Annotated in this window: 61 protein-coding genes and 4 pseudogenes (1 of these 65 running past the window's edge); 50 read left to right on the top strand and 15 right to left on the bottom strand. The window is 44.0% G+C overall.

Annotated features, from left to right (window positions below):
- The 4 genes and pseudogenes from Xedl_RS14350 to Xedl_RS14335 form a co-directional block, all read left to right on the top strand.
- Positions 1-352, top strand: partial view of a hypothetical protein gene (locus Xedl_RS14350; protein WP_074024513.1) — the 3' portion only. The gene continues 32 nt to the left of window position 1, outside the view; the window shows 352 of its 384 coding nt (coding positions 33-384); the start codon falls outside the window, past its left edge; it ends in the stop codon at positions 350-352.
- Positions 353-448: 96 nt separating this feature from the next.
- Positions 449-958: pseudogene (locus Xedl_RS37520) on the top strand (hypothetical protein); the annotation flags it as partial.
- A gap of 1,558 nt (positions 959-2,516) precedes the next feature.
- Positions 2,517-2,840: a hypothetical protein gene (locus Xedl_RS14340; protein ID WP_074024511.1), complete on the top strand. Its 324-nt coding sequence runs from the start codon at positions 2,517-2,519 to the stop codon at positions 2,838-2,840.
- A gap of 134 nt (positions 2,841-2,974) precedes the next feature.
- Positions 2,975-3,478 carry a TIGR02594 family protein gene (locus Xedl_RS14335; RefSeq protein ID WP_074024510.1) on the top strand — a complete coding sequence of 168 codons (504 nt, stop codon included), beginning with the start codon at positions 2,975-2,977 and terminating at the stop codon, positions 3,476-3,478.
- 121 nt (positions 3,479-3,599) lie between these two features.
- On the opposite strand, the gene Xedl_RS14330 is transcribed toward Xedl_RS14335, so the two are convergent.
- Together Xedl_RS14330 and Xedl_RS14325 are read right to left on the bottom strand one after the other, a co-directional pair.
- Positions 3,600-3,974, bottom strand: a complete 375-nt coding sequence (locus Xedl_RS14330; RefSeq protein WP_074024509.1) for a helix-turn-helix domain-containing protein — start codon at positions 3,972-3,974, stop codon at positions 3,600-3,602.
- Positions 3,975-4,046: 72 nt separating this feature from the next.
- Positions 4,047-4,307, bottom strand: coding sequence for a type II toxin-antitoxin system RelE family toxin (locus Xedl_RS14325; protein WP_074024508.1), 261 nt, complete (start codon positions 4,305-4,307; stop codon positions 4,047-4,049).
- Positions 4,308-5,189: 882 nt separating this feature from the next.
- Here Xedl_RS14325 and Xedl_RS14320 point away from each other — a divergent pair.
- On the top strand, positions 5,190-6,227 hold the full coding sequence (locus Xedl_RS14320) for a replication initiation protein (protein ID WP_074024507.1): 1,038 nt from the start codon (positions 5,190-5,192) through the stop codon (positions 6,225-6,227).
- A gap of 30 nt (positions 6,228-6,257) precedes the next feature.
- On the opposite strand, the gene Xedl_RS14315 is transcribed toward Xedl_RS14320, so the two are convergent.
- Together Xedl_RS14315 and Xedl_RS14310 are read right to left on the bottom strand one after the other, a co-directional pair.
- On the bottom strand, positions 6,258-7,142 hold the full coding sequence (locus Xedl_RS14315) for a DNA adenine methylase (RefSeq protein ID WP_074024506.1): 885 nt from the start codon (positions 7,140-7,142) through the stop codon (positions 6,258-6,260).
- Between the two features lie 93 nt (positions 7,143-7,235).
- A complete protein-coding gene (locus Xedl_RS14310) occupies positions 7,236-8,168 on the bottom strand; it encodes a hypothetical protein (protein ID WP_074024505.1) in 933 nt (310 codons plus the stop codon).
- A gap of 609 nt (positions 8,169-8,777) precedes the next feature.
- Between Xedl_RS14310 and Xedl_RS14305 the strand changes: the two genes are divergently transcribed.
- Positions 8,778-8,975 carry a hypothetical protein gene (locus tag Xedl_RS14305; protein WP_074024504.1) on the top strand — a complete coding sequence of 66 codons (198 nt, stop codon included), beginning with the start codon at positions 8,778-8,780 and terminating at the stop codon, positions 8,973-8,975.
- A 238-nt stretch (positions 8,976-9,213) separates the two neighbouring features.
- Here the strand turns inward: Xedl_RS14305 and Xedl_RS14300 are convergent, their stop codons facing one another.
- Both Xedl_RS14300 and Xedl_RS25790 read right to left on the bottom strand, forming a co-directional pair.
- Positions 9,214-10,245 carry a hypothetical protein gene (locus Xedl_RS14300; protein WP_074024503.1) on the bottom strand — a complete coding sequence of 344 codons (1,032 nt, stop codon included), beginning with the start codon at positions 10,243-10,245 and terminating at the stop codon, positions 9,214-9,216.
- Between the two features lie 31 nt (positions 10,246-10,276).
- A complete protein-coding gene (locus Xedl_RS25790; protein WP_074024502.1) occupies positions 10,277-11,953 on the bottom strand; it encodes a phage portal protein in 1,677 nt (558 codons plus the stop codon).
- 157 nt (positions 11,954-12,110) lie between these two features.
- Between Xedl_RS25790 and Xedl_RS14290 the strand changes: the two genes are divergently transcribed.
- From Xedl_RS14290 to Xedl_RS14260, 8 genes are all read left to right on the top strand, one after another.
- Positions 12,111-18,734 carry an N-6 DNA methylase gene (locus Xedl_RS14290; protein ID WP_074024517.1) on the top strand — a complete coding sequence of 2,208 codons (6,624 nt, stop codon included), beginning with the start codon at positions 12,111-12,113 and terminating at the stop codon, positions 18,732-18,734.
- Positions 18,735-18,778: 44 nt separating this feature from the next.
- Positions 18,779-19,219, top strand: a complete 441-nt coding sequence (locus Xedl_RS14285) for a hypothetical protein (RefSeq protein ID WP_074024501.1) — start codon at positions 18,779-18,781, stop codon at positions 19,217-19,219.
- On the top strand, positions 19,216-19,515 hold the full coding sequence (locus Xedl_RS14280) for a hypothetical protein (protein WP_143187447.1): 300 nt from the start codon (positions 19,216-19,218) through the stop codon (positions 19,513-19,515). The genes Xedl_RS14285 and Xedl_RS14280 overlap by 4 nt, the downstream gene beginning before the upstream one ends.
- A 232-nt stretch (positions 19,516-19,747) precedes the next feature.
- Positions 19,748-20,338, top strand: coding sequence for a PDDEXK family nuclease (locus Xedl_RS14275; protein ID WP_074024499.1), 591 nt, complete (start codon positions 19,748-19,750; stop codon positions 20,336-20,338).
- A 3-nt stretch (positions 20,339-20,341) separates the two neighbouring features.
- A complete protein-coding gene (locus Xedl_RS14270; protein ID WP_074024498.1) occupies positions 20,342-20,920 on the top strand; it encodes a Thoeris anti-defense Tad2 family protein in 579 nt (192 codons plus the stop codon).
- 32 nt (positions 20,921-20,952) lie between these two features.
- The gene (locus tag Xedl_RS14265; RefSeq protein WP_074024497.1) at positions 20,953-21,162 is read left to right on the top strand and encodes a hypothetical protein; all 210 of its coding nucleotides are present in this window, start codon (positions 20,953-20,955) and stop codon (positions 21,160-21,162) included.
- Between the two features lie 2 nt (positions 21,163-21,164).
- Complete coding sequence (locus tag Xedl_RS27885) at positions 21,165-21,317, top strand: hypothetical protein (protein WP_158024383.1); 153 nt, start codon at positions 21,165-21,167, stop codon at positions 21,315-21,317.
- Positions 21,318-21,335: 18 nt separating this feature from the next.
- Positions 21,336-21,599: a hypothetical protein gene (locus Xedl_RS14260; protein ID WP_074024496.1), complete on the top strand. Its 264-nt coding sequence runs from the start codon at positions 21,336-21,338 to the stop codon at positions 21,597-21,599.
- Between the two features lie 49 nt (positions 21,600-21,648).
- Here Xedl_RS14260 and Xedl_RS14255 read toward each other — a convergent pair whose 3' ends face one another.
- Entirely contained in the window at positions 21,649-22,218 is a 570-nt protein-coding gene (locus Xedl_RS14255; RefSeq protein WP_074024495.1) for a hypothetical protein, read from the bottom strand.
- A gap of 533 nt (positions 22,219-22,751) precedes the next feature.
- Here Xedl_RS14255 and Xedl_RS25785 point away from each other — a divergent pair.
- Complete coding sequence (locus Xedl_RS25785) at positions 22,752-23,147, top strand: hypothetical protein (protein WP_143187446.1); 396 nt, start codon at positions 22,752-22,754, stop codon at positions 23,145-23,147.
- Positions 23,148-23,293: 146 nt separating this feature from the next.
- On the opposite strand, the gene Xedl_RS14240 is transcribed toward Xedl_RS25785, so the two are convergent.
- The gene (locus tag Xedl_RS14240; RefSeq protein ID WP_074024492.1) at positions 23,294-24,307 is read right to left on the bottom strand and encodes a ParB family protein; all 1,014 of its coding nucleotides are present in this window, start codon (positions 24,305-24,307) and stop codon (positions 23,294-23,296) included.
- A 3-nt stretch (positions 24,308-24,310) separates the two neighbouring features.
- Positions 24,311-25,555 carry a ParA family protein gene (locus tag Xedl_RS14235; protein ID WP_074024491.1) on the bottom strand — a complete coding sequence of 415 codons (1,245 nt, stop codon included), beginning with the start codon at positions 25,553-25,555 and terminating at the stop codon, positions 24,311-24,313.
- Between the two features lie 275 nt (positions 25,556-25,830).
- Between Xedl_RS14235 and Xedl_RS14230 the strand changes: the two genes are divergently transcribed.
- The gene (locus tag Xedl_RS14230; RefSeq protein ID WP_143187445.1) at positions 25,831-27,051 is read left to right on the top strand and encodes a hypothetical protein; all 1,221 of its coding nucleotides are present in this window, start codon (positions 25,831-25,833) and stop codon (positions 27,049-27,051) included.
- Complete coding sequence (locus Xedl_RS14225; protein ID WP_074024489.1) at positions 27,051-28,574, top strand: terminase; 1,524 nt, start codon at positions 27,051-27,053, stop codon at positions 28,572-28,574. Before Xedl_RS14230 ends, Xedl_RS14225 begins: the two co-directional genes overlap by 1 nt.
- Positions 28,575-28,655: 81 nt before the next feature.
- Here Xedl_RS14225 and Xedl_RS14220 read toward each other — a convergent pair whose 3' ends face one another.
- Together Xedl_RS14220 and Xedl_RS14215 are read right to left on the bottom strand one after the other, a co-directional pair.
- Positions 28,656-29,588 (bottom strand): hypothetical protein, encoded by a 933-nt coding sequence (locus tag Xedl_RS14220; protein ID WP_074024488.1) that lies wholly within the window; start codon positions 29,586-29,588, stop codon positions 28,656-28,658.
- A gap of 116 nt (positions 29,589-29,704) precedes the next feature.
- Positions 29,705-29,896, bottom strand: a complete 192-nt coding sequence (locus Xedl_RS14215; protein WP_074024487.1) for a hypothetical protein — start codon at positions 29,894-29,896, stop codon at positions 29,705-29,707.
- A gap of 440 nt (positions 29,897-30,336) precedes the next feature.
- On the opposite strand from Xedl_RS14215, the gene Xedl_RS14210 reads away from it, so the two are divergent.
- The 3 genes and pseudogenes from Xedl_RS14210 (at position 30,337) to Xedl_RS14200 (ending at position 31,951) form a co-directional block, all read left to right on the top strand.
- On the top strand, positions 30,337-31,386 hold the full coding sequence (locus Xedl_RS14210) for a tyrosine-type recombinase/integrase (RefSeq protein WP_074024486.1): 1,050 nt from the start codon (positions 30,337-30,339) through the stop codon (positions 31,384-31,386).
- Positions 31,387-31,496: 110 nt separating this feature from the next.
- Positions 31,497-31,646 (top strand): annotated as a pseudogene (locus Xedl_RS39350) (type II toxin-antitoxin system RelE/ParE family toxin); the annotation flags it as partial.
- Positions 31,646-31,951 (top strand): HigA family addiction module antitoxin, encoded by a 306-nt coding sequence (locus Xedl_RS14200; protein WP_074024484.1) that lies wholly within the window; start codon positions 31,646-31,648, stop codon positions 31,949-31,951. The pseudogene Xedl_RS39350 and the gene Xedl_RS14200, both read left to right, overlap by 1 nt.
- A gap of 182 nt (positions 31,952-32,133) precedes the next feature.
- Here the strand turns inward: Xedl_RS14200 and Xedl_RS14195 are convergent, their stop codons facing one another.
- Positions 32,134-32,583: a helix-turn-helix domain-containing protein gene (locus Xedl_RS14195; protein ID WP_074024483.1), complete on the bottom strand. Its 450-nt coding sequence runs from the start codon at positions 32,581-32,583 to the stop codon at positions 32,134-32,136.
- A gap of 655 nt (positions 32,584-33,238) precedes the next feature.
- Here Xedl_RS14195 and Xedl_RS39345 point away from each other — a divergent pair.
- The 4 genes from Xedl_RS39345 (at position 33,239) to Xedl_RS14175 (ending at position 35,652) form a co-directional block, all read left to right on the top strand.
- Complete coding sequence (locus Xedl_RS39345) at positions 33,239-33,514, top strand: helix-turn-helix domain-containing protein (RefSeq protein WP_083600345.1); 276 nt, start codon at positions 33,239-33,241, stop codon at positions 33,512-33,514.
- 18 nt (positions 33,515-33,532) lie between these two features.
- Positions 33,533-33,901, top strand: a complete 369-nt coding sequence (locus tag Xedl_RS14185) for a hypothetical protein (protein ID WP_074024481.1) — start codon at positions 33,533-33,535, stop codon at positions 33,899-33,901.
- 434 nt (positions 33,902-34,335) lie between these two features.
- Positions 34,336-34,875, top strand: coding sequence for a hypothetical protein (locus Xedl_RS14180; protein WP_074024480.1), 540 nt, complete (start codon positions 34,336-34,338; stop codon positions 34,873-34,875).
- Between the two features lie 12 nt (positions 34,876-34,887).
- Entirely contained in the window at positions 34,888-35,652 is a 765-nt protein-coding gene (locus Xedl_RS14175; RefSeq protein ID WP_074024479.1) for a hypothetical protein, read from the top strand.
- 216 nt (positions 35,653-35,868) lie between these two features.
- On the opposite strand, the gene Xedl_RS39340 is transcribed toward Xedl_RS14175, so the two are convergent.
- Entirely contained in the window at positions 35,869-35,985 is a 117-nt protein-coding gene (locus Xedl_RS39340; protein ID WP_083600344.1) for a type II toxin-antitoxin system RelE/ParE family toxin, read from the bottom strand.
- Positions 35,986-36,427: 442 nt separating this feature from the next.
- Between Xedl_RS39340 and Xedl_RS14165 the strand changes: the two genes are divergently transcribed.
- From Xedl_RS14165 to Xedl_RS14075, 21 genes and pseudogenes are all read left to right on the top strand, one after another.
- Positions 36,428-38,200, top strand: coding sequence for a type VI secretion system baseplate subunit TssF (locus Xedl_RS14165; protein ID WP_074024478.1), 1,773 nt, complete (start codon positions 36,428-36,430; stop codon positions 38,198-38,200).
- A gap of 31 nt (positions 38,201-38,231) precedes the next feature.
- Positions 38,232-40,253 (top strand): type VI secretion system tip protein TssI/VgrG, encoded by a 2,022-nt coding sequence (gene tssI, locus Xedl_RS14160; RefSeq protein WP_074024477.1) that lies wholly within the window; start codon positions 38,232-38,234, stop codon positions 40,251-40,253.
- A complete protein-coding gene (locus Xedl_RS14155) occupies positions 40,250-40,747 on the top strand; it encodes a DUF4123 domain-containing protein (protein WP_074024476.1) in 498 nt (165 codons plus the stop codon). Before tssI ends, Xedl_RS14155 begins: the two co-directional genes overlap by 4 nt.
- Entirely contained in the window at positions 40,744-41,088 is a 345-nt protein-coding gene (locus tag Xedl_RS14150; protein ID WP_074024475.1) for a hypothetical protein, read from the top strand. The genes Xedl_RS14155 and Xedl_RS14150 overlap by 4 nt, the downstream gene beginning before the upstream one ends.
- Position 41,089: 1 nt before the next feature.
- A complete protein-coding gene (locus Xedl_RS14145; RefSeq protein ID WP_074024474.1) occupies positions 41,090-41,752 on the top strand; it encodes a Tox-REase-5 domain-containing protein in 663 nt (220 codons plus the stop codon).
- 11 nt (positions 41,753-41,763) lie between these two features.
- A complete protein-coding gene (locus Xedl_RS14140) occupies positions 41,764-42,450 on the top strand; it encodes an Imm52 family immunity protein (protein ID WP_074024473.1) in 687 nt (228 codons plus the stop codon).
- A gap of 109 nt (positions 42,451-42,559) precedes the next feature.
- Entirely contained in the window at positions 42,560-42,877 is a 318-nt protein-coding gene (locus Xedl_RS14135) for a hypothetical protein (RefSeq protein WP_074024472.1), read from the top strand.
- Positions 42,867-43,130, top strand: coding sequence for a PAAR domain-containing protein (locus tag Xedl_RS14130; protein ID WP_074024471.1), 264 nt, complete (start codon positions 42,867-42,869; stop codon positions 43,128-43,130). The genes Xedl_RS14135 and Xedl_RS14130 overlap by 11 nt, the downstream gene beginning before the upstream one ends.
- An 86-nt stretch (positions 43,131-43,216) precedes the next feature.
- On the top strand, positions 43,217-43,366 hold the full coding sequence (locus Xedl_RS27880) for a hypothetical protein (RefSeq protein ID WP_158024381.1): 150 nt from the start codon (positions 43,217-43,219) through the stop codon (positions 43,364-43,366).
- Position 43,367: 1 nt separating this feature from the next.
- On the top strand, positions 43,368-44,063 hold the full coding sequence (locus Xedl_RS14125) for a restriction endonuclease fold toxin 5 domain-containing protein (protein ID WP_074024470.1): 696 nt from the start codon (positions 43,368-43,370) through the stop codon (positions 44,061-44,063).
- Positions 44,064-44,078: 15 nt separating this feature from the next.
- Positions 44,079-44,783, top strand: coding sequence for an Imm52 family immunity protein (locus Xedl_RS14120; protein WP_074024469.1), 705 nt, complete (start codon positions 44,079-44,081; stop codon positions 44,781-44,783).
- A gap of 35 nt (positions 44,784-44,818) precedes the next feature.
- Positions 44,819-45,082: a PAAR domain-containing protein gene (locus Xedl_RS14115; RefSeq protein WP_074024468.1), complete on the top strand. Its 264-nt coding sequence runs from the start codon at positions 44,819-44,821 to the stop codon at positions 45,080-45,082.
- Between the two features lie 87 nt (positions 45,083-45,169).
- Positions 45,170-45,703: a hypothetical protein gene (locus tag Xedl_RS14110; protein ID WP_074024467.1), complete on the top strand. Its 534-nt coding sequence runs from the start codon at positions 45,170-45,172 to the stop codon at positions 45,701-45,703.
- 175 nt (positions 45,704-45,878) lie between these two features.
- A pseudogene (locus Xedl_RS25780) lies at positions 45,879-46,028 on the top strand (DUF2645 family protein); the annotation flags it as partial.
- A 358-nt stretch (positions 46,029-46,386) separates the two neighbouring features.
- On the top strand, positions 46,387-47,040 hold the full coding sequence (locus tag Xedl_RS14105) for a hypothetical protein (RefSeq protein ID WP_083600343.1): 654 nt from the start codon (positions 46,387-46,389) through the stop codon (positions 47,038-47,040).
- Complete coding sequence (locus tag Xedl_RS14100) at positions 47,037-47,366, top strand: baseplate protein (protein WP_074024466.1); 330 nt, start codon at positions 47,037-47,039, stop codon at positions 47,364-47,366. The genes Xedl_RS14105 and Xedl_RS14100 overlap by 4 nt, the downstream gene beginning before the upstream one ends.
- Positions 47,363-48,577 (top strand): phage tail protein, encoded by a 1,215-nt coding sequence (locus Xedl_RS14095; RefSeq protein ID WP_074024465.1) that lies wholly within the window; start codon positions 47,363-47,365, stop codon positions 48,575-48,577. The genes Xedl_RS14100 and Xedl_RS14095 overlap by 4 nt, the downstream gene beginning before the upstream one ends.
- A complete protein-coding gene (locus Xedl_RS33655; protein ID WP_244149723.1) occupies positions 48,574-49,311 on the top strand; it encodes a hypothetical protein in 738 nt (245 codons plus the stop codon). The genes Xedl_RS14095 and Xedl_RS33655 overlap by 4 nt, the downstream gene beginning before the upstream one ends.
- Entirely contained in the window at positions 49,304-50,101 is a 798-nt protein-coding gene (locus Xedl_RS14085; RefSeq protein ID WP_143187443.1) for a hypothetical protein, read from the top strand. The genes Xedl_RS33655 and Xedl_RS14085 overlap by 8 nt, the downstream gene beginning before the upstream one ends.
- Entirely contained in the window at positions 50,085-51,065 is a 981-nt protein-coding gene (locus tag Xedl_RS14080) for a hypothetical protein (protein WP_074024463.1), read from the top strand. The genes Xedl_RS14085 and Xedl_RS14080 overlap by 17 nt, the downstream gene beginning before the upstream one ends.
- A gap of 58 nt (positions 51,066-51,123) precedes the next feature.
- A complete protein-coding gene (locus tag Xedl_RS14075) occupies positions 51,124-51,717 on the top strand; it encodes a baseplate protein (protein WP_208605063.1) in 594 nt (197 codons plus the stop codon).
- A 194-nt stretch (positions 51,718-51,911) separates the two neighbouring features.
- On the opposite strand, the gene Xedl_RS14070 is transcribed toward Xedl_RS14075, so the two are convergent.
- Together Xedl_RS14070 and Xedl_RS14065 are read right to left on the bottom strand one after the other, a co-directional pair.
- Positions 51,912-52,331 carry a helix-turn-helix domain-containing protein gene (locus Xedl_RS14070; protein WP_074024461.1) on the bottom strand — a complete coding sequence of 140 codons (420 nt, stop codon included), beginning with the start codon at positions 52,329-52,331 and terminating at the stop codon, positions 51,912-51,914.
- On the bottom strand, positions 52,328-52,639 hold the full coding sequence (locus Xedl_RS14065; protein ID WP_074024460.1) for a type II toxin-antitoxin system HigB family toxin: 312 nt from the start codon (positions 52,637-52,639) through the stop codon (positions 52,328-52,330). The genes Xedl_RS14070 and Xedl_RS14065 overlap by 4 nt, the downstream gene beginning before the upstream one ends.
- Positions 52,640-52,892: 253 nt before the next feature.
- Between Xedl_RS14065 and Xedl_RS14060 the strand changes: the two are divergent.
- The 5 genes and pseudogenes from Xedl_RS14060 to Xedl_RS14040 form a co-directional block, all read left to right on the top strand.
- Positions 52,893-54,107 (top strand): annotated as a pseudogene (locus Xedl_RS14060) (DNA cytosine methyltransferase); the annotation flags it as partial.
- 109 nt (positions 54,108-54,216) lie between these two features.
- Positions 54,217-55,164, top strand: coding sequence for a recombination-associated protein RdgC (locus tag Xedl_RS14055; protein ID WP_074024458.1), 948 nt, complete (start codon positions 54,217-54,219; stop codon positions 55,162-55,164).
- A 55-nt stretch (positions 55,165-55,219) separates the two neighbouring features.
- Entirely contained in the window at positions 55,220-55,510 is a 291-nt protein-coding gene (locus tag Xedl_RS25775; RefSeq protein ID WP_074024457.1) for a PAAR domain-containing protein, read from the top strand.
- Positions 55,510-56,256, top strand: coding sequence for a hypothetical protein (locus Xedl_RS14045; RefSeq protein ID WP_074024456.1), 747 nt, complete (start codon positions 55,510-55,512; stop codon positions 56,254-56,256). Before Xedl_RS25775 ends, Xedl_RS14045 begins: the two co-directional genes overlap by 1 nt.
- A gap of 8 nt (positions 56,257-56,264) precedes the next feature.
- Complete coding sequence (locus tag Xedl_RS14040) at positions 56,265-56,717, top strand: DUF2570 domain-containing protein (RefSeq protein ID WP_074024455.1); 453 nt, start codon at positions 56,265-56,267, stop codon at positions 56,715-56,717.
- Positions 56,718-57,026: the final 309 nt, after the last annotated feature.

Here is a 57,026-nt window from a genome sequence, read left to right as displayed (position 1 = left end):
TCAGGATCAGCTATCAGACTTGTTAGGCCAACTGGTGACGGCTGATCCGTTAACCCAGCTGGATATCCAGGATGAAATCACCGCAATCATGAAGAAGTTAGGCTATGGTTTATCGCCAGTGCCTGAAACCTCCACAGATGATACGACACCCGATCTGGAACAGACCACCACAGAGATTCCCCAGATTGTGACAGACTATCTGGCCGGTAAATTCGTAAAACAAAATACGGATGCGTTTATTGCCACCCTTGAACACCTTGAACCCTATGTGACGACATTTATCACCATGCCCCAAGTGTGCGACGGCGCAAATATCTGGTGGGAAAAAACGGGCAAGCAGTTAGCGGCCTGATAACAACATAAGAGAGCCACTGGCACCAAACCATTCGGGTAATGAATGCTTATGACACACACTTTAGCCACTGTTCAGCAGCAGCCTAGCACAGCGATAGCAAATGCCGTCAGCAAGCCAGAATATGGCCGCGTATCCTACGTGAGCACCATCCGTGGGAATAAGGTCAAAACCGCCTTTAATATCGTGGAAGCCTCAGACCTTACCATATCCAATCATTTGAGTGGTCGGATAAACGAAGCGTACCCACAGTCACTACAACCACGGGATCGAACGTGCTTCATCAGTCAATTGCAAGTAAACGCCATTGCAAAAAATTTACAGCCAGAACAGCTTGCTGATTCAGCGTTATCCGGCGAGGGTTCCCCCATCACTGGTCGTGATCATATAGTTGAGTCAGGTAATGGACGCAGTATGGGGATTGTGAAGGCTTACGCTAGCGGGAATGCAGATGCTTACAAAGACTATCTGATCCAAAATGCCACTGAATACGGGTTAAACCGCACACTAATTGCAGACATGGAGCGTCCCGTGCTTATTCGTGTTCGTCTTGATGAAGTGGATCGCGCCCAATTCGCCAGAGACAGCAACTGGCCGGATACTCAGAATACGGATGAAAACAGGGTGACAGGATTCTTTGAAAGTGCACCAGTCGGTAATACTGGCGTTTTCAGACAGGCCAAATCGATACGAGAATTGATCCGAAACATTCGAGGTATTACAGAACGCAACAGCGGTACATTGGGCAAATGGGTTGGTCAGCAACTCAGCGAAATTATTACAGGACATGTCCCCGTCAATACCGGCCTTCAGATCATCAAATCCGTGATCGGGAAATCGAAAACGGAATTTCAGCAAAATATCCATTACATGGATTTGTTTACTGGCAGTTTTACCGAGGTATTCAACATAAAGAACACGTATGTGTTTAGGGAAGAGTTTATAAAAAAAGTTATTTTTGATGGCAAGGGCTTTGATATCAAAGCCAATATTGCCGCATATCTGTCTGCCAATACCCCAATTGATCGCTATAAGTCCGCAAATGCCTTGCTTGATTCAATCAAACCCTTCTTTGAGAAGAAGCGAGGCGACTTATTTTGTGGCTGGTCAGGCAGTATCATGATACAAATTTTATCCGATTCTTATCAATTTCCTAAATTTAATGAACTGACTAGGGACGCAAAAACAGTACCCAATGAATTAACCCTCTCGCCAGAAGCAGCGGAATCAGCTCACCAGCAAATCATTACAGCAGGTAAGGCCATGATGCCGAATTTTGATAAAGCACTTGATACTGAGCGGGCAGCTATCAGAGATACGGTCGTGACCGCCAGATTTAAAACGCAGCTGGCAGGAACGGGTTTATATGAACGAGGTGTTGATCGTATCGTCACTGCCTTGGAAAATTCACGTATGGGGTATGGGAGCTGCAACGGTGATGGATATCAGCAAGTGCTGAATTCCGTCTATGGGGGAATACGTGACAATATATCGTCATTAATCACTCCATTGCTTGAGCCAACCCATCAGCGCCTCAACGATATTGTGACTACGTTAACTGAACTGAGTCCGACAACAAAAACAGACGCAGAAACGTGGATTAAAGGTATTAAAATATCAAAGACCCTGATCAACCGTTATGATGCTCACTACGGGTCTGGGGTGTTCAAATCTGACCTGATATGGGCATATCGTCTCGCGGCTGGACGCCTTTCAACTTTAAAAGAAATCAAACTAAAAAGCTCTGGCCGATCTTCAGCCAATGAGTCAGGCACTATCTCACTGAACCCTCAGTCGCCAAGGGCAACACTTGCCCATGAATTAGGGCACCATTTTGAGTTCTCTAATCCAAAGCTCCTGGAAGTGGTCAAAATTTTTCTCGATACCCATAAAATGGACGATGGCCGACCGTCACTCATCCGGTTGAGTGATGCGACGGGAAACAATGGATTCCGGCAAGATGAAATTGCTATTCGTGATAGTCTGTCTTCTCCGTACATTGGAAAAATTTATGCCCGCAGCGGTAGGGTTGAACATATTACAGCCTCAGAAGTGTTCTCAAGTGCATTTGAATACCTCTTTGACAAAAAAAATGGGGCGGTATCTATGCTGAACAATGACGGTTTGATTGAATTTGCGATAGGCGCAATCAAGGGAGTTTACGATGGGCTATATTAATTTTTCCAAAGACAATATATCAGGGGAAATTACCTTTGAAACGGATGTCTTTGATGAGGTGAGTACTTTCACTGTGAACGGCAGTTGGAATAAATCCCAACTGGTGGCAGAGATAAACAGTCTGGTGTCTGATTTGCCTGCCCATTCAGGATTAGCAAGCTGTTCAGCGGATCAATCCAGTCCAGAAGATATCTATTCCGTATTGAATGTCATGGGATTTAATCTCTATTTGCCGTTTGAATGGGAAGAATACCTAGCGGAAATCGCACAGGAAGAAGAACAGGCTGAACATTTTGGGGTATGTTTTTAACATTCAGTATTGCAGGTTCAACAGGTCAAAAATAAAAAGGGCGATTAAAGCCCTTTTTAACCCACATGAGAGTAGCCACCCAATAGGTAACTGATGTTCAAAATTTTAACGCATCGTTAGCTGTGGTGGAAGGTATGACAGTAGAAAATATCAGGAAAAAAGACGAACCTAAATGGATCAAAGAAGGGTACAAATATATTGGTGTGCATGAAATTAAAGGTGATCAGCATCATCCCAATATTTTGCAATGGTGGAAAGATATCAAGCGCGGCGGTATTCGTGATGATGAAACACCGTGGTGTGCTGCCTATGTGGGGGCCATGTTCGAGCGTGTTGGCATTCGATCAAGCCGGTTTGAATCGGCAAGATCGTATCTTGAGTGGGGAATGCCGTTAAAAGAGCCTTATTATGGCTGTGTGGCGGTTTTCACCCGTACAGGAGGGGGACACGTAGGCTTTGTGGTTGGCGTGGCTGAGAATGGCGATTTGATGGTTTTAGGTGGTAATCAGTCCGATGAAGTGAATATCCGATCCTTTCCTCGATCCAGAGTGAGTGGTTATCGCTGGCCTATAGGTGAATCGGTAGGTTGTAGATTGCTTTCTGTCATGATCGCTAATCGATCAGAGAGTGAAGCGTAAGTAGTATTGATAAACTTATTTCGCTCATCTATAAAAATAAGATGAACGAAATAAGTTAAGTTCAGAAGTGATGTGATCAAGAGACAGGCATTAAGCGGCCTCTGTTCCGTGTTGATTCCCTTTAGTCCAGAATCAATTGGCTAGGTCTACACTCATAAAGTGCCGCTAATTTTTCCAATGTGGCTTGGCGTGGGCGGTCTGCCTTTTCAAACTGAGAAACTGCGGCTTGTTTTATGCCAAGTCTTTCGGCGACTTCTGTTTGTGACAAACCGCGATATATACGCCATGCGGCATGAAGCGTGATCTTGTTATCAACCATGATGCTAATCACTTCATGAGGAATAGTTTCATCGTCATTATTACCTTTGAGGTAAGGGATACTGACATAATCTTCATCACGATCCAGCGCTGCAAGTAAGCGTTCATACTCCGCAATAGGAAGTACGACAGCTTGCTTGTTGCCGTTTTCATCTGTAATAAACTGGATACCAGCCATAATTATCTCCAATATTGTATTGGCCCTTACGCGAATAGAGGAAAAAGCAGGCGGGAGTCCCCGCCATGCCAGTCAATATGTATTTGTTTGTCTCCGCTTAACTTCATGCACCTCTAAAATCTTTGGTTCATTACCTGAAAGCTCAAACAGAATGCGGTAATCACCCACCCTCAATCTGTATTTCGCTTTTGTTCCCTCTAATTTTTTTATATCCAAATCCACAAGCGGGAAACCAGTCAGTAGGCCAACTTTATTTTTGATTGCTTTCTGGTATCTCGTGTCGATTCGGATTAGCTGCTTGGTTGCCGCTTTCGACCAAATCACTTTGACCATCATTTCCCCTATTTTTAAAGAGCATCTCCGTTTTCAGGATGAATGAAATATAAGTCATTACACTTATAATGTCAATATAATACTTATAATTATATAAGCCTTTTTATAAGGAAATAGTAATTATAATTAGTAACTCTACAAATGAGTGCGGGTGCCATGTTCGAGCGTGTTGGCATTCGATCAAACTTTAAAACAAAACGGTGAAACCGTCTTTGCTTGTTCTTCTTTCTTTTTCTAGATCTTAAGATCATATATAGATCTTAAGATCTTTATTTTCATTTTCTTTTCTATTTCCCTTTCTTTTCTATGCTTTTAACTTACTGTTTTTAAATTAAAAGAAAGTTTATATGCGGACAGATTTACGGTGATACGTGGACAGATTTACGGTGATACGTGGACGGATTTACGGTGATGCGTGGACAGATTTACGGTGATGCGTGGACAGATTTACGGTGATACGTGGACAGATTTACGGTGGTATACGTGGACAGATTTACGGTGATACGTGGACAGATTTATTGTGGATAAAATAAGTTATCCACAGCATGAATTGATCTGCCATACTAGATTTAGTTGTTTATTAGCTATAAAAATCACATAAGTGGACAGATTTACTGTATTTAAGTATATGAAAAATAATTATTTTTACTCTCTCGTGAAATGAAGTTTATGATCCATACGAAAAAACGAGATGAAAAAATTAATTTTTAGTAATTAATTGAAAATATTTAATATTATTTTTATATGTGGACACTTTTACCAAGTGATTATATTGATTTAGATCACTTTTTTTATAGGTGGACATAATAATAATTGATGCCACATCTAGTATGTTCTAAACTCAAACCATAATTTATATAAGCAATTAATTTAGGGGGTTTGATGTCTAGCGATGTTAAGTCATCCACTCATTTAAATGTAGGCAATTCTTTGATTGTTCAAGGGAATCAGCTTATAGAAGGCTCATATGACATATCATTATCTGAAATGCGTTTACTCTATATGGCATTAAATCAGGTTGAGCCGTTGAAGCCCATGCCTCAGAAAGAGTATGTTTTAAAAGCGCGAGATTATCAGAGCCAATATGGATTGGATCTAACAAATTGCTATAAACAACTTCGTGATGCTGCTGATAGTTTGGCTAGGAAACCTATCATAACGTATGAATGGAACGAAAAAAAGAAACGAATTGATAAGGTACAAAGATTCTGGTTTGAAAAGTTAAGTTACAGCGCTAGTGAAAAAAGTGATAGCGATGTATTGGTTAAATTTTCGGGATCAGTTAGTCAATATCTATATGAATTAAAAAATGAATTTACCGCATTTAATATAGAAAATATTGCTAGATTGGATTCACCATTTTCATTTCGTCTGTACTCATGGTTGAGTAAGTATAGGAATTTAAATAAACATAAAAATGCAAATGGATTAATATCTACAGATCCATTTGAAATAGTATGGATGAAAGAAAGAGTCGGATTGATTGATTCTTATAATGATTATCGTGATTTTAAAAAAAGAGTTTTGGAGCCTGCTATAGTATCGATCAATGCAAATACTGATTTAAGTGTCACTTATGAACAAGTGAAAACAGGACGCTGGATAACTGCTATTACTTTTCACTTTATATGTGATAAAGATGGAGCCATTTCTGTTAAGCCAGCTAGACCACGTTTACCAAGACGACCTAGAGTGATAAAAGGCAGTGATGCTGAAGGAATTTGGGCTAGGAGATGTATAGAGGCTTTAAATGACTATCGTAAGAAATTAAAAAAATACGATAAAAACATGGAATTGCTTGTTGCAGATTTAACCAAACTTTTGAGTTATTATAAGATAATCGGAGATAAATTATCTGTGGAAAAAATAGACAATTTAATAGCATCAAGAAAAAAAAGAAGTAACAAGAAAAAACAATAAAGTTATATGGCTGAGTAAAATCAAGTATACCTAAATGGATAGATGGAAAAAATTAGGGCAGGATACTGCCCTAATATACGAATAAGAGTGAATTATTTCTTTTCTTCCCAGTTCTGCCATAAAAACCTCACAATAAGACCTGTTAACAAGTCTCTTTTTTTGTAATTTTTGTGCACTGGCACCTATTTTGTTTCGAACTCTATTAATAACAAACAGTGATTCAATAGACTTAGTTTTTGTTCCAGGGATATTACTACTTAATTCGCCAGACCAGATGCAATCAAAATCATCTGGAGCTGTATATTCACTAACAAAAACTATGCATTTATCAGATAACTTGCGAACCCATTCCCAAAATTCAATTGAGTCAAATGAATTCTGATACCCTGTAGTATTTACGTATGGAGGATCGCAATAAACGACAGCGCCATCTGGTATATCCAATTCCTTGTAATTGCAATGCCGCAATGTTACTCCCTCTAATTTAGTCAACTGTCGCTGAACGTTGTTGATAGCCTCTGATTGATAATCACGAAGACCTAATTTAGTCTGGGTTACTCCTGCATATCCAGCAAACCATTTACCCGCATAGCTACAATTAAACCCAACCCAACCAGTTAAATGAGGTGTTTCAGTTTTATTGTTTTTTATTTCATAATACTGTTTTCTTGATACTAATGTTGGTGGTTTCCATCCAGATAACAAAGCCTTCCACATTTCAATCAAATATTCATTGTTATCAGCAGCAATAATCATACCAGTATGAAGATTATTTATGTGACTAACCATATTCATCCCTCCTGCAAAGGGTTCAACATAAACAACATCTGTTGTTAAATGATCTAGAATGAATGGCGCAATATATTTTGCTATGCGCGCTTTACTACCCATGTATTTCAATTCATTGAATTCCATTTGAGTTCATACGTTCGTGATCGTTTAAAATTGCCAGAACTCAAATTAAACACACAATAAATTAATCTATCTCCGACAGTAGTTTTCTACGTTTCAACAAACAGATTTATGATCGCCAAAATAAGTGCGTATAACATTACGCACCGCACTCAATGGATCAAATCCTCTTTCTTTTGCGGCTGCAAAACGTGATTCCGTTTCCTGCCTTGCTTGTTCCGCTTCTTGGTCAATACGATTACGATAGGATACACTTATCCCAGTATTCTTGCTGGTGGATCGTGACTGAGAACGCGATAATAAAAACGCCTGACGTTTAGCTAGATTATTGAGTTTTTCCCTCAATGCACTACGTTCAGCCTGTTTAATATTTTCACTTTCTGCATGATCAAACGCTTTCGTTTTTGCCCGTTCAGCAAGGGCGGTTGTGTTTGTTTTTACATTGACAAAAGATTGTTTCGGCTTAACCGAAATACTCTTTTTCTTTTCTTCTTGGTCTAAAACGTTTACTTCTCTTTGTCGCTCATTTTGATCGGGGATACCGTGTTCATTTTGATCGGGGGGGAAGGATATTAGCGACTTAAACTTGTTCTGAAATACGCCAGCAATGCAGCTGATGATTTTGCGAATGTCCTTACGCGCAAGCCCTTTTATCGCCTGTATGCAATCGAGTGCAACACTCAAAAATGAATCTGTAAATTTGTATTCTGTGGCTTGCTGACCTGCATCGGGATCAAACACATAGGTTTTAGTCAAGATCCCTGCGGATACTGCTTTATTTAAGTTACGACGGACTGTCGCAATGGAAGTCCCACATTCTATGCTCAGATTGCGTTTCGTTTTGTAGATCTTGTATTCGGATGTCGATGAGGCAACTCCAGAAACAATAGATAAAATTTGTTTGGCTGGGCGGGAAAGAATATCAACCGGTAAGTAATTGATAACAAGGCTAAGGCCATAGCCTGAAATTTGCCCGTTCTTCTTGATGTATGGATTGCGTGAGTTTATAATGTCCCTTGTAATTTGCATATTTTGTTTCCAATAAAATATTCATTGTTTTCTTGTTTGCAGCAAGAAAGCATCATCCTAAGGGTGAAAAGAAGAGCGTCAGTGTAGTGAACTGGCGCTTTTTTTTGCCTATCAGTGTTTAACCGGACTTTAATACAGGCAAGCCTGCATCGCGGAGCGATCCTACACGCGATCCTATTATTAGATCAATATAACAATAAAAATTATTTTAGATATTTTTATTGTTTCTTTATTTAATTCATTGTTTTTTATGAGTTATTTTAACGTTTTATGCAATTTTTGTTTAGATATTTTTATATACCATGTTTGAGAGGTTAATAACTTGCTTGACTTAAATCCTTGGTAAAGAGTATCTTAGAAAAGCAGTAGTAAATCCTACTGTCGAGAGTGGAGCCTCGATAATCATTGTAGAGACACAGACGCGGACGCGTTTTTTTTGTGTCAGTGTTTGCGCATACCAAAATTATGGTGGGCGGGACGGAGCAACCGTAAAGGTTGGCCGGGTTCTACAATGGCCGGTAGCTCCAAACTCCGTTCAGCTCACCGCCAATCAGAGATTGGAGCCTCTATGGTGGTGAATTTTTTTACCATTGTAGAGAAATTTCTATCATGATTGATAATCATTGTGCCTATTTGTGCCCAAAATCCTACAAATTTCTATTTTGTGCACAACCGCGTAATATCAAGATATTCTTCCTGGAACGGATAAGCGTAATCGCTGAATCATTAGATGACGCCAAACGTATCATTGCGCCTCATTATATTGCTTACTATGCCGGTCATATTCCTATTTGGCATGATGTTTAAAATAGGGAAATATGGGCGAGTAAAGCACTCAAACGTGTATTGAACAACAATCACTTCTCTTATCGCTATTCTAAGAAAGCCTAAAAACCAACTTTACTGATTGGTTTTTAGGCTTTTGTTCAAAACGGATGAAATATCTTGAATTGGCAAAATAAGTTTATGACTAAAATCGATAAGATCAAGTTTTGTCATAAAAATATATAATTACCAGCACAACATGAGGCGAGGTATTCGGAATTTAGCTAAATTTCGGCGGTTTTGCGGTCTTTAACGAAAAAATAGGAGCTTGGCTGAGTGAGGAGGCAGATCGCTCATGCGGGGCGGACTGATAGCCCGTTCTCTGGCCTAACGGTAGCCGATCAAAATCCACTTGACCGACAGACTCGAAAATTGCTTCAACCACTTGTAAATCCCCTTCCGTTTCCATGCTTAACATGGCCTGTTTTTGTTCCTCAGAAAGAAACATCGGCAGTTTATTGATAGCGGATTGCAGATAATGCTGGCGAAGTGTCTCTTTGCGCTGGACGGCTTCCAACATCGCATGTTGCGCTTTGATTTTCTGGTTGAGTTCTAATAAATGGCCGGATAGCACTAATAACTCGCCCTCAGCAGTCTGGGCGCGGTTGACTGACTCGATCATTATGTCGCGCTCCCGCATTTTTTCAAAATGCTCAGAGAGATTAATGGCCGCACTTTCGGTGAACCCTGAGTTAATGAATGCCTGAACAATATGGCTTTGCCTGTCTGAAACGGATTCTGACATCATGATTTCACGATCAAGGCTGATATAGTTAGGGGTTGTGACATAATCGAAGCCATAAAAACTGCGTACAACGGATTTCCAAGGGCTGTCTGACCCGCCAGTGACCCAACTCCACCCACCAGCACGTGAGCGTTCCATACCTTGAACAATGCGTCCTGTATCCGTGTCTAAAATTTCTTGGGAATGGCTCACAATGCCGGAATCATCAATACTGACAGCGACCGTTCGGTTAGACGGTACATTGTCTAAAGCAACCGGCTTGCCTTCGACCATAATAATACTGGTTTCGGGTAATCGGAGTTCTCCCGTGCGCTTATAATATTCCTCACGCCGACCGTGGCCATAAAAGCCGAACAATTCCCCTAATGCTATCCGTTCCTTAACTTCTTTGCTTTCCAGTGAGGCTTTTACAGAGCTGAGGACATAGTTTCGGGCATTCTGCGGAGTATGTTTTCGTATGTTATCAATCACCGAAAAACGGTCAGTGACGGTCAATAATTTATTCATATTTTTCCTTAAACATTGGCACGAAGGTGATTCAGTTAGTCATAAATTTAAAGAGGGTTTTCAGTTCTTCATGGCTCATGGACTCGATGTCAAGTCCAGCGCCGGTGAGGGGGGCGGACTCCATCATGTCGTTGTCTTCTTTATCGTCCTGAGTGGCTTTGAATTCCTTAATCATAGCCTGCGCTGTACCAGGATCGATTTCCATTGTGTCGGCCAGGGTGTACTGCATGAAAGTGTCCGAACCACTCATTTTGGGATTATTGAGCAAGGCATCGACCACAGTCACCACTTGAGCGGAATAATTGGCGCGGCTGTCTAGTTCGCGGTTTCGCTGTTCCTGAATGGCCGTATTCAGGGAGTTAAAGGTGATCTGATAGGGGCGGTCATTGGGCGGAAAAACCTTGCCGTATTTGAATGCGCAATGAATATCAATGATGCGATAGATAGCCTCGGTACACCCATGTCGTATCCAGTCACTGCGCTCAGCTGCACTGCTTGAGGTTTGCTGCCATCCTCCTTCACCCAATCCACCACTCATCTGATCCGCCCAGCCTAGCATGGTGGCATCGATACCCAGTGAGGCGGCCAGCTGGCGCAAGTGAAACATCACATCTTCTATGCCGTTGATATCGGCCGGTATGGTTTGGGTATCAATCACAATGCCGCCTTTCCCGTCACTCATCACGGGGATCACATGGTTCATGACGGTAGGAAGGGCGTTTCCGTTCATCATGCGGCGCTGGATTTCGACCGCGTTGCGTTTTAACCCCTGTGTCACGGCGCGTGTGTAGCTGGCGGCTTGTACCGGATCAAGGGTATTGGTTGTCAGGGCAACGAGACGGTCAATTTTGGCCGCGTTATTTCGGGTGGCTTTTAGCGCTTTCAGGGCATCACACAGATTCACAAAGGCTTCATAGGAATGTTCAAGAAAACTGGCACCGTAATTTTGGGTTTCTCTGAGTGGTGATTCATCGATTGAAGCCAGCAGGCTGAACCCCTTACTGCCATAAATAATTGGCCTATGGTCATAACTGGGCACCCAGGTGGGGAGTTTCATGGCAATGAGATCCCAGGGTTGCGCCATGACGCGCTGATACGTCTCTGGATGCAGTAAAAACTCACCAGTGAATCCGGCCAGCTGACCGCCGCGCACAAATTCCTGAACAAAATGGGGCAGGGTATGGTAATTGCTTTCCAGGGCAATGATGCCTTTTCCTTTTTCCGCATAGGGTCGGATATAGGACGTACCAAACACCGTCATAATGCGCGCCCAGTTCGGTAAATTGGCATTGATTAATGTCCCCAGATCGCCTTGCAATGCTTTACATTGCGCACTGAGGGTTTTGTCAGAGGTGTCTTTGGGTTCAATCGTAATAATGGAACGGGATTTTTTATCTATGCTGAGCGCATTGGATATGTGAATGTTCAGCGCTGCCGCCACGGTGGGGGATTTTGCCATCATGCCTAAAAGGGCATATTTAGACAGCCGTTCTTCAGGCAGTTGAGCACTGGCCTTGATCTCGTCACCGGTGGCGGTGAACACATCGGCATCGTCATGTTTATTAGGATAGAGCGCCATTCCTGAGCGAGAAACGATAGCGCCATTACTACCTGCGATAGGGACGCCATGTAAGTCATCATGTTCAGAATGCGCGGGAAGTAACTTGCGCAGGATGTCTATGGGAGACCACGACGTTTTGGATTTCACTGTTATTACCCGCCAGTCATAAATTAAAGGTTTACTAGAATCGCCAATTCTAATAAACCTTTATTTAGGGACGTGAACCTTGGGCGAGAAATTAACCTCAACACAAAACGGAACATCATTGTTTCTAGGTGTGACCAGCATTGCTGAACTGATTAGCGTGATCCGTTCGGCCTCATTGACAAGATCGCCGGCCGTCTTTGGCGTCACCAAAACAGCGGGTGTTAGCATTGAAAGAACACGCAAGCAAGCTAATGCCGATGCCATTGCTTTGCTTGATTCACTTCCGCCTGATTTTGACGGCTATCAACTCACGGATGCGCAGCGCCAGACGCTGGCAGGCTACACGGGATTAGGGGGAATTGGCGGTTCTGAGTATGAATATTACACCCCTCAGCACGTGGCCGCTGGCATGTGGGAGATGATGAAAGCCTATGGTGCGGATACCGGCAACATGCTTGAACCTTCAGCGGCGACCGGTGTATTTCAGGAAACGAAACCCAAAGGTGTTATCTGTACCTCGACAGAAATCAGTGAAATTTCCGGCCGGATTAACCAGTTGTTACACCCTGAAGATCAGGTGTCTATTTCCCCGTTTGAAAAACTCGCCGCCAACACGCCTGATGATTACTTTGATAGCTGTCTGGGTAACGTGCCCTTTGGTGCCAGCAGGGGGGGATTTGCTAATCTCGATCCGGAGTATTCAGACGTTAAGAATGTAGGTGTGTATTTTGTTCTGCGTATCCTAGATAAAATTAAGCCGAACGGATTGGCCTGTATTGTGGTGCCCTATGGGATGACCAGCGGAAAAACGTACACCAAATTACGTGAACAGGTTTCACGTAAAGCGGAATTTCTGGGGGCGCACCGTCTGCCGTCAGGCACCTTTGAAGAGAACGGCACCGCAACTGCCGTTGATATCTGGGTGCTGAGAAAACACCCCGTTGATCTGGCTGAAAAAATTCTGATTGCCGATGAGCCTGTGCTTAAATCCGCTAATGTATTGTGGGAAACGTATCTTGCTGGCAAGTGGTTTGAACGGGAAGGGCGAAAATTCCAGCACGGTGAGTCCAGCATTGAAGGTAGCGGGAAATTTAAGCGGCTGGTGGTGAAAAATGACCAGATCACTGCCAGCGAGATGAAACGTAATCTTGCCCATAAGTTTGATTCACGCATTGATTGGAACGCGCTTAACCTGATAGCGCCGGAATTATCCCCAATGGCGGAGGGCGAAAAACGATTTATCAATGGCCGTTGGTATCAGATGGAGTCGGGTCGCTTGGTGTATGATGCGGGCGCAAAGGTCACTAAACTGAATCCAGATCGTTACGGTGTCACCAGCTATGGCGAGTTATCGGATCGTCTCTCGACAACGGAAGGGTTACTGAGCCTCACGTTTGAGCAAGTGTCAGCGATTGCCACCAACTACCCTGAAACCCTTTCCCCAGAATACCGCGCGATTATCACCTTTTCTCGGACACAATCGCCTTCCGCGCGTGAAAAGACGTATCGCGGCTCCCTCATTGGGAAGCGCATTGCGTTGATGCAGGATCTGATCGCATCCGGTACGGCGGGCGACAAGCTGGAAACGGTGCGGACTCAGGTCGAAAACCTTATCAAAAGTGAGTTAGCACGGGGCGCTAATCCCCACAGTGGGCGGCGTGTCACGGTATCCGGTACGGGAGCCGCAGACTGGCTCAAATTTAAGGCCAGTGTGACCAAAGGCGGTCAGCTGTCTGACCTGATACAAGGGACGCTGGATGTCGGTGTTAAGGATGGTCACGACAGCACCGATCCGGAAGCGGTGATCCGGCACCTGTTTAGCCAAATTGATTTAGATCCGGTGACGTTAACTGAATTTCGTGCCCATTACACGGGGGCGTTACCGCCGGATGATGAGGCGTTACTGGAATGGCTTGCCAGTAAAGACGGGGTAGCGATTTCCGCTGACGGTAATATTTTACCGATGGACAGAGCCACCAGCGGGGATATTGGGTTGATGAACAGCCAGATTCTGGCCGTCTTACCCCATACCCGTGACGGAGCCGTGAAAGAAAATTATCTGCGCCAGCTGGTGGAAATCAAAAACAAACGCAAATGGACCGAAGTCGATAACATCTCATTTTCGTTAAATTCGCGTTGGATGGATCGCCGCCTGATTCTGGAATTTTTACAGGAGCAAGGCTATGACGCTCTGAAGTACATCGAAAAAGTCGAGGTTGAGGACGGTCAGTTAATTTCCGATCTGGCTTATCGCGGTAAGCATGGGGTTTTCACGGGCTATCGTTACAAGACCGTGATAACCATAGACAAAGAAACCGGCGAAAAAACACCCCAATACAAACGCGTCAGAGGCAAAGACGGGTTTGCTGACCAGCTTGAAAATTATCTTAACGGTATCAAGCCACGCGGACAGAACGAGGCCGTGTATCTGGAACGGATCAAACGGCTGGAAGAGGATTTTAATGTCTGGATTAAGCAGCATGATGAAGTGGATAATTTGGTTCAACAGTATAACGATGCGTTCAATGCCTATATCCCGTATGAGCATTCCGCAGCCAGCCTGAATCTCAGCGGGATTTCAGGTAAACGCACGCCATTTGGTTATCAAAATGCCGAAGTCAGACGGCTGTCGGAAGATGGCAGGGGCATACTGGGCTTTGGGACGGGACTGGGGAAGACCACCACCGCTCTGGCTCTGGAAGCCTACAACTTCGAAAATGGCCGCAGCAAACGCACGCCGATTGTGGTGCCGAAAGCGGTGCTGGAAAACTTTTATCATGAAGCCCAGTTGTTCTATAGCAAAGAGGCACTGAAAGGCTTTCTGTTTGTCGGCCTCGATGAGCTGTTTGATGATGAGGGTAATCACCGTCAGGTGCCGGTACTGGATGAGAACGGTCAGCCGGTGGTGGATAAGAAAACCGGCAAGCCGGTCTACCGTAACGGTATCAAAATTGCCAGCAGTGAAACCATTAAGGAGCGAATGAACCAGATCCCGCAATCCAATTACCGTGCGGTGGTCATGACCAAAGAGCAGTATGCGGCTATCCCGCTGAGGGAAGAGACGATCACGGACAATGCCTATGATTTGCTGTTTGCTCACGCCGAAGCCGGCCGCGTAAATCTGGATGGTCAAAAGCACAAGGATGCGCAAAAGAAAAACCGCATCTTGGCCGATGGCAGTAACACCGGCAGTCAGAAAAAGCAGGATTACCCCTATTTTGAAGACATGGGATTTGATAACGCGATTATAGATGAAGGCCATAACTACCGTAACAGTTATTCTGCCGGACGTGAGGCGTCTATGCTGGCCTATTTGCCGACATCGGCAATGGCAAAATCAGCCCGTGATATGGCGGTGAAAAATGCGTATCTGATGAAGAATAATAATGGCCGTGGGGCGGTCATGCTGACGGCTACGCCGCTGGTTAACAGTCCGATTGATGCCTTCAATATGCTGTCTCATGTCATCCCAATGGAGGAATGGCAACGCATGGGGATCTACACACCGGATGATTTCGTGAAGGTGTTCGGGATGACCGAATCCGTGCAGGTACAAAAAATATCGGGTGAGATTGAAGCGAAATTAGGCTTGGTCGGCTTTCAGAATCTGGACGGATTACGTGGCCTTTTCCATCGCTGGGCGACATTAAAAGACGCGAAGGATGTTTCCAACGAAGTCGCTGTCCCAACGGTAGATCCCCGCACTGAATCGGTGCCGATGACGGAATATCAGCAGGCTGTTTATGAAGAACTCCGGCAGCGGGCTGATGCGTTATCTAAAGGCGACAAGCCCACCGATTCTATCTTCTCGATTATCAGGGACATGGACAGGGTGTGTACTGATCCGGATTTGTACAATCGCACTATTACATTCCGCTTTGATCATGCTCACCTGAATGCAGTGAAAGCGTTGCGCGATGATTTGCCGCGCAGTGTCACCGATACGGATGAAGATGAAGATGAAACAATCACGGCCAATTCAGAGGCCATAGTGCGGTCAGAGGGAAAATTTGTTTCTTTGGTCGTTTCTGAACTCTATGAAAAGGACGTGATTAATCGTTTGGCTCTGTTTGGGTTGAGTGAAGATGACATTACGCATCCTATTCCGCCCAAATATTCGAAGTTAATTGCTAACCTGAAAAAGTGCATGGCGGGGGGCGGTAAGCAGATCATCTTTTCGGATGAAAAAACCCAGCATGAAAAACTGCGCCGTATCATTGCCCAAGCGTTAGGCATGAAGCGAGAGGAAATCGGTATTTTGAACGCCACAACGGTGACACAGGCGGCAAAATCCAACTCTAAGAAGCTAAAAAAGGTCAAACGTCCGGCAGAGCCGAGAGAAGACGCGACACCCGACCAGCTTGATAAATATTATGAGCAAAAAGCGGCTTTCGATGAGTATGTGGCCGCGCAGAACGAAATTTCATTGGGGGGGATAGAAAAGATTGCCGCCGATTACAACGAAGGCCGAACCCCGATTATCATTTGTAATAAGAAGGCGGAAGTGGGGATTAACCTGCATATTGGCACCACGGCGATGCACCATTTAACGTTGCCTTGGACACCGGCTTCACTGAATCAACGCAACGGGCGCGGGGCACGAGTGGGTTCCAGCGTTGCTCGTGTGGAAGCGTATTATTATTGTGGTCAGGGGTCATTTGATGAGTTTCGTCTGGATACGCTGGAACGCAAGGCCAACTGGATCAAGGAGATTCTGACATCGGATGCCGCAATCATGGCAAATGCCGATGCCAACAATGCGGAGGAAATGCGCTTACTGTTAGCCGCCGATCCGGAAGAGCGTGAACGTGTTCGCCGTGAGCAAATCGAAAAAGCGGAAGCACTCGCAAAGGACAAAGCCAAGCAACGCGCCGAGATTGATCTTGCTAATTATCTGAAGGCGAAACACGCCAGCAAAGGGGACCCTCAGTCGGTTGAAAAGACCATCAATGATTATCAAGCAAAAATTGATGACGCGAAAAGGCTGTTGAAGAGTGAAAATTACCAGTCACCGGAATCTCAAAAAAACCTCAAAGTAGAGATTGCCAAATACACGGATGCCATCACCAAGCAGGAACGTTTATTAGTGCGTATGCGTAAATCTGAAAGTTTGATCAAGCGATTACGGCCAGAGATTAAACACGCCATTGATGCTGGTTATCTTGATGTGGAGCCGGATATCTTAGAGCACGGTTCTGAGTATTATATGGCAAAAGATAAGCGCGTGTTCCGTATCGGTCGGGTTTACTATTGCCGAATGCGACGTAGTCAGTATTCTTCTTTTTTTTCTAAGTTTTTGGTACGGATAAAGGCAATAGATATAGATATTGATATCAGTACTGCCACTGTAGATCAGTTGTGGAGTGATGCCGCTGAAGGTGAACTTAAGAATGATGTTCCTATTCTAGTCACGTCTTTAGAGGAAGAGGCTGATTTTTCGGAAAGTGAGCTGGAGTTAAAAACGTGGATGTTTGGTGGGGTAAGTATTGAAGATGTCGCATCGCGTCTTAACCGACAACAATTTTATTCTTACCTTAAATCTGGCGAATTGATGTTGAAAGATTATGATGTGTTTTACAGAGAAGGTAATGGCTTTAACGCCTATAAGTTGTCGAGAGTGCATTCAAGCTGGTTGAAAGAGAATGCGGATCATATTGTTTATCCTGATTCCAACGATGATGTGTTGAAAACAAAAGTGGCAGAGCATTACCGAAATAGAACCCTTGGTTCTAGGTCTACAGGATTAGGATTTTTAACCGCCTTGTTTGGCTCGGACTATATAACGGCAATCGGCAGCTATGGTGAAACGGCCAGCCGGTCATTGATTACTGAACTGGTTGCAGAATATATATCGAATAAGTTAAGCAATTACGGCGGTGAGAGGGCGAATATGTTAGGATCTGGGGCGGATCAATTACGGAATTTTTTAGAAACCGGACAGTATGATGCCCGTCATTTCATTAAAAATGCTTTTGATTATCGAGGGTTTTCTGCCCCCAGCCGATACAGAAATACGGCTGATTTTGACAGAGAGTTTGATGAACAATGTCAGGTGATTGTGGCACGTATCAACGATGCCGTCGCCATGCAGGGTAAAGCAGAAGCCCGTAAAGAATATCGGGTGTTTAAATCCGCTTTAAATTCGAATCTAGCTACAGTGGTAGAACGCGCTCAAGGATTTCCGAGCCATCGAAGTTTCGATGCAAATTATTCACAAAACGATGGGATATTTGCAACGGATTTCGCCAATCTTTTTGCTGATGCTGTTGCTTTGGGCATTATTGAAGAGCATGACATTACGGAGTCACTTTTCTTGAATATTCAGCAACGAAATGAATTGATGGAATCGATTAATCAGGGATATAAGAAAGTGCGTTATGGTATCGGACGCTGGGATGAAATCAAGGTAAAAGCTGGCCTGATCTCTCAGGAGGATGTGGATAAAGCCAACGCTGAAAAAGCCCAAATAGAAAAAGAAGCCCAGAAAATGCGAGCAGCGCGGTTGGAAAACAATATTGTAGTGAAAACAAACAGCACTGCTATTCGAGGTGGTAAGGGCGCAAACCGCTATGACTACGCGCCTGATGGCTGTTATTGCTTGAACGATATTCGAGGCAAAGACGGCGCACTGTTTGAGGCAAAAGATGCTCTGAAAGCAGATTTTAACGCAAAATACTACAATGGTCGTAATCCGAGTGATGAGTTAGCCGGTAGCTGGTGGCTGATTTCGAAAACGTATGCACTTGATGATATCTTATCGGTCATTCAGCGGCATGAATAATTACTATTTTAGGAACTGCGCCCTGCGAGGGCGCTTTAAAATCAATGACGACATTAATTGACACTATTCAGCCCTCAGAGGCCTATCTGGAAACCGTACTGGCCGAGGCTGTCGGGACAAAAACAGAAAAAGAGTATGTTGCGTTTTATATTAAAAACCTGATTACCCGATTAAAGGCTGAACCCCGATTGTATCGTTCTTTTGGGGCGTGGTGGCCGAGCATGAAATCACTGATTATCGCTCAGGGAGAGAAGGCCTTTGGTGTGCTCGTTGATATGGATGTGGCCGCTATTTATACCATGAGTCGTCCCGCATTGATGGTGGTGGCTGCGCATCTCTATTCGAATGAACGCTTTAAGAATGGGTTAATTTATTCGGCGGATCATCTCCTTGATGTGAATGATGAGTCTGATGATACGGACTCTTTTCTGTGGTTTAGCAACGATGAGGATATGGAAGTGCTTATCCAGTCGAGGGGGATATGATGAGAAATACCCAGAATGCCAGGAAAAAAAGATATTACACACTGGATGAATTGAAGGAAATTGCAGAGAAACGCGGGTATCTTCTCGATTTTAATCTCATTCTTGAGGTGTTTGAGCTTAAAGACAAGAAATGCAATAGCCGATGGTGTTGGATTGTCCGACCATCCAACGGAAACAAGGTTAAACGAGTCAGGGAATGCACGATGAGAGAATGGAATCAGTTGTTTGCTTTTAATATCGCCCGTTTAGAGGAAGAAGTTAAGAGTACAACTACTGAGAACTCACTGAAAAGTTAGATATTTATTGAACTTTGATAATAAGCAGGTTAAATATTTTTAATAAAAAATATTTTAGACTTTTTTAATATAATGATTATTCAGTGATATTGCGTAATTCTGTGCCAAGGCGAGTTATGCAATATAAACGCAAATTCGACGATTTACCATGTAGAAAAAGGAATTAAATTCTCTTATCACCGTGAAAAGGTAACGAATTGATTAGCATTGGAATGGTTTTTTTGGAGTGAGAATGCTTAGGGCTTCTGAAGAATGGTATAGCGACTACTGCAAAAGGACAAAGAAGAAAGGGCAAATCACGAAGGGTAAAAAGCTCACAATCAATAACAATACGGCAATAAATTGGGATAAACAGAACGATAAATCTTACTCACCTCATGCAACCGCCTTAGAACGACTGTCAAAAAACCCCGAATTGCTGAAAGGCAACCATGAGCACTACGCACAGGTACGCTTTTTTTATCACTGTGAGATGAATACTCCTGATATCTATAAACGATTACATTCGACGCCTAACGGGGGATTACGGCATAAAAAAACCGGTGAGCATCTTAGGGCTGAAGGGCAACGCAAAGGGTATCCTGACGTGTCGTTAGATTTAGCCAAGGGGAATTATCACGGGATGCGTCTTGAGTTTAAACATGGGGCTAATAAACCGTCTGAAGAGCAAAAACAATGGCTGAATACGTTATCTGAGGATGGTTTTTACTGCGTTGTTGTCTATGGCGAACATGAAGCCATAGACGCCGTAACGCAATATTGGTGTCTGGCGTCTGGGGTATCACTGCCCGCCCATAAAAATGATCATTTGTGGAAGGTGTAAACGATGAAATTCAATGAAGAGTTATTCTATGAATGGTTACTGGATAAGCCATCAATTAAGCGTAATTCAACCAAACGGAAAATTGCGCATTGTATGGTTTGCCTGCTTGAACTATATGTTGAAAACGAAGGAGAAAAGGTACAGGCTCACTATTTGTATGAACGTGCTGGTATCACAAAAGCGACACTTCATTATGCCGTCGGCGGGATAAAAAATTTATGGAAAATGATCGGTGAGGCAATGCCTGATTATGCGCGTTGCTTATCCCAGGAACAACAAGCAATTACTGACAATATATGCGTGGATAACGTACAGGATAATGCAAAGAAAAGTCGTGCCAATCTCCCTGGTGTTATATTAATGGATTATCCGTCAGCGCTAAACCTCATGATACGGCGTGATTACAGTATCTATCGTGCAAATTGGGTCGAGGGGTGTGTGAAATTGCACTGTGATAAGCACCGACCTGATGAACATGCCAAATTTTTATTTATCACGCCTGATGGCATCGCTATTTCTTGGAATCCGTCGGTTCAGGATCAGCTGGCCGAAAACTGGGCGGTAATTCCCACCCATATTTGAAAAATATTATCAGTTAGAACCTTATTATCGAAATGGCAAAGAAATTCTATTACTTCAATGTCTCATTCAGTCAATCAGGGCTGGAAGCGCAATCGGTGATCGTGAAACATCCCACCCCACGGCTCACACATCTTCGATTACTTGAGGCTCAAACAAGTCTGGGCGTTTACGCTAATTCAGTGATTACGGGAGTAAGTTTTTTGGGGAAAATGACAGAAAAGCAATGGAATGAGGAGATATAACCATGACTGAATGTTCAGCAACAAATCAAACCGGCTCACAGCCATTACCGACATCTGTGGCATTATCTTCTGGTCGTGATAAACGGACGCTTTTAATTGTGATTATCGGTTATGAAGGTATTGAGCGGTTTTCGTTAGAGTACATCTTTGTTTAAGATTCAAGGCAGAATGTGATGAACGAATGTGAAATTAAGCGTATGAAAGAAGGTATCTCTGAAAGAATGGAGGCATTATTATTTATACGGTATCACATTGGTAGTTTTCCAGAGAGTATGGACTCCACGCTGACAGGCTTGCTTTTCAAAAGCTGGCGATTTATCAAATCACACGAAAACGAAATATTGTTTGCTAACGGTTTGCAACCCGCCATCACGAAAAGTGAATTTGATTTGAGTAATACATATTGGAATAACAGCGTAAAAAAAGGCCATCATTGAGATGGCCAAAAAGTGAGAGAGACTTATATATTATAGGAATAATTGTTAACTATAAGGTGAGCATGGTGCGGTTATTATTGCCTTTAAGGGCATACAGGAATTGAAAAACGGCATCCATTGAATTGTTATTTCGAATAGACAGCGCAGTGTTCATAGCTCCGGTAATGCGAGCTTGTTCTATCAGCTCATTATCAACGAGATTATTTTGTGCAAGCCACTCAGCAATGTCCGTCCAAGACCATAACGGGCGGTTGCTGTCTACACGTTGAATTGGCGTCGGAAAATCACCGGCTCCACGACTCCCTTTGCTGTAGCGAGATAACGTAACTTTTGTCGTTCCTGCCAGTTCAGCGGCATCACTTAAACTGACAACATCACCCATATCTACCGATAAACACCTTAAACCAGAGATTGATTCGATATTCGCTATAGCAGATGCCACTGCTTTAGCGTAACTTTCGCTTTTCCGTGTGAAGTTAATGTACAAGTTGCCATTATATGCAGCAGGATGCGAGTCACTGCATCCAGCCTCATACAGTGCGTCTGATATATCAAATAAATCATCATCGGTAGTGATTTTCTTTCCACCTACCACGATACTAAAATCGTATTCTCTCATTCTATTTTCCTATCATTGAGAGGTGAGACTTATAAAAGGCCGCCGATTGACGGCCTTGATATTATTTGCACTTATCTACCAATGAGATAATGTCTTTTGCGTGGTTTTGAGGGCTATCAGGTGTCCCCCAAACTGATTTTTGGTGGCATTTATCTTCACTGCCACAGCGTAATATTCCCACAGCATGGCCTTTTCCAGTACGTTTGATATAGATCCAGCCTTGAGACACAGCATATAAAATTGCCGCATTAATCTCTTTGTTTTTATGATACGAGATACAAAATACTCCTTTTAAGTCTCACTTTGTTAAAGAACACGGTTGTCCAATCTCATCAACCAACTGGTAATAATAGTAACCATTTATCGTTGTTGTGTCAACTATTGTTACCGGTTTTTGATAGTGAATCTCTTTATATCACCATATAATCACTGCGTATTTTATTATTAACTCATTGTAATTTATGGATTTTTATTTCTATTTCTGGCTTTTTAGGTAATATAAAAAACCATTTAGCATTTTCTTGGAAAAGAGTGTGAAGGAAAAAATCTCCAATATTCATCTGGCCGATGTGCTTCTGAGAGAAAACCGACCTCTGACCGCGAAAGAGGTCATGGACGCCATTCGCCGTTATCATCCCCGTGTTGAGATCGACAAAAATTTTGTCTACGCCCGCTTGAATGTGTTTTGTTCCTCCAAAAATATCATTTGCCTCATGGACACCAGTGTCCGGCCAAGAACATTTGAAATGAAACACATCACACAGGCGCACTTTAAGCCACGTCATGGCATGACTATTGATTTCTCAAAGACGGTCATTCCCGCCGGTGGCATGAGGGAAGATGAAAAAAAGACTGCAAAGAATGCAGTCTTATTACATCAGTTGTGGGATGACCTTATCCGTAGAAGAAGAACGAATATAATCTCTTAGTAAGTAATTTTATTCCGAACAGGATTGCGGAGATATTTGATGTTTGGCGAACAAGGGGGTTGTTTTGTCCCGCTAAGGTAGTAAAGAATTCTATTATTAACTGGCCTTTGCGGGAATCTTAAGTTTGGCGAACAAGGGGGTTGTTTTTACCCCACTGAGGTAGACTCGCTTTTTAGTCGATCAATAATCAATTGCTCAATTTCTTCTATAAGATTGGTACTCAATCTATTAAATTCAAACTTCACCTTACGCCCGTTCGCACTGCGACTTACTCGTGCATATTTATCTTTATTATCGAAAGAAATCAGATCAGCAGTTTCCCAACCTTTCACTGGATTGTTCGATGTCATCAATTCTAAGGAAACCGTTAAATCATCCATGATGGAGCGCTGTCTCCTTTCTATATCAATGACATCACCTATTTCAGTTTCAACAGCAACTTTGGCACATAATTTATCGAAATTGAGTTTATTCTTTTCTGCTAATCTCTGGATTTTTGCTATACGTGAATAGAAGCTATTTGGTATACCTTCTGAATCAGGGAAGATAGATATAAATCTCTCATCAATCAACGCAGCTTGAATACGTTTACGGACGGATTCCACGCTTACACCTAAATACTGTCCTAATTCCTCGTTAGTATTAAACCCAAGTGATCTCATTTTTTCTTGGTATTGCTTTCCTACTTCGCGGAATGAAAATTTCTTCGAACTTTGCGATGCGTTGATCAGTGCATTAATATCTTCTGTTGTCAGATCATCCGGTAACACCCACAATGGCAAATCTGCCTTTACTTTTAGGCAGCAATATCTACGCCGGCTTCCCTCAATAAGGACAAATTTATTACTGCGTTTAATTGCAACACCTTCGGTGTCTACTCCTCTTAACCGGATCTGTTCTAGGATATCACGAACTGCGTGGTCATCTAATGCATTTTGGTTACGCGGGTTCATTTCATGAATGGTAGTTAGGTTTTCGACTTGATCGGCACTGATAACAATGTGTTCAGCTTCAACTTTACGACCATCGGAAAGGGTAAATAAACGTTTTAACTTTGATACAGCTTTCAATGAAGGCAAACCACTTCTTTGTTCAAAGCCAGTTCTCTTTTGCCCACTCAGATAAATATCTTTATTATTACCACGTTCTATATCTGTCATGGCTTATCCCTCACTTTTCGTAGAGATAATTTTTATCTCATTTATAAATTGTTGGTATACCGATTGCACAGACATCTCAGCGAGATCAAATTGCTTAGGTGAACACAATTCTTCTGATTTTTTAATATCAAGCACAGTTCGACCTTTTTCTGCCGCAGCAACAAACGCCTCAGAGTGTTTGATATTAGTTGTCATAAATTTGTCTTGAACAGTTCTGACAAGTTTATTGAGAGTACGCATTTCATGTTGACTTTTATCATCAACATTCACTGCAAGAATTTTCATCCATTTGATATTTTTGCCACGTGATGGGAACTGTTCCAAACGGGAAGCAAGCGTCAACATGTAATTTGTGGTTGAAGCAAAATCATACTCACGGGGAGTAATTGGCACCAATAATCCGTCAGCAGCTTCAGTAACTGACCAGATAATCGGAGAATCTTGCGGCGGAGTATCAATAAAAATTAAGTCATATTTCTTTCTTAGAATCGGTATCACAATATCGCGGAATCGGGTTAGTAGAGCATTTCTTTCTTCTTTGCTCACACTCCAGTATATGTCGGTAAATCTATCATCTGTAGGAAATGCAGGAATTACATCAAGATTCGGCAAGTGAGTACTAAACGGAATGTTACTAATGATTTTCTCTTCTGAATACCCAACGTTGAGGTACTTAGAAAACTCACCTTCTGGTTCATAGTTGGCAAGTAAGATATCTGTTATTGTCAGAAAAACGTCATCCTCAGTGGTTGAGCGGATCATGCTACCAATAGAACCTTGAGGGTCAAAATCAATAATACAGACACGAGCATTCAGATTTAGATCCAGAGCGGCAGCAGTGCCTAATGTCACTGTAGTTGTGCTTTTTCCCGTCCCACCCTTATGATTTTCCGTGACTATAACTCTGGGGATATACGTATCACTATATTTAGGTGCGCCCAACGCATCCATGATGGTTTGAACATCAAAACGTGTATAAAGATGATTTTTATTCTGATAAATAGGTTCACTTATCATTTTCTGGTTCTCTAATTCAGCCAGAATCTTACTAAATGTGTTTCTGGATTTTCCAAATAAGTCAGACAATGCTTTCTTATTCATGCAGTGGTTGTAAATCAAACGATCTAGCCCATCGACCTGTTCATCTGAAACATTTACACGAGAAGACTCAGTAATTGATTCCTTGAGTGAACACTGTTCGCTTTTCATACGCTGCCCGATGGCGGATATGTCTTCTAATAATTTCATAAATGTATCTCCTTTATTGTTTAAGTGCATTATAGATGCGATTAAAACAAAATCAAGAAATGAAGTAATGATAATGTAAAAGTGCATTTGAATGCACAAAAACAACATTTAATGCACTGCGTGTTATTTTAATGTAATTTGATGAGAGTGTTAAATAAACAAAAAGATAAGATTAGGTAGATATGGAACAGTAAAAATTGTCAGTTTAGTTGGATAAGAACAATTTGTGACTCAGTAACATACTTCTAAATTGCGTTAATCAAACATATTAAGGCTTGTGTATCATCACCGATATTGAGCATTTACTTTGGTTGATAGGGATGAACTGGCAGGAACACGTATCAAACTTCAACAGACTACGCGCTGAAAAGGGGATCAGTATCCGTGAATATGCCGAACATTATCATCTGAACCCGAATACCGCCCGGCGTTATCTCCGTTCGGCCAGTCCCCTCTTGCCAGATGATCAAGGCAATGATCACGCTGCGAAAGATGATCATCAACCTACCCAAAGTGCTGCTAATAAAGAACTGGAAAAAAGCCGGAAAAGCCGCGCCAATACGAGTGTTAAACCAAATAAGACAAAGGTGGGAGCAGACACCGGTGATCATCGTCAGCAGGCCAATCACCTCAAAAGCCAAAACGCGAAAATGATCATGCCGCCAGCTGAGATCGTCGCACACCAGAAATTGCCACGGGGAGCCGGTCGCCGCTTGACGGTGGGCAATGAACTGTCCATGAAACATGGCCGATATGCCAGCCCCCGAAGTATAGATGTAGACAAAGCCGAGACCTTGATGGATACCGGCTATTTGGATGTATTAGAAGTGGATTTGATGCGACGGGCACTGGCACACTTTGCACTCGTGGAACGAGTACGGGATCGCTCCATCGAAGAGTTAGAAAAACAGGAGGCTGACTTTGATTCCGGCGATGAAGGTGCGCTGCATCCGGTATTTAAGCAGCTCAAGATGCTGAATGACTGTTCGTATGCCATGACCGATTTTATGCGCACCATGACCGCCATCAAACAGGGGTTACTGAAGGATCGCCGTGAAGAGGAAAAGCACGCGGTTAAGATGGGGGAGACGACGGTTATCGCCAATGCTTATCACCTTCAGCAGGAGCAGGGCTGGGATGCCATGCAAACGGCGATTTATATCGAGTCCAACGGAGGGAAAGTGCCACCCGCCTTGTTGGATAAAGTGCGCCACGACCTGAAACAGTCGCAGGGCGAGGAGGTGGATAACGAAATTATTGATCAGGATGAACTGGACAGGCAGGCCAGGGCGTATCGGGCGCAGCAAGCCGGACGTGATGCCTATATTGTTGTTAAGCGCCAGCAAGTTGATGAAATTGTCGATAAAGGCGGTTACGGAGATGTTGATCATCTGGGCGAAGGTCGCGAAGGCGAATTGCTGGATGCGTTGGACGACGAGCCGGACTATGACTATGAGGCCACGGAGGATATTTATCATGATGGGGACGCGCGGTAGTGGCATCAGGACGAAAGAAACAACGCAGCGTTGTCAGTGATCCCCGCTGGCGGGAGATAGTCATCAAATATCGTTACGACTGGGGACTGGCCGCTGTCCATCTTTTCGGTAAAATCCCCACTTGGCAACAAGACCTGATTTTGGAGTCGGTACAGGAGTGCGGCAGCAAAACCAGTGTTACTTCCGGCCACGGAACGGGCAAATCCGACATGACTAGTATCATGATCCTGTGTTTCATCCTGTTCCATCCTAACGCTCGTGTGATCATTATTGCGAACAAAATTCAGCAGGTGATGACGGGCATCTTTAAGTACCTGAAGATGAACTGGCATGAATGTATCCGGCGCTTTCCGTGGCTGCAAAATTACTTTGTGCTGACCGATACCGCATTTTACGCGCTGGGAGGGAAGGGCGTCTGGACGGTCATTCCCAAAGGCTTCCGTTTGGGCAATGAAGAAGCGCTGGCCGGTGAACACGCCGAATACCTGTTTTACATTATTGATGAAGCGTCAGGGGTGTCAGATAAAGCCTTTGGTATCATTACCGGTGCGCTGACACAGAAAGATAACCGTATCCTGTTATTGTCCCAGCCAACCCGCCCCAGTGGGTATTTTTACGATACCCACCACAGCCTCGCCAAACACCCCGATAACCCGAATGGTCTGTATGTGGCGATTACGCTCAATTCAGAGGAATCTCCCCTGGTTGAACCGGAGTTTATCAAAATGAAGCTGGCCGAATACGGTGGCCGTGACAGCGTGGAATACCAGATCAAGGTATTGGGCCAGTTTCCGAAATCCGTCACGGGGTATTTATTGGGACGGGATGAATGCGATCGGTCAGCCAGACGTCAAGTGTACCTTGAAAAGGGTTGGGGCTGGGTCGCTCTGTGTGACGTCGGTAACGGGCGGGATAAGTCCATCCTGAATATCTGTAAAGTCTCTGGTACTCGTGGTGATAAGCGCCGGTTGGTGAACTACAAACTGATAGAAATGGACGGCGCTTGTGATCCGGTGGAGTTTGGTGAGTTTATTCATCTGGAATGTGATCCGGCCGTGTATCCCAATATCAGTCTCGTGGTGGACAGTGATGGTGTGGGTTCTGACACGGCGAGTATCCTGGAGCGTCGCGGCCGTGATGTTCAGCGCATCCGGTGGGGTAAGCCAATGTTCAGCAAGTATGATCGCAACCGGTACATCAATCAGCGGGCTTACGCCAATATTGCCGCACAACGGGCGATCCGTCATGGCCGAATGCGGCTGGACAAAAGCCAGAAGACCGCGGAACAAGCCTCAAAAATCCCGGTCAAGATTGATGAGAACGGGCGCTGGGTGATTATGAAAAAAGAAATGATGAGAGCGAAGCTCAATATTCGCTCTCCGGATAGGTGGGATACATTTTGTTTTGGTATGTTGTGTGACTTTGTTCCCGCTTATGAAGACGTCGGTTTTGAAGAAGTCGCTACCCGTTCTGAAGCAATGAAATATCTTGATGATTATGATGATTTCTCGTCAGTTTCCTGAACCGACGAAAGCAAAGGCAACATGACCTCATGGTTGCAATAGCATGGATTTCATATCATTCATGTGTGTGGGTTTACCGAGTTAATAATATTGCGTTTTTTGTTTCACATATTGTTGTGCTTGCAGTTGTGCTTTTGCAATTCTGTTCAAGCGTTGTTCTTCTTTTTGCTTCGGATCATTTTTTTTATAGGGGATCGGGCTGGACTTAGGGGGGTTGTCCGCCACAAATTTCCGTGCGGCTTCGGCGCGCTCAATATCAGCAATGAGGTACAATGAGCCGCTAGAAAACAGGGAGCACCATACCGGTGAAATAAGGTCATAGCAGCTGGGACAGGTTTGTTTTTCGCCACAATTGATGTCATAAGCATCAGGGGCATTCAGGCTGTTTCCGTCAATAATCACGCCATGCGCACTGACGCGATAACGTTCATCTTTCGGATTTTTAACGCTTTTCCTGGTCAGTTTCTTAACCCTATCCGTGTTGTCCGCGCCGATATCCAGTACAATATCCCTGTAACCGCTTAAACGGCGGCGAAACCGCGTCCCTTTCGGGTACGCCTCCATCATGATTCTGTCCTGTTCCAGATCAATGATGGAGAACCGATTTTTCTCTTTTACTTTATACAACTGATTCAATTTTTTCTCTATTTTTTGGAGAATTTCTTCACGGAGAAAGTTTTGTGTGCTGGTGGCCTCGAATATGCCCACGGTGAAGGTCTTCACGCCTTTGAGAATGTCAGGGACAGGGGCATAAATTTTCGAAGGAACTGAGGACAGTCCCGCCGCCCGTTTGCCTTCTGCCCACTCCGCGAATTGTTGCCATGCCAGCCGTAATTCTTCCGCCCGTTGCAGGGTCATTTTATCGGTCAGTATCGCAACAGGGCGGTAAACCGCGCCCTGAGCACTGATATCGACATAAATTGCGTGGCTGAAGACCATCTTCATCCACTCATTCCGTGTTTTCAGAAAGTCTTTATACCTTTCCTCAAAAATTCTGTCATTGAAAGCGTCCATGAAACTCACTCCTAACGGTCATATTTTACACGCATTATATTTATAACTTTATCAGGTTTGCGAAAAGTAATAAAAAATTAGTTAGATATTTCCTGTTAAAAGTAACAATTGTCGGCTTATTTCAAACTTTTCAGCGTATGGAGCAAAATGGTACGGTAATCACAGGAGGAACCGTCGGAATGGATCACACACTGGAGGGTGTACAGATGGCGGGTGAGGATATACGGAAGTTCACAGTCATGCAGATCCAGGTTCAGTTCGTTTGCCAGCGTGATCAGGGTTTGTGTGGTATAGCGTGTAATTTCCATTGTCTTCATTGTTCCTTGGTGTGAAGAAAATCTGGTCTGATAGTAAAAGTACCGCCAGAAATAAAAAGGAATGAGATTATAACTTTGTGAAACTAAAATTCTCCCGCCTCGTATTAACTCCGCTCATCATTCCCTCTACTTTTGGGCGGGATTGACAACAATCAGATAACTTCGCATAATGGTACTTATGCGAAGTTAGACAGAAGGAAAACGGGCAGGGCGTGACCGTCAAACGTGAAATTGTCAGGCTATGTAACTATTGCAGTAGGAATACGGTCAGGATGGACTTGTATTTCGCCCGCCTGAAACGGACACGGTTAGTGATAAATAGCCGACGATTTTTGTTAACAGTAAATGATGCGTGTACGTGAAATCTGCGCCCCTCGTGGGGTTTATTACGTTACTTTTTACGTAGCGCAACCAATAAAGAGAGGATGTTGATGGCAGAGGAATTGAAGGCGGTTGGCCGCGACGTAGTGCTGATAGCGGATAATGCGGATCTGAATGACGAGGTGCTGCGCAACCTCAAGGCCTTTATCAAAGACAAGGACGCCTTTGCCGACAATACGTGGAACCAGTTTTTGATCACGGTGCGCAAATGGTGCCAGTGGTGTCTCGCCAAGGGGCGTCCTTATCTGCCGGTGGAAGCGGATTATATGCGCGATTACCTGTGGGAGCTGCATGAACGCGGACTGGCACCGGCTACCATCAGCAGCTGCGCCGCCATGCTGAATTTGTTGCACCGGCAGGCGGGCTTGATCCCCGCCGGCGACAGCCAGAAAGTAAAACGCGTGTTAAAAAAAATCCACCGGCTGGCTATCGTGAACGGCGAACAAGAGGGACAGGCGATCCCTTTCCGGATCGCCGATCTGAACCGGCTGGATGCCGCCTGGCAAGCCTCGGCTCAACTGAAAGACGTCCGCAATCTGGCATTTTTGTTTGTGGCCTACAATACCTTACTGCGTGTGTCCAACCTCGCCCGCCTGAAGGTCAGCGACGTGATGTACCAGCGCGATGGCAGTGTGTTACTGAATGTCGGTTATACCAAAACGATTGTAAACGGACAAGGGGTGGTGAAAGCGCTCAGCCCCCGTGCCGCTGTCCGCCTGCTGGCATGGCTGGAAGTGTCCGGCCTAAGCGTGCACCCCGATGCCTATGTGTTCTGTCGGGTGCATCGTTCGAATCAGGCGGTGGTGACGACAGGGGTACCGATGAGTAACCGTGCGCTGACCCAGATTTTTGCAGACGCATGGGCGGTCGTGTACGGTGAACATCAACAGGCCAAAAACAAAGGCCGCTATGCGACCTGGACAGGGCACAGCGCCCGTGTGGGGGCGGCGCAGGACATGACGGCATTCGGCTACAGCCTCGCCCAGATCATGCACGAAGGCACTTGGACCAAGCCGGAGACAGTGCTGGGCTATATCCGTAACCTGGAGGCGAAAAAGAGCGTGATGATTGAGCTGGTGGAGGGGGGCGCCGATGAATAACGGTACGCCTGCCCTTCTGGACTTTTTTACTTTTTGGTATCGACTCTACAAATTCCAATTGGTTAATGAATAAAAATTTATTTATTCCGTCAGTATTGTGTTGCGCAACAAATGACTTGAGTTTACCTAGTTTTAAGTTGCATCCCCTTACGGGAGATCGAAAGGGTATTTGGGCGGTAAGCGTATCAGGAAACTGGCGGTTAACTTTCGAATTTCACGACGGTGATGTTTATATACTGAATTATGAGGACTACCATTAATGACTAAACATATGCCGCCCCATCCGGGGCGTTACATTTCTGACGAGATGGCGCATTTAAATATTAGTCTGCGAACTCTTGCGCGGGCGCTGGATGTCTCCCCGTCAACGATTGGGCGCGTAGTGGAAGGTCGCACAGCGGTCACGCCAGCTATGGCGGTGCGTTTGGCTAACGTGATAGGCAGTACGCCGGAAATGTGGCTGAGGCTTCAAGAGGCATACAGTTTGGCGCAAGCCAAACAGGAAATAGATTTAACGCGTTTAACGCGATTGTTTACACCTGTACAGCACTCACATCCAGCGTAACGCTGGATAATGCTATTCCACCCGCTTTTAAGTGACAGTAAACAGGCTTGCTCCCAGAAAAAGAAAAGCCGGTGTATCAACACCGGCGCTTCTGAGCGCACAAATCCAACCCAAACAGGGTGTTTTTGCTGAATGATGCGATCAGGATATCAGGAAAAAGGCACTTTGTACCAGCAATATACTTAATCTTCCTGACGTTTAGTGGGAAGCTCTCTCCCTTTAGTCGATTTAATCGCCTCTATTGCATTTTTGAATTCCTCAAAGGCTTTTTCATATTCCTTCATTTTTTCTGTTAGGGTAGTGATGATTTCGTCTTCTAACTCATGGCTATGACAAAAATTCTTTTTGTACAGGATCAAAACTTGCTCTGCGAAATGGTCATCGTCAATGTAAAAGTAACAGGGCGGTACATCGAAAATTGCGGCAAGTTGGCAGGCAACATTGTATGGCGGTGTTAAAACCCCTCTTTCATATTGGCTTATTTTTACTCTTGCCCGCTCTTTGTCTTTTACCCCAAGTGCCTCTCCGACTTCTCGTTGTGAGAGATTTTTGGCTTTTCTTGCATCTATTAATCGTTGTGAGTTCATATTATAAAACTTATTTTTGGTTGCATCTTGATTCTTTTTTAACATTGTTACAGAATGCAAAACAGGGATCTTAAATAGATTCTGGGTATCTTAAAGAGACACTATCATTTGCGCTTTACTCTTAAAATTCGTTCTAATCACCAGGGAATTTTAAAATAAAAAAATAAAATTATAACAGATGTAACTATTTGACATTTAATATTAAAGCTAAATCAAGAGGTTTATTTTGGTTAAGAATATCCCATACTTTCAAGAAATTGAGTTTTTAAGAGGATTGCCTTGGTCGTCTGAAAATGTTTCGAGGTTGTCCAGTCAAATTGCTGCACGTATTTCCGTTTCTCAAGATCCAGTTTTGGCGGGGCTCTCTTGTATCTTTATTCTGATAAAGGTATTTCGTGATGAAGGCCATTCAGATCTCTTATTATACAAATACGATCTAGTGGCCTTAGAAGTGATAGAGTTTTTTTATTCTATATCTTGCCATAAGTCAGATAATAAATATGAGTAGTCAACGCAGTGAACATGTTGATAAGAGCTTTCTTGAAAATACGGTTGCAATGAGTTCTCGCAATTATTGATTCATACGATAGTAGTCATGCAGTGATGAGGATTGTATTTATTTGTTATTACCTGTTGAGTGAAAGGTAAGTGGGAAATAATTTTTAGAGATTTATTTTAATTACCTGTGAGATAAAACCTAATGAATAAAAATCTATCAATTGCCATTGGAAATCGTATCAGAATGCGTAGAAGGGTATTAAAGTTGAGTATGCTATCCTTATCTAAAAGTATTGGCGTATCTCAACCACAGCTCTTAAGGTGTGAAAAAGGCGTGCGTCAAATATCTGCGGCTCAACTTTTTCGGATTGCGATAGTATTAGATACTCCACTTGAATGGTTTTTTACGGATTGTTTTCTTTATTTTGGAGATGTAGCCATCCCAAAAAAAACGATAAAGAATGAATGCATGCATTAAATAAATAGGTTAACACTTATGTATGATAGCGATAAAGATAAATTACGTAGTTATGAAAAAATGCTCCGTGACGATACATTGATATATGATAGTGATGAAAATATTAATAAAGATATCTTAGAGAGTATTATTGGTAGAACTTTGAGCGATTTACCGTGGCAGTTTGATTATCCCAGTGATTTAGCCCAAAAAATTGAAGACATTATTAAATCATATGATGACCATGAAAAAATAGTGCCGACAACTATATGTATTTTCTGGTTGTTATCAAATAAATTTGACTATGAACAAGAAGGACGTTCATGGTTTTTGTCTAAAGAAGTTAAGCAAAAATTTGTAACAGTTGCTCGTCTTTTATTGACTCATATAATAAAGGCTCATACCTAGCTATATAGTATTAAGTGTAACGATGTCCTTCTTCAAGCCGCTAAGGAAAGTGGTTTGTATTGTGTCGAAATGCCTTCATAATCGTAATTATTGCTTTTCAACTTTTAGAACAAAATTTAAATTTTTAGAATAAATATCCAATCAAACCATGCTCGCGCCCTGTAAACATAACTCCAACTAGAACAGAACGTCGATATTTGCACTTCTACTTATTCCCGTAATAGTCCTAATATCACCACAAATTTCTACCACCATACCAATACGTACCACGCAAACGAATCATATCTTCAACAAATTTTTTTATTTTTAGTCATAATCTTGCTCTTGGCTCCTGATAAGTTCTATAAAGCGTATGTTCTTAATTTACTTTTAAATTAAAGCTCAATTCTAATATGAACTCAAATAGAGTCAGTTTCCTATAGGAGTTTTATATCATGGCTAAACCAGTGCCTGTCGTTATTTGCCGTACACATCCCAAAGCAGTTATCCCTACCTATCACACTGAGGGTTCAGCGGGGTTCGACCTGAACGCCGTCGATTACCAGTTATATACGAATATCGACGATGGCAGGTCACACCTCGCTTACTACATCAGAACGGGGATAAAAGTCGCTATTCCTGAAGGGTATTGCATGAAAATATATGCGCACAAAGACCTCGGACAAAAGCATCATGCCCGCCCTGCCGAGTGTGTCGGTATTATCAATTCTGATTATCATGATGAAATCGTCATTAAGCTGGTTGTTGAATCAGGAGCGAACCGTCTGACCTTCAGAGAGGGCATGTGTGTTGCTCAGGGCTTGATTGAAACAGTGACCAAGGCATCGTTTGAAGATGTCACTGAGGAAAAATTCGCTGAACTGAAAAAAACAGAACAGGCAGCGGATCAGACCACCAGCATCGATAACCCCGCTGAGAGTGAACCCCGTTCAGCAGAGAAAGACAAAACGTCAAAATCAAAGGCTGATAAATAAGGGTAAATAGTGATGAGAAGGTATATTCTGGCGGATAATTTCACGCTTAACCGGAGTGAAGAAGGTAACTACGCGACTTTTGATCTCAACATCGCCACCGCGTTACTGACAGGCTCAAAGCTGGAAGGCATGACCGATGAAGGGGATGCCATAATGAAATCCCCTAACGGGCTTGATTGGATCATTGTCAAAGAACAGGACTGGGAACGGGAAAAAGTCTTAATGCAGCAGTACAGCTGTCCTTGCTACAATCCCATGAATAACGAGCTATTCACGCGCGTTATCATGCGCCAGTACCCGATGACGATTAATCCGATTGTCACGGCAAACGGTGCGCTGGTGGGGCAATGGCGTGTCTCCTCCAATGGTGCATCTACCGGTATTCCTGTTACCACGGCTTTTCAGCACAAATTGCCTGAATTCTGCGTTACTCAGTCTGAAAATATGGCAGAAGCCATCGTACATAATGGCTTAATGCAAGCCGGAATTGGCCGTATGGCATATTTGTATTTTCAACATGATATGGATAGCTATGATGTGGTTTTCATCTCACCCCAAATAGCGGAAGTCATTAAACAAGAACCAGATTTCTGGGCGTACTGTGTCCGCGCCGCTGAACTGGATCAATATGCGGTGATTGGCGTTCCTGACGAACAAAAGCTATTGGCCGTTGAAAAAGCGAAGTTAATGCTGGTGACTCAGGTGGCTGAATACAAGCGTGACAGTGCGCCAGAGCCGGATGATAGGGTTATGTCGCAAGAAGATGCTGGAGAGTAACCGGTCACTAATAGGGGGCTTACGCGATGCCCCCTGATAGCTTTTACGCAGTAGCAACAAGTGTACACCCTGATGGGCAACCGCAATCGACTTTGTTTCCTTCCAGTGCAACGGCTTTAAATAGTAACGATCTTTTCACATACTTTTACCATCCATTATGCCCTCTGTTAAATCTCTTTAAGTTGAATTCCTGCCACTTGTGGCGGGGGTGTTTATTTAATATTTATGAGGATCTAGGTATATATCGTGTGCAGCTCCGTCCCGCCATTGAAAAATAAGCCTCCATTGAATGTTAACTCTAATACTCGACCATCCTTCTATATACCTTTTCATAATAGTGAGAGTATCAGCATGCGGCGTTCCTTACCCCGCGTGTCACGCGGGGTAAGGAGTACTCCTATCATTTTGAAAAGCTATTTAGAGAACCGGATAAACGCTCATAATTATTTCTCGGAGGGGGAGAATAAAGAACGTTCTGTTGTAGCTGATTCGATAATATCGAGTTTTCTTTTCAGCGATGATTCTATTGTTATCGGAATATCCTTGCTCCGCTTGCCATCTAAATGAGCAGAAACTTACAGTTTAACTTTCATGATAATGTGGTTCTATTCTTTCTCATTCAGTATTCGTCTGAAATGACCAAATTTTGCATATTATTAAAGAAATTAATAATTAAATCTGTAAGATATCGAGTGCAGCCCTTCACTCATTTTTTTATAAATATTATCGATGAAGTGCCGATTAATAATTAATCGAAAACGGAAGAGTGAGAAAAATGAAAAACAACAAGGAATCTCTGTACCTACAAGAACTGGCTTATCTGCGAGAAAAGATGAAGTTGGCCGCCGCCGAAAATCCACATTTAGCCAAGTTTCTGGAGCATCCCAATGATCCGGATATCCAACGTTTGCTGGAAGGTACTGCACTCCTATCTTCAAACTTGCGCAGCACCGTTGAAGACGATTTTTCGCAAGTTACCCATGACATGTTGGGTCGCATCTGGCCGCATACCCTGCGCCCTGTGCCACCGACGACTATCATTCAATTCACACCCCATCAGAGCGTTCATCAGGGTGCCGTCGATATCCCTAAGAACGTCCCGATAACCACCGGTGAGGGAGAACACACGTTACGGTTTCGCACCTGTCGTCCCCTGCATATTGAGCCTCTCATTGTCCTGGATAAGCAGATCCAAAAAACACGGGAATACAGCGAGATCATTGTAACATTGCGCCAAACGGGCACGGTTTTAGACCGTTGGCAAGTGGGATTACTGCAATTTTTTCTCGGCACAGACCGTGAGCGGGCGGCTCAACTGAGTTTGTGGCTGGAACGGCGCCTCGATAATATTTACCTGCGCACGCAAAACGAAGAAAAAAGGCTCAGATACAGCAGTTTGTACAAGTGTGATGCCCATGACCATCACAGTATACTGCCCACAAGCCATAACCATTTTGACCGTCTGCAACGGATGACGGAATACTATTGCCTGCCTCATGTTTTTGATTTTATGACCTTTGATGCGCGGGATTACCGCGAATTGCCGTTAAACCGCGACGGGTCATTTGAACTGGTATTCAGGCTGGAAGGCGAGCTGCCACTGGAAACGGTGGGCGATGCGTTCCAGCTAGGCTGTGTACCCGCGGTGCATCTGGATACGATGGTCAGTCCGCCGATCCCGCTGGAGGAAAATCACGCGCATTATCCCCTGCCGTTATCAGAGACGGAGCGGTTATTTCGGTTACAGGATGTCCAAACGGCCAGACAACCCGGCGGAAAACAATCTCACGCTAAAACCGCTCATTTCCAGCCGGTGACTCAGTTCTGCGAAAAAAGTGGCTGGCTGCGTGATGAAGGACAACCCGATAATCTCTATTTCCAACCCCAGCTCGCCATCGATCTGCTTGGGCGTATCCAGAACCGGCTCTATTTTCTGGGGGCGGATGGAAAAGAGGCCACCAAACTGCCGTCCCAACCGGTTTGTGCACACTTCATCGGCTACCATACGCAGGCCATGACATTGGGACCTGGGACGATCACTGAATCCCAGGAATCGGTGCCTGCTCATCTGTGTGCCTGCAATATTACCCCTGTGTCACCGGATTTTCCGCCTATGGTGATGGGAAAATCCGACTGGGCGCTGATTGATAAGCTCAACCACACGCCGTTTTTGCTGTTCAATACTGAATCCCTGAAAGATTTTCTGCGTTTGTATGATTGTTATACCGGCCATGATCGCACACTCAGCCGTCGGATACAGCAACATATTGACGGGATTGTCCGTCTGGATGCCCATTTTGACAGCCGCCTTGACTACGGTCCTGGGAGACTGGGGGGCGTTATTAATGGCAACACCCTGCATTTGCACCTTAATCCGGCCTGTTATGAAAATGACGGCATCATGTACCAGTTCTGCCAGGTGATCAGCCAACTGCTGGCGAGCTTTGTTGTCAGGGATAACTTCATCATGCTGGAAATTTATCGCCAGGATGAACAGACGGCGTTATGGGCATTTCCGCATCAACTTGGGCTGCGCCGTGAAATGTAATGAGATGAAACCGAAAATTAAGGAAACAATCATGCTAAAAAGTGGATTACGCTTTGTTTGCCGGATAGGGGGATTACCTGAGGGGACATTTGCGGTAGCCGATTTTACCCTGCGGGAAGGGCTTTCCGAGCTGTTCACCCTGAACCTGACGCTGGTTCAGTCCCTGCCCGACAATCCCTTTAAACCCAAGACGGAAATTGATTTAACCGCGTTGCTGATGCAGCAAGCGGTATTGCAGGTGTTTCACGATGAAACAGAGCAACGCAAAGTCACCGGCATCATCGCCCAGGCAGATTGGGTAGGCACCGATGGTAACAAAACGCTGTATACCTTCACTGTGCGCCCCTCCCTCTGGCGGCTGACGCTCAATCAGGACAGCCATATTTATCACCGGCAAAGTGTGCCGGATATCATGAAGCTGTTGCTGAAAAAACATCATGTTCGCGCTGATTCAAAGCTGGAAGATGCCCATCAAAGCAGGGAATACATCACCCAGAAGCGGGAGTCCGATTATGCTTTTTTTTGCCGGTTAGCCGCAGAAGAGGGGATCAGTTTCTGGTTTGAGGATGAAACCCTGTTTTTCAGTGACAGCCACCTGCCTATGGCGGCAGACCTGACGCTCAGTTACAATGCCCAGCCGGAAACGGCGCACGGGATCGATACGATTTATCAGGTTCGCCTGGGGGTGGGGATGACGCCCCAACGCACCATCAACAAGGATTTCAATCCCGAACGGCCGTTTTACGCGCTCTCCCATCTGGAAAGCAACCCGGACTATCAGGCAGTTGGCACACTGACGCCGTATACGGTTTACGAAAGTTATGGCCGTTTTCAGAAGGATGCCGAAGCTAAACCGTTCGTTAAGTACCGCCACGAAGCCCTGAAAAACCAGATGCAGAGTGGCAACGGGAAAAGTAACTGCATCAAACTGATGCCGGGACAAATTTTTAACATCGTTGCCCATCCCCATACCCCGCTCAATACCTGCTGGCAGATTGTCGGGATCAGCCATCAGGGTCGCTGCCCGCAGGCACTGGGTGACAGTGGCGGCGAGGGCACCACCCTCAGCAATCATTTCAATTTTATCGATGGCTATGCCGATTACCGCCCGCCGTTTCATTATAAGCCCCTGGCGGATGGTGATGAGAGTGCCACCGTGGTCGGACCGGAAGGCGAAGAAATTTTCGTTAACAAAGACGGCGCAATTAAAGTCCATTTCCACTGGAACCGCTACGACAAAGCCGATGACAGTGCGTCCTGCTGGGTGCGGGTGGCTCAGGGCTGGAACGGCAACGGTTTTGGCTTTATGGCAATACCCCGTATCGGGCAGGAAGTGATAGTTTCTTACCTTAACGGCGATATTGACCGGCCAATAGTGACCGGCAGTGTCTATAACGCCGTCAACCGCCCGCCGCTGGATTTACCCGCCGCCAAGACCCGCACCACGTTTAAAACCAAAACCCACAAAGGCGAAGGCTTCAACGAACTGCGCTTTGAGGATGCGAAAGGCAGCGAAGAAGTGTTTATTCATGCGCAAAAAGACATGAAAAACCAGGTACTCAATGATGAAACCAGCAATATTGGTCATAATCGCACACACCATATTAAAAATGATGCGCATTTACGTATTGATAATGAATACCGTGTACAGGCAAACAATGACATTTCGTTGTCAACCGGACAAAAATTTCATATCAAGGCAGACGATGCCCTGTTGACACAAAGTGGTAATGAAATTCATCTGAGTTCCGGTGCCAAAGTGGTGATTGATGCGGGATCTGAACTGACCATTCAGGCCGCAGGGCATTTTCTGAAAATTGATGCGGGTGGGATCACCAGCAGTGCTGTCGTTAACATGGGGAGTGGCGCACCGGGTAATGGCTCCGGCTGGGGCGGCAAATTACCGGATATGCTGGACAAACTCAAACAAATCAACGTAGCACAGGCGGCGACAGAAACTGTCTTGACCGCCCCCCTTGAAAAAATTTGTATCAGTTGCTTAATGAAAGCGGCATCAGACGGTTCAGCGATGGTCATCAGAGGGAAATCATGATCTCAGTATCACCGGAAAAATGGCAGGAATATCAAAAAACACACCCCGATATCAAAAGATATGCGCTGGTGGATGGTCTCCAGTATGAACGCCTTTTCAACGAGGAATTCACTTATGTGGCAGGGTGGAATAATCCGCTGTTCAGGCGCTTTCCTGATTCAACCATCGCTTTTGCCGGACCGTGGTTGTTTGATACCACGCGTCACACTGGCTCTGTGGAGCAATTTTTAACATTGGAAAAAACGTATCCGGCGGTGTCATGGCTGTATACCCCGTTGTCATTGGATGCCCTTACTCGCCATTTTGAACCTTATCTGAATGTTCAACTTGACAGTGGGGAAACCGCGCTGTTGCGTTTTTACGATCCGCGTGTTCTGCATCAAATCCCGGCTATTTTCGACCAGGCGCAGTTAACCGCATTCACACAACCGATGGATGAATGGCATTACTGGCTGGATGGTCAGTTTTATTCTGTAAAAGGAGCACAAGGATGATCAAACTCAGTCAGGAACAGGTAGACAAGTTCATTGATGCGGAAGATGAGGCCTATATCACTCAAATTCGGCAACAGATCCAGACAGAACACGCTGAATTAGTCGGACACGAAAGCGAGTACAGTTTGCATATGCGGCTCAAAGCCGCGTATCTGGATTTGATTGCAATGGGATTCAAAGAGGAAAAGCTAATACGTTCTTACCTCTATTTTGTTGCATTTAACCGCGATTATCACGATTCACCGGAAATTAAAAATATGTTGAACGCGGAGGATAACCCCGAACAACAATATCGTGATTATCTGCGGGTAGTGGATAACTTAATGAAAAGGAGACATTAATATGCCAGTCCCTTTAGTTCTTGGCGCACCTGCCGCTGGAGCGGCTCTCGTAACCGCTGCGGAATGGACGCTTGCTGCCTGCGTTGCGGGATTAGTTGCTGTGGGTATTATAGATAGTATTGATGATGCTCCAGATAAATCTAAGAATAAAGAACGTGATGAAGAACAGGATATTAAAGATGGAGAAACGTCAGCTGATGCTCGTCTTGCAAAAATTGCTGCTTCTGGCTCTTTAGCCCGTTCACGGGAAAAATGTAAATCATGTCCTGCCAGTACCGGTGTTACTGAGATTAGAAAAGCAAAATACGATATAAATTTTCAATACCAAATATTTATTACAAAACACCCTTGTGGCGATAATTGGGTTAAAGAATGGAATTATGCTTCCGTTTCATTTGATGGATTTCAGGTTTCATCTTGTTTATTACAAGAAACCAAAGCGAAATATGATAAATTTTTTATAGAAGACAGGGCTATTCTTAAATTTTGGAGTGGATCTGTAGGTATAATAGCTCAAGCGAAAGTACAAAGTTCCGTTGTCTCTGCTACTCCGCCCAATAAATTATCTTGGTATTTTATGCAACCAAAAAGTTTTGCATATTATAAACGATTGTTTGCGGGAAGAGGTTACGTAATGACCGTTCACCATGTTCCAATGGCATAAGGTAAATAGAAATGAGTGAAATTAATTTCAATATAGCATTCAAAGAAAACACGACTGAGCAATTTGATGTTTTATTGGATACTCTTTATTTTTTTCTTAATGAGTTGAACAAATGTGATGAAAAAATAAATGCTTTTTATGCACAGGCTGAATCTTTAGAAGAGGCTTTGGAAAACAAGATCATTACAATTGATAGAGAAATAAACTCTGAAGCCCAAGAGTTAATTGGTGAATATTTACCTTACGCTACTGGCGTATGGGATGGAAAAAACGATAAGCCAATGTCACTCACTGTGAGTGAACAGAATGAAACTTTTATTGCTATCTCTGCTGAAAATCATGTAGGCGTTTACAATAAATCAAAATTAGTTAATTTCATCAAGGCAACTTCAGAAAAATACACATTGCAACTTTTTAGTGTGGCTTTCAACGTAGGAGATCCCGTTTTTCCTGATCGCCCTGCTATTGGTTGGATGTTATATCTTCCACAAAAAATAGAAATGCACCCTATGTTAATGAAGTTTGGTGTTGAACTTATTTCTATATCCACACCATTAAGCACGGGTACAATTATAATTAGTAAAGATGATTATAATTGCATGAGTAAATCAGATCAGCAACTGTCTAATGATATCGAGATTGCATTACGTGATTTAAGTCTTTTACCTTTATACTCTGATGTTTATAAAAATAATTGACATCGCCATATTGAATATAGACGGCGGCACATGATGCCGCTTAAACAGATATGAATATGACTGATATTACATCATTTCACACACCTTTATAGACCAATAGGAAATGTCAATGTCTATTTTATCATTAAATATAGAAATATATACCGACAGGAAAGAACCGTTAACCACAAAAATGGCTCTGACTGACTTACATAACATTATCCAACAAATGAATACATTTTTTGAAAGACATAAAACATGGTATTTATCGGGTAATACACGCCAAGAGGCTTTGCAACGAGTTGCTTTTAATCAACAAGGAGCAACGGAAGCAGCAATAAAAGAGTTTATTGAAGATTATACAGAAGAAAATCAAATAGTTATTTCTGTGGTGTGGGATGGAGAAGATTATAACCACTCATGTCAGAGGTATAACTATGCCCGGTAAAGCCGTTATTCGATTAAACGATGCAACAGATCATGGCGGTAAAGTTATTACCGCTATTGATGGATATGTTTATCAGGGGGTTCCTATTGCCGCTAAAGGTGATTTAGTGGTTTGCCCGCAGTGTAAAGGAATTTTTCCGATTGTAGAAGGCAGTGATGACCTAAAACATCAGGGAAAACCCATCGCATTAAATGGAATGCGCACGGCCTGTGGTGCAAGACTGATTGCCAGTCAGGTCGGGTTTCGTGCTTGATATCGTATCATTAATGAAATAATCAGCTTTGAGTCTATTATTTCCTGGCTGATTATCCTCAAATGATCATTACAAAGAGAAGTTATATGAGTGACTACTACTTGTTTGTCGCATTTAACCGCGATTATCACAATGCACCGGCAATCAAAGATATGCTGAATGCGGGGGATAATCCCGAACAACAATATCGGGATTACCTGCGAACACCGGATAATTTAATGAAAATGAGACATTAATATGCCAGTCCCTTTAGTTCTTGGCGCACCTGCTGCTGGCGCGGCTCTCGTAGCCGCTGCGGAATGGACGCTTGCTGCCTGCGTTACGGGATTAGTTGCTGTGGGTATTATGGAAGGTACGAAAGATACGACAGCCGACGATATAGAAATTAAACCTAAAAAACCGAAAACACGTACAGAAGAAGAGATAGAAAATGATATTAATATTGGCAAAGCGAAATCAAAAGCTCGAATTGAAGAAATTGAAAAATCTGGTGCATTGTCTCGTTCGACTGAAAAATGTAACTCTTGCCCTGCTAGCACAGGGATAGCTAAAAATGAGAGTAGAAATTTTGGTGATCCAATTAATTTAAAATATCAAGTTTATATAACTAAAGCACCATTTGGATCAGGATGGGTTCAAGAATGGGATTATGTGAGTGTATCCTTTGATGGATTTCAACCACCATCTTGCTTGTTACAAGAAACTAAAGGTGCTTATGACCAATTCTTTATAGCTGAAGGGATGTTGAAAAAATTTTATTCTGGGGTTAGAGGAACTATACAACAAGCACACACACAGAGTTTTGTGGTTGAATTAACGCCGCCTAATAAATTAGCATGGTATTTTATGGAAAGGCTAAGCTTCATGTACTTTAAAAAACTTTTTAAAGAAGATGGCCTTATTATGAGCGTTTATCATGTTCCAATGGTTTAATTAAGGACTATTTAAATGAGCGAAATTTCAATACATGTAGTAACAAAAGAAGTTGTCACGCAAGAAATTGAAACTATTATTGACTCATTTCGATTTTTTCTCAGAGAAATAAATAAATGTGATAAAAGAATCAAAGCCTTATACGCTCAGGGGGAAACATTAGAGGAAGCTTTGCAAAATAAAATCATCGATATTAATGGATATACAAACGAAAAAACTTCAAGTTTAATAGGGGAATACTTACCTATCGTTGAAGGGTTATGGGATGGCAATGAAGAGGATTCAATGTCAATTCTTTTGACTCAAAACAAAGAAAACACATCAATTCACATTAATGCTGAAAATCACGTCGGAATATACAATAAAAACAATATCATTCATTTTATAAAATCAGCAGCAGAAAAATACACATTAAAACTTTTTTCTGTCAGTTTTAATGGTGCTCGTGATCAAGTCGGTGAGGCAGTTTTTCCAGATCGTCCGCCTGCGGGTTGGATGTTATATCTTCCTATTCAATTTGAAATGCATCCTAGTTTATTGAAAACCGACGCTGAATTTATCCCCATATCCACCGCACTCAGTACGGGAACAATTATAATTACAAAAGAAAATTACAATTGTCTGGATAAGGCAGACCAGTATCTTTCTAATGATGTTGAGATTGCATTACGGGATTTGGGGTTATTACCTTTATATTCTGATATTTACAAAGATAAATAACGTATTTATAGACTACTCATATCAGAGGTATAACTATGGCCAGTCAAGCAGTTATTCGATTAAACGACGCAACCGATCATGGTGGTAAAGTTATTACCGCTATTGGCGGATATGTTTATCAGGGGGTTCCTATTGCCGCTAAAGGTGATTTAGTGGCTTGTCCGCAGTGTAAAGGAATTTTTCCGATTGTAGAAGGCAGTGATGACCTAAAACATCAGGGAAAACCTATCGCATTAAACGGGATGCGCACGGCCTGTCGTGCAAGACTGATTGCCAGTCAGGGCGGGTTTTGCGCTTGATATTGTGTTGTGCATGAAATAATCAGCTTTGAGTCTATTATCTCCTGGCTGATTATCCTTATATTGATCATTACAAAGAGAAGTTATATGAGTGACTCCTACTTGCTATTTGTACCTAAAGATCCTTGTTTTATTCCGGAACAGTCAGCAATCGATAAAGCTGAGGGTTTTCTTCGGACAATAAAGAAGTCAGATAAAAAACAAAAAACTAAACATTGCAAGAGATACGCTCATTTATGGCGTCAAATACCGCCTGCAATTGAACATGATATTGTCGAAGAACTCACACTGTTTCATGGGATGGAAAACTTTACCATTCCTTCCTGTTTACACTGTAAAAGTGATATTACAAAGTGGTGGGATGAAAAGATGGCTTACCTTGGTGAGAATTTACCGAGAACAGAGACAATTTATACCAAATGGTCAACACCATGCTGCGGACAAGAAGTCTCGTTGCTTGAGTTGGATTATCAAAACTGGGGGGCATTTGGTTGTTTCGCATTGATGATTGATACCACAAAAACAGACATTATTCACACAGAGGGTGGGTTATCTCTGGTGATCGAAAAGATTGAAACCCTACTCAAAACCCCCGTGAATATAGTTTGGCAACATATATAGTTATAGTGATTTCATGCCGCTATTCCTTTTAGATTGCATCTGCGATTGGACACCAGACAGAGAATACAGCTCTGATGTCGGCCTAATTTTAGCGATGAAAAAATCCATCTAGATGATCACAGATATTAAGGATGAATAAAAAAATTCAGTCACCTACTACGCATGTGAGGCTCACAGGGCGCTGGTGGTGGATGATATCAGGGATGTGACTGCGCCTATCGAGGTATTGTTCATCATTGCTGTGCTTTTTATTGCAGTGAAATTGAAGTGTAAATTATGGCTGGTCAATATCATGGCATTATCATTAATTGCCTATCGGGTATAGCGATTTTTTATCAAGCTAATGGGGTGTTGATCCCGCTCCATTAGCGTGATGAGGAGCCGAATTTACCCGAAGCGATACCTGTTATCTCTCCCTGCAATTCAACAATAAACGGACGCGTTTATTATTAATAATATGAATTAAACTAAGATATTGAATTATATTGTTTATTTTTAATTTAAATCGCGTTTTTTTGTTGCTGACTATCATAACGTTCAGCTACGATTCTTTCCGCTTAGGGGCGGTTCTGGAAGGTGAGGTTAGCTTTTTCGACGATTGCTTAACTTTGATATCAGCGCGAAACCAGAGACCTGAAAGCGAAGAGGCCGCCCAGTGCGGTCTTTTTACTTTTGGGAGGAATATGATCCAGAGAATCGCAGTAATCAGTACAATGAAAAAACCCGTCATGGTACGTGCGGTTTTTAAAGATGGTGATCTGATATTGGAGGACAGGAAACTACTTCCGCCGAAACGCAAGGCCATGCTAGTAGAACTGTCAAAAGACATTCCAAAAATGGTCAGGGCAGGCTTTAAGGTGCTGGTGGATGAGGTCAGCGGCGAAATAGCGCAGCAGATTGGGGCGCTAAGTGTCAGGCTTAGTGACAAGCACCATGACGGCCGTCCCGTAATTGTGGTAGCGGTGAGTCGTTATGAGGAACTGAAACGCCAGGGCAGTATCATTTATCCCCTGAAAGGAAAAAATCTCTATGAGATATCGTCATCCCTCATTGATGTTGAATTCAATCCGGCCGGTGAACCCATCTATCGGATTGACTGGGAGTCATTAACGTCAGAGCACATTCTTATCTTGCTGGTGGTGTACAGCACCCTGTTTAATAATGTGGCCTCTGATGCGTATATCAAAGCCATGCAATCCGCTGTAACAAGCGAATCACCTTCCCTATTAACGTCATTCCTGAATATTGTCCAAGCCTATGACAAAAAAGTGGAACAGGAAACGGTGAAATCGACATTAACAGGCACACGCAGGGATAAAAATACGGTGATTTTATGAGTGACTATCCACGCCTGGATGATCGCTGTATTATCGATCCGATTATTCGCGCTTATCTGCACCGAGAAATTATCGCCCAGTCTCAGTTATACGACCACGCGAGCAATATTGTCTACACCATTAAGCCCGATGAAGAATTCAGGGCTGATCTGGTGGCCTATCGGGTGTATAAAAATTCGGTGTTACGTTGGGTAGTCAGGCTGGTGGCCGGTCATGAAAGTGAGCTGGAACCCTTGCCGATAGGGAATACCCTGTCTTTACCTTCTGTCGCATGGATACGCGATAGAGTCAGGCACTATGCTGACACGCCAGAGGTCACAGGATGATTGGCATTCCGCGCACAGAGACAGGTCGATATGAAACGGCCGGTTTACCCCCAAAAGAATTTAACCGGTTGTTCAACCAGATTGCCAAAGACCAGCAAGCCAAACGCAGTCGCCGTAAAAAAGGCAGGTTGCTCACGCCTGCGCTGTTAAAAAATAAGAATTTTGATGATGTCATTGCGTTGGGAAACAAACGTGATGGCACGTTATTCACCAAAGAAGATCTCAAGGCATTTGAAAAAAATCGGCAACAAGTCCGTTCTGACTTCAATACCCATACCGCAGGGATCACCTACACCCAGCTAATAGCAAATTGCGCCCGTATTGATGTCAAACGCGCAAACAATACGGTTGATGACGGCTCCGGCATCAAAACCGCGTCGTTTATCGGCATGGAGCACAATACCGCCCTTATCAGTGTCACAGCATCAGACAAATCGGAAGATAAGCACCATCGCGTCAAAATCCGTTTTGAGGAATGGGATACGGCCCTGGACGACCTGTCAGAGAAAGAAAAAAACACGTCCCGTGTTGTTCGTCAGCTGTGTGCCGGACGCCTGTCATTTGATTGTGATTGTGGCCGCCATAAATATTGGTATCGCTATATTGCCACTGCGGGAAATTTCGCGGTAAGTCCGCCTAAAGAATATATCTATCCCAAGATAAGAAACCCAAACTTAAAAGGCGTGGCTTGTAAGCATGTCATTCATGCGATGACCCGAATGCAGGCGGGCACATGGCAAATGCAGATCGGTCGGTTGTTACAGAAAAACGCCCGTGCCACCAGCTTTGGAGATGACAAGAGAAAAACTGCGGAATTTTTCGACGAAGAACAGTTAAAACAGCTTAACCGGAACCGTAAAAGCAAAACCAATCACACCGCGATAAAAAGTGAATACCGGCGGTATCAGCAACGTATGGCCGCCCTGGAAAAGAAACTGACGCAAGATCCGAAGAAACTGGAGGTTCTGCGCTCTCAGTTAAACAAAACCAAAAAGCTGACTGATGCTCAGCGGTTAAAGCTGAGAAAGAAACAGGAGCAAATCAATCAGATGAAAGCACAGGAACACTTGCTGAAACAGCAATTAAAAGATGCTTTCACGATGAAAAAGCAATCCTTCATCGATGCATTGATGATGACCGGACAAGACAGGCAGCAAGCTGAATCCGCCTTCAGCGAGTACATGAAGAAACAAGCGAAAGGGAACGCATGAACCGCTATGATGAATGGCTGGAGGATATTCCAGACAGTGAAATAACCGGAATGGGCACCGCTGAACGACTGTCAGCCCCGCCCTTATCCGGCCAGAATGCCTCGCTGGTGGATTGGGATGAGGTTCAGCCTCCACCACCGGATACCGTCACATTGACAGAGCATGAGGCCGTACCGGAAAAAGCCGCCCTGCCCTTGCACCTGTCCACGAGGGAGCAAGATGTCAATCTGAAGCCCCGATATAAAGGCCATTCCCCCCTCAATGATCTCGTTCGTCAGGACTGGATAAAGGTGATTGAAGACGACCCAGACAATTATGATGCTCTGTTATATCGCCCTGTCGATGAGGTGTCGGCTAAAACGAATGAGGACGGATTTGAGCGGGCCGATTTTACGGAATTCAATAACCATCAACGGGAGCTGGCCTACACTGATCCGCAAAAAGTCACTGTGCTGGACTGCCCTGATGAACGGGAATCCTTTTCGGCTATCGATGCGGACGGGGATCAGGATGGGGGCACCGATGATTTTTTAGTGATCAGGGCGGCCACAACCGGCGTTTCGGTGGGTTCAATCTTTGAATGGAATGAAGCGTTGTCAGACGGGCAATTAGCCCGCCGATTCTGGTATGTATTACGTATTTTTACCTATGGCACCGCGTCTGTGGGTTCACTTTATTACTGCATACCGGCCAGAAATTTCAGCCAGTCAGCATTAAGGGCAGATCATGAGTAAACATGAAGAGAACGACATACTAATGCGCATTAAGTCGCTGAAGCTGAATCCCATAGGCGAAAGAGAAGTCAGTGGTTTTCGGGGTATTGATATTGCGGTTGGTAATCATATTGCTTCGAGTTTAAAGGGACTGAAAGTCAATCATCCCGATCTGTATAATCAGGGATTTGTTGAATTTCTCCAGCGACCATCAAGTGATCAGGTCTTGCTGGGCCGTTTCGATGATATCAAGGATTTCATGCGAACCCTGCGGCAAGCGAAAGCCGGCAGAAAAAGCCAGTCAGATAACCCTTATGCGAATCCGGGCGCCCTGCCGGTCATCAACCTCTCCAGAACGATGGATTATGATGTGATGCCGACCGACAGGCAGATAAAGCGGGACAGGTACGGCGAAGTTTTTGAGGGGAATACAATCATTGCGGTGTTAGACGCCCACCCCGTCAATCTGGTTTACGATATTTTTGTGTTGTCAGCAGATAAAGAGCCGTTATCCCTCCTGTGCAATGCAATTGCCGTCCATTTTGTCAGTATGATTTCCACCAGCTTTCAGGCACTGATACAGATTGCCAATGCAGACGTGAGCATTGAATGCGCGTTCAATGAGGCCAGAGAAATTGCCTTTTCTGATGTGTCATTGCCTGTCATGGAAGATCGGGTTTTTGCGGCGAAGGCCAGTATCAAAGTACAGGCGGATATCCTCATGGCTCATGCCGTGGTGCCACTGATTGAAAAAACCGGAGTTACGGCACCACGAGCAATACACAGGGGCAATCATGGCACAGCAAGGTAATCAGTATTTTTTACAGAGCATCGAGATCAACGGCGAGGTCTTACCGCGAGAATCCGTCATCTCCGTGGCATATATCGAAATGGCTAAATTGGAAGCACCACTTTTGCTCCTGAATATCCGTGACGTGACCGGTTACATACTGGATAACATGGCGGTCAAAGAAGGCGCGGTGATTACGGTAGCATTGGGCGATCCCGAAGGGGAACAGGCATTGTTTAAAGAAGAATTTTTTATCGTGTCGGCCCCGCTGAACATGGATACGGTCACGATCACCAGCATCTCTACCGCCATGCGGACGCTCCTGATCCCCACCGGCACCCCGCATTTTTTTGTCGATGCTGAACCCGCAAAGATAATTCGCACCTTGACCAAAAGATTAAAGCCGGTGACTGACCCCTTTAATCGCCTGGGCACCTATCACTTAAACATGGGGCAGAAACCTGCCACACTGATTCGACAAGTGGCTAAAGATCACGGAGGGCTGGCATGGACGGCCAGAGGAAAACTCCATTTGAGAACGATGACTGATCTTATCAAGATCAAGCCCGCTTTTACTTACGAGTACAACAATCCCCAAGCCAAATACCGTATCACCAAGCTGAGAAATATCAATGCCGATTTCGCAGTAACCGCACCAAAGCAGCATCGGTATGTCGGTTATTCCATGACGGAGGGGTATCGCGCATTCGGTGATGCCTTTCTGCCGGTGAAAATGGTATCGGATGCCGAATTAGGTACATTACAAAATATGGGGCGCGTGCTGATCCCGAAATTAGATATCGAGTGCGCGGGAAATCCGGCTATTCAGGCCGGTGCCGTGATACAGGTTATTATTCATCGTTATGATTCGGAGAACCGGATTGATGAATCCGTGCCAAAAAATATGATTGTCGAGCGGGTGACGCAGTTTGAAGAACGTGTTGCCTACAGCACCAGAATGATTTTGGGGGTTCCGAATGAGTAACGCTATCTATGGCAGCCACAGGGCTATAATTGTGGCGACAGAGGACCCGAAGGGGCTGATGAAAGCCCAGGTGCGGCTTTTGGCGCTTTGGGACGGTATACCGGATGAAGTTCTGCCGTGGGCGGAATATCGCCTGTCAATCGGGGGCACCTTTACGCCCGCCGTCAAAGGGGATCTGGTATGGGTGGAGTTTCCTTATGGCGGGGGCAGCCGCTATCCCATGATCACCGGCGCGGCACAAGATGCCCCTCATGGTATCCCGAACGTTGCGCCGGAAGCCTCTGGACAAGGGGGAGCCTATGAGCCGTCCGACGTCGAGGGCGCACCGCCTCTCCCCGCGTTGTCACCGACGAAAGACTTCGTATATAAGCGCAATAACCTGCTCGTTATCCATTCTGCGGGTGGCGGTGTCTCGATTACCAATATGGCGAGTGGATCATGTATCGCAATGAATGAAGCCGGTGATATTTTTCACCATGCAGCTGGAGATTTTTTCCTGAATGTCAGTGGCAACACGACCATCAAATCACAAGGGGAAATCACCTTTGAGAGTGCGGCCGGATTCAAAACAAAATCACAGGCAGGGATCACCTTTGAAAGTATGGCGGGATTCAACGCAAAGGCACCCTTGTTTGGCTTTTCACAATTTTAACGCCAAAAAATAACGCTTACCCGCTCTGAAAGCGGGTAAGGAATAACAAGAAGTTATTGAATAGTTCATTATAGTCAAAGCATCATTGTCATGTTAATAACATTAGCAGGCTTTTGAGGTGTCCGGATTTAATGTACTACTACATCGGGGTTGTCTTTTTGTTCTTCATAGTCTCTTATCAACGCTGGCGATTTTCAGAGAAAGATATCTGGCCGCACATTAAAACGTTCGGACAGCGCCTTAATATGCGTGATCGTTAATGCGCGGTTACCCGAAAGAATCAGACTGACGAGTGACTTTGAACCTATTTCGTTTTTCAAATCAGAGTAAGACAGGCCATGTTGATCGATCAATACACTCAGCGCAGCTACCCCCGTAGGCAGATTTTCAACAGCCTTGTTAAATTCAGCAAAGTGTTCGCTATTATTTTCATACTCCGCTATTTTTGCGGCCAATATATCAATCAACGGGCTTTCATCGTCGTTCTCGATGAGATAATCAACCATTAGCAGGGCATCTCGATAATCCTTTTCAGACGCACTGCTCCCTAAAAAGGGAACAGCAGCGACTAAGGCTGTCGTTGCTTGAATGGCTTTGATAGGTTCTTTTATCATTCGTTTGTCTCCCGGTACTTCTTGGTCAATTTATCGTATTCTTTGTGAGTCACTATATGCTTAACATAGAATCGCTTATTGATAAAATTGATGTAGGCGATCATGCGCAAATTGTTCCCGCCTATGTCTATTACCCACCACTTATTCCGGTATTTAAAGTTATCAAGGCGGGGAAACCATCCTTGTAATTCCATCGGGCTATCAAAGTTTTTTTCCTTTAACAATTTATAGGTTGTGATAATTGCATTGGCATCATTTGGAAAATCCCGAACCGCTTTATCAAATGGTTCCCTGGAAATAACGTGCATGTCACTGACTCCATTTACATGATGAAAACACTATAACACCAATCATAATGGTTTACAATATGTAAACTAAGGTAATTTTCCCTGCGCCACACAAACATGAAAAGAACATACCTATGCTTCACGGGTTGCTAAATAAATGAAAGGTTTGGTAAACCATAGTCAAGTCAACATGACGAAATATACTAAAAAGCAGCCGAAATAAAAGACTGGCACAGCGTAAGCAATCAGGATTTCACGGAGAAAATAAACAATGATGTCTTTTGGTTCGGTTTGTTCCGGCATTGAAGCGGCCAGCGTCGCATGGGAACCCCTCGGTTTGTCTCCGGCATGGTTCAGTGAAATTGAAAAATTTCCCAGTGCAGTACTGGATCATCACTGGCCTTCAGTCAGAAATCTGGGGGATATGACCAAAATCACTGCCATTATCGCCAATAATCAGGCGAATGCACCGGATATTCTGGTCGGTGGTACGCCCTGCCAGGCGTTCAGCATTGCGGGGTTACGCAATGGTCTGAATGATGAACGCGGACAATTAACCTTATCATTCGTGGAGTTGGCAAATGTTATTGATTCAGTCAGAGCTGCAAACGGAAAACAACCATCAATTATTGTCTGGGAAAACGTCCCCGGCGTCTTATCCAGCAAGGACAATGCATTCGGCTGTTTTCTTGCAGGGCTTGCCGGAGAAGGTGAACCATTGCAGCCATCAGGGAAAAAATGGACAAACTCAGGTTATGAGTCTGGACCCCAACGTAATATCGCCTGGCGAGTCCTTGACGCTCAATATTTCGGAGTGGCCCAACGCCGCCGCCGTGTGTTTGTTATCGCAAGTGCTCGAACAGACGCCTGTACCGCAAAAATACTTTTTGAGCCAGACAGCGTGCCTTGGAATACTGAACCGCGCGGAACGGCGGGGGAAGACGTTACCGGAAATGCTGGAAACCGCGCTGTTATCGGCAATCACTGGGACTCAGAATTAAACCCGTACCCGACATTAAACCAGAGTCCCAATATTGGAGGTATCGGAATGAGTAATCAGGAAATATTTTTGCGGCGTGGCAGTGGGCTGGTATCAACCTATCGGCTTCTTTCGTTCGGTGAATATCGAACCGATGATATTTCCTCAACACTGCGAGCCAGAGATGATAAAAGCGCCACTGATTTAGTGGCGATTGCATTGGCCGGTAATATAATAGGAAGAAAGCCTAGTAATGGTGGTAATGGAATTGGTTTTCATTCTGAAACTTCCTACACCCTGACAAGAACAGATATTCATGGTGTGAACTATGGTTATGCTGTCCGCCGCTTGACGCCTGTTGAATGTGAACGATTACAGGGGTTTCCAGATAATCACACCCAAATTCCTTGGAACGGAAAAACCGCAGAGAATTGCCCCGACGGACATCGTTACCGAGCCATTGGTAATTCGATGGCGGTTCCTGTTATGTCATGGATTGGAAAGCGAATCTTAATGCAAGTAAAATATGATAATATTCCTTTAATTTAAAAAATTTATAAAAATCTAAATTATTTTTTATAAAATTGACACCAACATTTCAAATATAGGCATTGCTTTAATGTTCAAGGTTTTTAAAAACGCGTTGATCTACCAATTGTCACGAAAGGTGTCCAATCTTACAGAAGAGGAATTACGCTCCCTGATGCCGCCTTTCGCTTTTTCTCCTTGTGGTGAGCATGATGCTTCCCGCATGGGCTGGTTGATGAACGATGACAAGCCGGCAATGTTCGTTCACGGCAATAATCTGTTGCTTGTCGCCGTGCGAGAGAATAAAGACATCCCTACCGCCATTATCAAAGAGCATCTGAATGTCAAACGCGAGAAAGTAGAGGCCGTCCACTATCGCAAGCTCCGGCGCTCTGAGATCGCTCAACTCAAAGATGACGTAATTCAAGATTTATTACCCCGTGCTTTCCCAAAACGCAGCACCATTCAACTTTGGATTGATATTGATAACGGCTTAGTCTCCATTGATACTACTTCCCCGCGTACAGCGGAGCATGTTTTATCGCTCTTACGCCGCACCCTTGGCTCACTTCCCGTGATACCGATTGCAACGGTTAATCCATTTGAATTGGCAATGACAGACTGGTTAAAAAACGCTAGCACCCTGCCGGACAGACTACGCCTGAGTGATAAAATTCAGAAAGCCGATCTCATTTATGACGATGGGGAAGTCCGCTTTAACAAAGAAGATAATCTGAACAATGACGAGGTTGTCTCTATCCTGTTAGATCAAGGTCGTCAGGTTTGTACACTAGGTGTCTATGTGGACACGCAATACGGGCTTGATTTAGAACTCACCGATTCATGCAAACTGAAAAAACTCCAGTTTAGTGTTGAGTTTTCCAATCTTCACAGTGAAGGTGACGATGAGTTCGCCCGTGAATACGCGGATTTTATTTTAATGGTAGAAGAGCTACGCACAGCCTATGACACCATTTTTAATGCAATGGGTGGGTTACTAAATACCGGAGCAAGCGATGAGTCAGCCGGTGGTGAATGAATACACCCGCGGGGCAATCAGCAATCTCGTTGCGGTTTTGTAAAAGGAGAAAATAATGTCAGCTGTGGGTATTCAGGGTTCAGTTTGTTCTGGTCATGGCGGATTTCCGCCCCGTCCTTCAGCAGAAGGGGAGCCGTTATTAAAAGTCAATGGCATTCCCGTGCTGGTTGCAGGAAATTTGTTTCCTGATCACATAGATATTTATAGTTACGCGAAACACAGTGGCGTAGCTATCAGTACCAGACCGTGGTTTACCGTGAACGGAAAACCCATATGCTGTGTGGGTGATCCTGTTTCATGTGGCTCTGTCGTGGTATCTGGGAACCCTTTTTTTCAGGTGAGTTAATGCTAGATAATGAAAAACAAATCGCCGCATTCAGGGCGTTGGGTGTCGAAGGATTACACCCACCAGCAGCACTGATCATCACCAAACTCACCGCTGATAGCGCTATCAAAAAAGCCGCTTATCTTCGTCAACTGGTGAAGAAAGAAACAACCTACCCCGCACCAGTGACAACCGCATTGCGCAAGATCAACGATGCCAGCGGGAAATTAACAATTGCGGCAAATGCGGCCAATGCGTTCCATGATGCCATCAAGGATTACCAAAGTCCGTCCCAGCTGATCCAGATGCGTATTGGCTGGACATGTTATTTAAAAGGCAATCTCTTATCTGACAGTACCCCGTTTCATTTGATTGAAGCTATTGCGGATAGTCAGATAACAACCGCACAAAACCAGCTTGTGACCCATCTCAAAACCGAGGATATCAAGGCCGCAATGGATGAGATTAATATCGTTTTAACCAATAGCGTGGGGGCTGGTGGTATAGCATCACGACTAACGGACAAACAAATTTTAACACTTAACAGCGCTGTTAAAGCATTGACAGGTGCACTCAGCGAGCTTGATCAAGCAACGGAGGCCGTGAATCGTTTGGCAACTCAGGCGAGTGATTCCGTCAGTCATGCACAAAAATCATTTCGTGATGCTGTCAGCGTTTCAATCATCTCAGGCTTACTTGAAAGCACAGTCATGACCGGTGCATTAAACGCAATTACCCCTGCTTCGGTCATTTCTGCTTTGTCATAGGAGAACCCATGTTACTTGGCGGAATGATTCCCCTCCCTATCAGTAAATCATTAAAATTAGTCGCCATTGGCTCTGTGCTGGGCGTTATCTGTTTTGGTGTTAAGTTTGCACATAACCAATACAAAAACTTCACAGGACACGTTACAGCACTAAATACGGCCAATTCAGTATTATTCAGTGAAAATACCAACCTGAAAACAGCTATCCGCGTTCAGAGCGAAAATATACGCCTTTTGCACCATGACATTGCTGAACGTGATAACCGATTAATGGAATTAGTAGAATCTCAGAAACACCTGGAACAAGAAATTCAACAACAAAGAGAGGAAAGTGAGAGTGCTACCGGACAATTTAAAGATATGCTGGATAATATCCAGTGTGCTAACCAGCGTATGCCTGATGACATTATCCGGTTGCAACACCAACGCACTGCCGAATTCAACCAGCGTTATGGTGGTTGAAAAACCGGTAGAAACGAAACGCCCACCCGTCATCAAAGCCGTAATGTGTATTCTTCCCGACGACAAGACAACGCGTTGGGGGGACAACGTGCTCTATAAGGAAAAAGTCAGACAATTGTTGGCGGAATGCAATGGTAAGAATCAGAGGGCAAATGAGATCAATTTAAAATTACCTGTAACTGCTAGCATTTAAAAACAGCCGTGCTTGCGTTAAATAAGCTTTCATAATAACGATACACTCATTTTTCTCACTCCCGGTTGTTGCCCTGATGAAAAGGCGGTCATAAATTCTTCAACGCACACTAAGAG

The organism is Xenorhabdus eapokensis, from assembly GCF_001908105.1.
The sequence above is the reverse complement of the archived record's forward strand: the minus strand, read 5'-3'. Positions and strand labels throughout refer to the sequence as shown.

Bases quoted from the DNA above. Each gene is read 5' to 3' on its own strand.
- Xedl_RS14220 (WP_074024488.1), bottom strand. From the start codon at position 29,588: ATGGACGCTTTCAATGACAGAATTTTTGAGGAAAGGTATAAAGACTTT.
- Xedl_RS14040 (WP_074024455.1), top strand. From the start codon at position 56,265: ATGTTACTTGGCGGAATGATTCCCCTCCCTATCAGTAAATCATTAAAA.
- Xedl_RS14235 (WP_074024491.1), bottom strand. From the start codon at position 25,555: ATGAAATTATTAGAAGACATATCCGCCATCGGGCAGCGTATGAAAAGC.
- Xedl_RS14075 (WP_208605063.1), top strand. From the start codon at position 51,124: ATGAAAGCCCAGGTGCGGCTTTTGGCGCTTTGGGACGGTATACCGGAT.
- Xedl_RS33655 (WP_244149723.1), top strand. From the start codon at position 48,574: ATGAACCGCTATGATGAATGGCTGGAGGATATTCCAGACAGTGAAATA.
- Xedl_RS25775 (WP_074024457.1), top strand. From the start codon at position 55,220: ATGTCAGCTGTGGGTATTCAGGGTTCAGTTTGTTCTGGTCATGGCGGA.
- Xedl_RS14100 (WP_074024466.1), top strand. From the start codon at position 47,037: ATGAGTGACTATCCACGCCTGGATGATCGCTGTATTATCGATCCGATT.
- Xedl_RS14275 (WP_074024499.1), top strand. From the start codon at position 19,748: ATGCTTAGGGCTTCTGAAGAATGGTATAGCGACTACTGCAAAAGGACA.
- Xedl_RS14255 (WP_074024495.1), bottom strand. From the start codon at position 22,218: ATGAGAGAATACGATTTTAGTATCGTGGTAGGTGGAAAGAAAATCACT.
- Xedl_RS14335 (WP_074024510.1), top strand. From the start codon at position 2,975: ATGACAGTAGAAAATATCAGGAAAAAAGACGAACCTAAATGGATCAAA.
- Xedl_RS14200 (WP_074024484.1), top strand. From the start codon at position 31,646: ATGACTAAACATATGCCGCCCCATCCGGGGCGTTACATTTCTGACGAG.
- Xedl_RS14280 (WP_143187447.1), top strand. From the start codon at position 19,216: ATGATGAGAAATACCCAGAATGCCAGGAAAAAAAGATATTACACACTG.
- Xedl_RS14045 (WP_074024456.1), top strand. From the start codon at position 55,510: ATGCTAGATAATGAAAAACAAATCGCCGCATTCAGGGCGTTGGGTGTC.
- Xedl_RS14110 (WP_074024467.1), top strand. From the start codon at position 45,170: ATGAGTGACTCCTACTTGCTATTTGTACCTAAAGATCCTTGTTTTATT.
- Xedl_RS14325 (WP_074024508.1), bottom strand. From the start codon at position 4,307: ATGGTCAAAGTGATTTGGTCGAAAGCGGCAACCAAGCAGCTAATCCGA.
- Xedl_RS39340 (WP_083600344.1), bottom strand. From the start codon at position 35,985: ATGAAAAGGTATATAGAAGGATGGTCGAGTATTAGAGTTAACATTCAA.
- Xedl_RS14130 (WP_074024471.1), top strand. From the start codon at position 42,867: ATGCCCGGTAAAGCCGTTATTCGATTAAACGATGCAACAGATCATGGC.
- Xedl_RS39345 (WP_083600345.1), top strand. From the start codon at position 33,239: ATGAATAAAAATCTATCAATTGCCATTGGAAATCGTATCAGAATGCGT.
- Xedl_RS14310 (WP_074024505.1), bottom strand. From the start codon at position 8,168: ATGCAAATTACAAGGGACATTATAAACTCACGCAATCCATACATCAAG.
- Xedl_RS14330 (WP_074024509.1), bottom strand. From the start codon at position 3,974: ATGGCTGGTATCCAGTTTATTACAGATGAAAACGGCAACAAGCAAGCT.
- Xedl_RS14300 (WP_074024503.1), bottom strand. From the start codon at position 10,245: ATGAATAAATTATTGACCGTCACTGACCGTTTTTCGGTGATTGATAAC.
- Xedl_RS14150 (WP_074024475.1), top strand. From the start codon at position 40,744: ATGATCAAACTCAGTCAGGAACAGGTAGACAAGTTCATTGATGCGGAA.
- Xedl_RS14195 (WP_074024483.1), bottom strand. From the start codon at position 32,583: ATGTTAAAAAAGAATCAAGATGCAACCAAAAATAAGTTTTATAATATG.
- Xedl_RS14080 (WP_074024463.1), top strand. From the start codon at position 50,085: ATGGCACAGCAAGGTAATCAGTATTTTTTACAGAGCATCGAGATCAAC.
- Xedl_RS14260 (WP_074024496.1), top strand. From the start codon at position 21,336: ATGAACGAATGTGAAATTAAGCGTATGAAAGAAGGTATCTCTGAAAGA.
- Xedl_RS14165 (WP_074024478.1), top strand. From the start codon at position 36,428: ATGAAAAACAACAAGGAATCTCTGTACCTACAAGAACTGGCTTATCTG.
- Xedl_RS14095 (WP_074024465.1), top strand. From the start codon at position 47,363: ATGATTGGCATTCCGCGCACAGAGACAGGTCGATATGAAACGGCCGGT.
- Xedl_RS14115 (WP_074024468.1), top strand. From the start codon at position 44,819: ATGGCCAGTCAAGCAGTTATTCGATTAAACGACGCAACCGATCATGGT.
- Xedl_RS14175 (WP_074024479.1), top strand. From the start codon at position 34,888: ATGAGAAGGTATATTCTGGCGGATAATTTCACGCTTAACCGGAGTGAA.
- tssI (WP_074024477.1), top strand. From the start codon at position 38,232: ATGCTAAAAAGTGGATTACGCTTTGTTTGCCGGATAGGGGGATTACCT.
- Xedl_RS14085 (WP_143187443.1), top strand. From the start codon at position 49,304: ATGAGTAAACATGAAGAGAACGACATACTAATGCGCATTAAGTCGCTG.
- Xedl_RS14125 (WP_074024470.1), top strand. From the start codon at position 43,368: ATGCCAGTCCCTTTAGTTCTTGGCGCACCTGCTGCTGGCGCGGCTCTC.
- Xedl_RS14215 (WP_074024487.1), bottom strand. From the start codon at position 29,896: ATGGAAATTACACGCTATACCACACAAACCCTGATCACGCTGGCAAAC.
- Xedl_RS14180 (WP_074024480.1), top strand. From the start codon at position 34,336: ATGGCTAAACCAGTGCCTGTCGTTATTTGCCGTACACATCCCAAAGCA.
- Xedl_RS14140 (WP_074024473.1), top strand. From the start codon at position 41,764: ATGAGTGAAATTAATTTCAATATAGCATTCAAAGAAAACACGACTGAG.
- Xedl_RS14105 (WP_083600343.1), top strand. From the start codon at position 46,387: ATGATCCAGAGAATCGCAGTAATCAGTACAATGAAAAAACCCGTCATG.
- Xedl_RS14240 (WP_074024492.1), bottom strand. From the start codon at position 24,307: ATGACAGATATAGAACGTGGTAATAATAAAGATATTTATCTGAGTGGG.
- Xedl_RS27885 (WP_158024383.1), top strand. From the start codon at position 21,165: ATGACTGAATGTTCAGCAACAAATCAAACCGGCTCACAGCCATTACCG.
- Xedl_RS14120 (WP_074024469.1), top strand. From the start codon at position 44,079: ATGAGCGAAATTTCAATACATGTAGTAACAAAAGAAGTTGTCACGCAA.
- Xedl_RS14340 (WP_074024511.1), top strand. From the start codon at position 2,517: ATGGGCTATATTAATTTTTCCAAAGACAATATATCAGGGGAAATTACC.
- Xedl_RS14135 (WP_074024472.1), top strand. From the start codon at position 42,560: ATGTCTATTTTATCATTAAATATAGAAATATATACCGACAGGAAAGAA.
- Xedl_RS14055 (WP_074024458.1), top strand. From the start codon at position 54,217: ATGTTCAAGGTTTTTAAAAACGCGTTGATCTACCAATTGTCACGAAAG.
- Xedl_RS14320 (WP_074024507.1), top strand. From the start codon at position 5,190: ATGTCTAGCGATGTTAAGTCATCCACTCATTTAAATGTAGGCAATTCT.
- Xedl_RS14210 (WP_074024486.1), top strand. From the start codon at position 30,337: ATGGCAGAGGAATTGAAGGCGGTTGGCCGCGACGTAGTGCTGATAGCG.
- Xedl_RS14155 (WP_074024476.1), top strand. From the start codon at position 40,250: ATGATCTCAGTATCACCGGAAAAATGGCAGGAATATCAAAAAACACAC.
- Xedl_RS14305 (WP_074024504.1), top strand. From the start codon at position 8,778: ATGATTGATAATCATTGTGCCTATTTGTGCCCAAAATCCTACAAATTT.
- Xedl_RS14270 (WP_074024498.1), top strand. From the start codon at position 20,342: ATGAAATTCAATGAAGAGTTATTCTATGAATGGTTACTGGATAAGCCA.
- Xedl_RS14285 (WP_074024501.1), top strand. From the start codon at position 18,779: ATGACGACATTAATTGACACTATTCAGCCCTCAGAGGCCTATCTGGAA.
- Xedl_RS14265 (WP_074024497.1), top strand. From the start codon at position 20,953: ATGGCAAAGAAATTCTATTACTTCAATGTCTCATTCAGTCAATCAGGG.
- Xedl_RS14315 (WP_074024506.1), bottom strand. From the start codon at position 7,142: ATGGAATTCAATGAATTGAAATACATGGGTAGTAAAGCGCGCATAGCA.
- Xedl_RS27880 (WP_158024381.1), top strand. From the start codon at position 43,217: ATGAGTGACTACTACTTGTTTGTCGCATTTAACCGCGATTATCACAAT.
- Xedl_RS14070 (WP_074024461.1), bottom strand. From the start codon at position 52,331: ATGATAAAAGAACCTATCAAAGCCATTCAAGCAACGACAGCCTTAGTC.
- Xedl_RS14065 (WP_074024460.1), bottom strand. From the start codon at position 52,639: ATGCACGTTATTTCCAGGGAACCATTTGATAAAGCGGTTCGGGATTTT.
- Xedl_RS14145 (WP_074024474.1), top strand. From the start codon at position 41,090: ATGCCAGTCCCTTTAGTTCTTGGCGCACCTGCCGCTGGAGCGGCTCTC.
- Xedl_RS14185 (WP_074024481.1), top strand. From the start codon at position 33,533: ATGTATGATAGCGATAAAGATAAATTACGTAGTTATGAAAAAATGCTC.